Origin of the sequence: Kitasatospora sp. NPDC089913 (assembly GCF_044748625.1) — a bacterium.
GTDB lineage: Bacteria > Actinomycetota > Actinomycetes > Streptomycetales > Streptomycetaceae > Kitasatospora.
Genome location: NZ_JBIVGI010000010.1, coordinates 114,629 through 169,358, shown reverse-complemented (window position 1 = coordinate 169,358; position 54,730 = coordinate 114,629). Strand labels below are relative to the sequence as shown.

The window sequence follows — 54,730 nt, the reverse complement described above, 5'->3', positions numbered from 1 at the left end:
GACCCATCCAGGCGCAACCGGGTAGTACGGGTCCGCCTTTTCCACACCGAAGGACTGGAAGTCCAGCAGGTTTTCGAACCTGTAGAACGTGTCCTCCGCAGCAAGTGCCGGCGCGCGGCTAGCGAGGTACTTCCGCGGGCGCTCGTCGTGATTGCCTTCGAGAATCTTCACGGGCCCGCCGTAGACAGCGCGAAGCGGCTCCAGGAACGCCTTCTTGGCGTATTCCGAGTCGCGGATCACGTTGCCTTCGAACTCGGCCCTGGTGCCCGCACTCCACCGGGAGGGCGCCGGATAGTCCACCAGGTCGCCTATTTGCAGGACCTCGTCGGGCTGGTACTCGCCGACGAACCGGATGACGTTGCGGAGTGCCCGCTTGTCCTCGAACGGGATCTGAGTGTCTGAGATTACTACGATTCGCCGCAAGCAGTCTCCTCCTTTTCTAGCTGTCGGATTTCATCATTGAGATACCACCGGGCCTTCCGAAGGTCCTCAAGGGCGTCTCCCTTTCGCCCTGCTCGCAGCAGGTACTTGAGGGCGTTTCCGCGCACGAAGTCGAAGTGTCTGGTGATCTCGATGACTTCGATGGGTAGCCACGTGTAGTGGTCCGGATGATCGACCGGATCCCCGGTTTGGGCTGTCGACTCCAGTTCGTTTTCGGCAAATCGGAGATGGGATCCCGTGGAGAGTTCCACGATGTACGGATAGGGCGCCTGGTCGACTTCGACCACGGTTCCCTTCTCGCCCGCGTGCAGACGAACGGTTGGCGTTGAACCGCTTGATGAGGTCACTGTCACCTCAGTGCCGACCGGCCATTTCACTCGACCTCCTCCAGCTCCTCGTCCACGTAGAAAGCCGGCTGCTGTTCCGGGTCGTTGTCCAGAACGACGGCCGCGGCTGTCAGCCACTTCGCGTAGTTCGATGAGTGGACTGTGCCGACCCATCCACGGGTGGGGTCGTCCGCGATGACGCGGACGCGAGTCCCGACGGTCCAGATACTGGTCACAGGCCGAGCTTCTTCCGGTAGGCATCCGCGCCGTACGCGTGGATGAATGAATTGATGTCTTCGCCGTCGCCGAGCTGGATCACCACGCCGTTGGGTGTCTGTGTGGCTCGCTTCTCGGCCGCCTTGAGGCCGGCCTCGTCGCCGTCGGCGATGTGGTAAACGCGCTCGTATCCGACCAGCGGGAGAGAGAAGTGCCGCTCCCACGCCCCAGTTCCTTGAGCCGCCACGCAGGGCACGCCGGCCAGTTCCGAGGCCTGCGCGTCGAACTCTCCCTCGGAGACGGCGATATACGGGCTGGAAGAGATCAGGGCTGGGGTGTTGTAGAGGCGCGGGCTGTCGCCCGGGAGGCTCTGGTACTTCCCATGGCCCTCGTGCCTCTCTTTCCGGCTCGGCCCGTAGAAGGAACCCGCCTCGTCCTTCACACAGGAATCCCGGATGCACCGGAACCGGACGGTAGCTACTCCGTGTTCCCCGCCCGCCGGCCTCCGGTAGGGGATGGCGAGCATCCCCCGGTACCGCTCATGGCCGATTTGTGCCGAACGGACGTATCCCACCCCGAACTTGGCCGCCACTTCGTCCAGCCCGCGGGCCGCCATGTACGCCTCGGCCGGACTTCCTTGGTACTGCTGGAAATACGTCTTCGCCGCCTCCACCGAACCGGCCACGTGCGAACTCACACGCTTCCCTGAACCCAATACTCATCTCCCTTCGGATGACGTCGATCCCGTCTTCTGAGACGTCGCAGACGAAGCAGCCCCAGCGGGCCTTTTCCAGGTTCACCGAGGCACTTGGGTGCGACTCCGCGTGCAAGGGGCAGAGGACCTTCTGCCAACCAGTACGGTCTTTTTCGATCTGGATCCCGTAGAAGTGCGCCAGCACGGCGCCGATCGATGGCTTCATTCCTCCCCCTTGCTGTTGTCGTAGGTGTAGCGAGGGCCCAGCACCTTCCAGGCCGGAAAGTCCTCCAAGTAGTCGGCCGCCCGCCGCAGGACCTCTGGTCGGTCCCGTGCGCCCCGGGCGAGCAGCTGCCCGTTGCACCGGTTGCAGAGCAGGCCCCGGATCGCCTCCGTCGTGTGGCAGTGGTCGACGGCGAGGTTCCCGCGTCGGGTCTCCTGGCAGATCGCACACCGGCCGCCTTGGGCAGCCAGGAGGAGGCTGTACTCCTCGGAGGTCAGACCGTAGGTGGCTACCAACCGGGCGTTCCGGGCTGTTGACCGGCGCCGGCCCTTCTTGCACGTTGAGCAGATCCGACCGCGGGTGCCGAGGAAATATCGCTCAGCCCGGTTCTTTCCACAGCCTGTGCACAGCCGGTAGCCCTTGCGCGGCTCAGCCACGCCGTCGCAGCACGGCCTCAAGCCGCAGCTGCTGCTGGAGGTCCGTCAGATCGCGGGCGAGGCCTTGGAGGTAGCTCAGCGGGACCACCGCCCAGTCACGCGTGCCGTCTGTCCCACGGACCGAGATGGCCGCGACCTGGAAGCCACCGCCGAGGCGGAGCAGGTCCCGCGCGAGCTTCCGCAGCCGAAGACGGCGGCGGTCCTCGACGGTGAGGACGACGGCCACCAGGCCCCCGCCGGCTTCCCGGATCGACTCGGCGGTGAGGGCCGGCTCCTGGTCCAGGAGCACGTCCACGATCTCCCGATCGATGGTGTAACCGCAGGTGGTCATTTTTCCCCCTCAGAAAGTGGCATCGGCCGGTATCAGACGCATGCTGACGCGGTCCAACTCGTAACTGCTGTAGGTCCCCCCGGAGGAATCTTCATATCCCTCACGGTTCTTCACCGGGCTGATGTGCAGAAGCCGCCCGTCCATTCCGTCGATTTCCTTGTGGATGGTCAGGATCAGGCTCGGAACCCGGCCGATCTTGCCCTTTACACCGCTCAAGGGGATCGGCTTCATTCCGTCCGAGTGCTCGCCCGTCACGTGATGGAGTGCGAGCACGTGAGCCATCGTTTCCCGGGCCATCTCGGACAAGTACTCACAGAGCCCTTCCAAGCTGAAGGTGAAACTTTCCGCGTCCCCTACGCTGCCCACGTCGATATTCGTGATGTTGTCGACGACAATGAGGTGGGGATAGCAGCCGAAGACCTCGAAGTAGGCCGCAAGGCTGACCTCCAGGTCGGCCAGGGAGGGCCGCGCTTCGTAGACGAGCCGGACCCACCACCGTTTCGCCAGCACCTCGGCGTAATCAGCAAAGTCCCCGTCCAGGAGCCGCCGTTTGACCTCCTTGACGTCCGACCCGGTGATGATGGCCGTCGCCCGGCTGAGCTGAGTCGCCGCACCGGAGTCCGCACTGAAATAGAGCGCTGGCATGTTCCCGTGCAACGCCAGGTTCAGCGCGAACAGGGACTTTCCGGTCCCGGGGCCGGCCGCCGCGAGGCTGAACTCCCCCCGCCTGAACTCGACCTCCAGTCGACTCAGACCCGTGTACGGGTGTGGGATCGGCTCCCCCGCCGCTCCGCGGATGGTTGCGGACTGATTCAGCGAGTACATCCCACCCCCTCACTTCAAGTTCTTGGTGAAAAAAAAGCTGTTTTCTTGCAACACCTGAACCATAGATCGAACCTCCCCCTCATTTCAAGTTTTTATCGAAAAAAAGAGCACTTGTGCTTCAAGTCACAGAACCTACAGAGGAACCCGGGCTTCGCCTCGAACCGGCCAGCCTTCACGCCAGCATCCATCGCCGCATAGCGCTCGCCCACCTGCTCCGCGGAGACCGAGGCGAGGTCAACCGCCTTCGACAGGCCGCCCTTTTTTGCGAGGTACCAGTCCCCCCGATTCACCTTGACGCCGCGAGCCAGCTCGACGGCCACCTTGTACGTCTGAAGCTGGAACTCGGACTTCGTTGATCCGGTCTTCAGATCGCGGACCCTCAACGAGCCCGAGTTCCCGGCCTCGTCGATGAGCTGATCTATGTATCCCCTGACCTGTACACCGCCGATCTCGACCATGAAGTACAGCTCCAGTGCCGGCTTCTCCTCGGGCGTCTGCCAGATGACCGGCTGGTGCTCACGGGCCCACCTCACGTACTGGGCCGTCTGCTCCTGACCCAGGACGTACCGCCGCTCAATGTCGTCAGCGCCAGAGCCAGAGGCCGAGAGCCAGCGGCGGGTGTTGGGCTCCTGGTCCAGGGACTCGTTCACTCGGTCTGCATACTCGTCGGAGAAGAGCTGTACGGCTTCATCTTCGGACATCTGCCGACCAGACCTTTCGAAAGCCTCGGCCGCACTATGGAAGGCTGTCCCGTGGTGCGACCAGGCCGCCGGCAGCGGGGTCTCTCGCTCGACTCGTTGCAGAAAAAAGCGCCAGCCGCACCGCTCGTACTGCTCAGTTTGACTGACGCTTCGGGGCATCGTCTCAATACTTATCATATGGCCACTTTCGGGCAGAAACGGACAAACGTGTGGGCGGCACTTGCAGGAAAGTATGGGTGCGGTGTCGAAAATACCTCTCGTTCAACCACAATATCCCGAACGCGAAGTCCACAAGCGAGAAATATGCGTTCCTCAAGGTCCAAAATCTCGGAGACGTCCGCAGCGCTCAAGACGTCGCCAAAGCAGACATCCCAATACTCCCCCACCGGCTGAGCCACCCAATGGGCGATGACAACACCTTGCGAGGTTATGACATCGCTAGACAGGGTCTTACTGCTACGGATCTCCTGTCGAACCCGCTCCGTTGCAGGTTCCGCCCGCACTGGAGCACCGCGAAGTATCGACAGCATACGACCCCTCCCTGAACATGTGCACAGAATTATTTGCACGGCCTGTGATCGATAGTGAACTTACAGTACGACGGTGACACTCGCCCCTCACTTCAAGTGTGACCCTCGTCACGATCACTGCTTGCAACTCCCTGACGAATCCTCAGACAACAAAACAGGCCCCCCAATTGGGGGGCCGTCGGCCGCCGGTCACCTTCAGTCGGAGCAAGAACCTACTCTTCGGCCCCCAGGCACCACAGCTCTAGCTCTTCACCCTCAGGGAGGGGCCTGTCGGCGGGCCACCTGACAACAAGGCGCCCGTCCCGCTCAGTCCTTGGCACGTACATGAAGCCATCCACCAGGGAGTAGTCCAGGACCGTGCCTTCGCGCCTCAATCGAGCCTCAAAGAGGTTCGCCGTGTGCAGCTGGCGCGCACTAAGCGAATCTCCGAGCCTCATTCGCAGATAGAGGCGAAGTGACTGGTTTTTCGACGTAACGTGATGACTTCCAGCGCCACTGTGTGACTGAACGGTCCAAATTTTTGCCACCATGGAATTGGCTTGCATAACGGCAGACCCATTGGACCAAACCCCCATGTTCAGCTTATTTCTCCGAAGATTCACGGCCTGGACCGAAACATCATATTGAACGGAGAGTTCCTGGTCCGACATTCCGCGCATAAACAGCTTTTGCAGGTCCGAATCCGGGGGAAGCTTTGCCATGGAGGAACCCCTAATATTTGTAGGCGCCAGAGAAATGAATGAGCCTGGGCAGGGAGCGACATCACTACGAGACTACCCACCGACACCCCTCACATCAAGTCAAGGCCGCCGGCCCGTGCCGCAGCCGAAAACCTGAACACGTTCAAAACATGCGTTGAGCGGGGATTCTAGCACGCACGTTCGAATCTTTGTGAGCTACGTCTCACCTCAACGAGCTCGTGTCTTGAGGGTCACCCGCAAGACACATACGTCTTTAGTGAGAGACCAACTAAGAGAAGTAAGACCAAAGACTACTAAGGTCTCTTGAAATCTCTACAGATAGCTACATAACTTACCAGACACCCTGTATGACCCCTTGTTGAGACTTCAATCTCCAAGAGCGGTCCGGGGCGGCCCCGGCTGCCAGACCAGCATCCGGCCGGGGCCACAGACCATCGGGAGGTGACCATGCCCAGAGCCGCGTCCATTTGCCTGGTGAGCGGGTGTACTTTCCGAACGGCGCGTGACGGTCGGTGTACCGGCCACCAGCTCCGTCGCCCGTGGGACCGGACCTCGGCCCGCAACGCGTGCCGACCCAGCGACTGGTCCTCCCGCCGCGTTCGGGTGCTCAGCCGGGACCGCTGGCGGTGCCAGAGCTGCGGATCCCGTGAGGACCTGGAGGTCGATCACCTTGTCCCGGTTGCCCGCGGTGGCTCCTGGGAACTCAGCAACCTCTGGGTGTTGTGTCGCGACTGTCACCGACGCAAGACGTACGGCAGCGACCGCCACGCCTGACGCCTTCCCCCACCGGCCGGTGGCTAATCCGGCCGGCCAACTGGTCGTAGCTCAGCTGGAAGAGCGCTCGGTTTGGGACCGAGAGGCCGCAGGATCATGCCCTGCCGATCAGACCGGAGCGAAAACCTGTGGCCCTGCCGCCGGCTCTGCCACAGGATGAGGACATACCGGGACCGCAGGGGCGGTCCCGAACGGACGTAGCTCAGTTGGTAGAGCACTTCTCTCATATGGAAGTGGTCGCAGGTTCGAGTCCTGTCGTCCGGACGAGGTGCCCGTGCTGTGTATCACGGGATGTTGCAGGTGTAGCTCAGTTGGTAGAGAGCAGCGGTCTCCAAAACCGCGTGCGGGGGTTCGATTCCCCCCACCTGTTCCATGCGGGTCGCGCCCGCAGGTTCCTGCCGTCTCCCTGATCAGGTGCGGAGGGGAACGGTGCTGGTCGTCCAGCGGCCCAGGGCGCCTCCCGTGCAGGGAGGAAACACCCGTTCGAATCGGGTCCAGCACACCACCATCACTCTCAGCCCGCTCCCCTATGTAGGGGGCGGGCTTCACTTATTCGCGGAGGTCTGCCATCTCGCCTACCCACTGCGCAGGGACCTGTGACGGCTGCATGAGCGGTCGGCCGGCTCCGGCCTGGCACTCGCGGGCGGTTCGCCGACGTGACTGGCAGCAGGATGCGCGTGCCGAGCTGGATGACCTGGCCGACCTCTACGAGGTCGACGCGAGCCGGGTGAGGCTCCGATGACCCGCGGGCCCCGCCCCAAGGAGAACGCGGTTCGTCGCAACAAGCACGCGCATGCCCAGGAGCTGGCGGCGGATGCCCAGCCCGGCCGGGAACTCCCCCGAGGCCTCGGCATCACTACCAGCGGCGCCCGCCGCTTCTGGAGGACGTGGGCGACCTCGCCCCAGTCAGCGCGTTGGGCAGAGACCGATTGGGCCGAGCTGGAGATCACTACGAAGCTCGTAGACGCCCTGTACCAGGGCGACTTGAAGCTTGCCGGTGAAATCCGTCAGCGCGTCGCCAAGTGGGGCGCAACGACTGAGGACCGTGCCCGCCTTCGCATCTCCATCGAGCCCGAGCACCAGGACCGGGACGCCGACCAGGCGCCGGCCGAGACCACCACAGACCTCGATGAGGAGTTGTTCCGACTGCTGAACTCGTGAATGAGGTGAGCCCGTGCAGACTGGAAATCTGCCTGCCGGGGTCCCTTCTCCGAGTGAGACGCTGGGCTACCAAGTCATTCGCTGGTGTCAGAAGTACATCGTCCAGCCGGACGGCGAGCACGCAGGCGAGCCCTGGAAATTCACCGCTGAGCAGTTGAGGTTCGTCCTCTGGTTCTACGCCATCAACCCGGATGGGACATGGCGCTACAGCGCCGGCACCCTCCGAAGGGCCAAGGGCTGGGGTAAGACGCCGCTCTTGGCGGCCCTGGCGATTGTTGAATTTATTGGGCCATGCAGATTTTCTCACTGGGATGCCTTCGCGCTCCCGGTAGCTAAGCGGGTCCCCCTGCCGACGGTGCAGATCGGCGCCACTGCGCTCGACCAGACCGATCAGACCATGGAAATGATCCGAGGCATGCTCTCGGAGTCCCCGGCCGAGAAGGAATTCGGCCTGGACATCGGCAAGGCCGTCATCCAGTTCAAGTCTGGCAAACCGGGAACGATCCGGCCGAAGGCGACCGCCGGCCGTACCAGCGAAGGTAACCGGCCCACCTTTTGCTTGATGGACGAATGCCATCACTGGGTGGGCTCCAATGGGGGTCCTGATTTCTATCAGACCCTCAAGCGGAATATCGAGAAGACCACTTCCGCGGGCTCTCGATGGGTTTCCACCACCAACGCCTACAATCCCAATGAAGACAGTGTTGCTCAGCAGATCCACGAATCGGACATGGTCCGTCAGGGGTTCTGGCTGTACGACTGCCTTGAAGGCGATATCGAGGCCGGCGAGCTTCGCGACGAGGAGAAGGTCAAGGCCGCCCTGGTCGAGGCCTACGGAGACGCCACCTGGGCCGATATTCCCGGCCTGACCCGGACGATCCTCTTCGACCGGACAACCCCGGATTCCACCTACCTCCGATTCTTCTTCAACACCATCGCTGAGAGTAGCGACGGCTGGATGAGTAAATCTGAGTGGGAAGCCTGCCAGGACGACGAGGACCCCATTAAGTCCGGCGATCAGATCGCAATCGGTTTTGATGGGAGTATCCGCGGTGACGCGACAGGAATTGTCGGCGTTCGCCTCCGGGACGGGAAGCTCTTCGTCCTCGGGCTCTGGGAGAACCCCCGAGATCCCCGACAGCCGGATTGGGAAGTCGACGTCCTGGCGGTGGAAGCCGCCGTTTCTCGGGCCTTCTCCACCTACAGGGTTGAGTGGATGTACGCCGACCCCCCGTATTGGCAGGAGAACATCGGCAGATGGGCCCTTGAACATAACGACGGGCGGGGCACTGACTACGTCTTCGAGTACTGGACTAATAAGCCTACGAGGATGGCCCAGGCAATCGAGCGGTTTCGTACCGCTGTGATGGTCAAGGATCTCCACCATGACGGCGATGAAAACCTTGCTCGCCACGTGCTCAATGCCGTTACCCGTGAGGTCCCGCAGGGGTTCCTCATCACCAAGGACAGTCCCCGTTCCAAGAAGAAAATCGACCTGGCCGTATGTGCCGTCCTCGCATTTGAAGCACGAGCCGATGCCATAGCCGACGGCCGCCTGAAAACGCGGCGGAGGCGCGTAGTTGGCTTTTAGCGAGGCTGCATGATCGTCCCCCCAGCTGGCTACAGCGCAATAGGCCCTCCGGAAACCCCGGTTCAGTGGCTTGCATACCTCCACTCCAAGCTCCCGGGTCCCGGCTCGCCGATACGGCGATTCGCCGAGTACTACGAGGGAAATCAGCAGAAACTCGCCTTCTCGCAGATGCGATACAAGGATGCGTTTCGTGAGGTCTTCTCAGAGTGGCGAGACAACTTCTGCGGCATGATCATCGATTCGGCCAACGAGCGAATGCATGTCGATGCCTTCTCGCTCCCTGGCGATTCCGGAACCAACCGGGACGCCCGTGAGTTCTGGCAGCGGTCGAGCATGGACGCCCTGAGTACGGCGGTCCACCTGGACGCGATGATTCAGGGGACTTCCTATGCCAAGGTCTGGCCGAACAAGGTCGGAGAGCCCATCATCACGCCGGCCTCCGCTGAACGTATGGCCGTGCAGTACAAGGCTGGCAGTCTGACAGAGATCGAAGCCGCAGCTGAGTTCAACACGGACTCCTGGGGCCGCATCGGAGCAACTCTCTGGACCGAGGAATACGTCTACGAGGTGTCTTTCGGAGAGACCGACTGGGAGAAGGGCAAGAGGGCCCGAAATCCCCTCCAGACGGTTCCCGTCGTAGCCTTCAACAACCGGTCCCGAATCCTTGGCGACCCGTTCTCCGATCTGACGAACTGCATCCCGATTCAGGATGCGATCAACAAGACGATCATGGACGCCCTGACCGCATCCGAGATGGCGGCATTCCCCCAAAGGCATGTCACTGGCCTTGAGATCCAGGAGGACGCCGACGGTCGGCCGATTGAGCCCTTCAAGGTCGCAGTGGACAAGATCCTTCAAGCAGAGGATCCCCAGGCACGTTTCGGATCATTCCCGGCCGCCGACCTCGGGAATTACGTGACCTTGGTCAGCATGCTCGTCCAGCACCTCAGTTCTGTATCTCGCCTCCCGCACCACTACTTCCTGGTAAATGGGGGCTCGACCCCTTCGGGCGAGTCGATTATCTCGGCCGAGGCCGGTCTAGTCGCAAAGGTCCGGGAACGCATGCTGCACTTTGGTGAGGCCTGGGAGCGGGTAATTCGCCTCTGCTTCGCCATCAAGGGCGACAAGCGCCGAGACGCCTTCAGCCTGGAAACGGTCTGGAAGGATCCGGAATACCGGACCGAAGCCCAGCACATTGACGCGCTTTTGAAGCTCAAGCAGCTCAACGTCCCCGAGGAACAACTCTGGTCCGACGCCGGATACTCCTCCGCCCAGATCGAATCCTTCCGCGAAATGCGGAAGGAAGACGCAAAGGCGGCCTCCGAGGTTCAGAAGCTTGGCCCGCAGCCACAGCACGACCCTGCTGATCTAGAAGCGAAGAAAGCTGCCAGCAAGCCACCTCAGGGCAACGCCGGTAACGCAAACCGGAAGATCCACGAAGCCAAGTAACCGTCGCCGAAATGGCGAGTTCCGAGATGGAGATACCCCATGACCGAAACTTCTTCCACGTCCGAGCCGACCACCCCGACTACTCCCCCGGAGACTCCGCCAGCTGACCAGGCCGTAGAGGCCGAGAAGTGGAAGGCGCTGAGTCGCCAGAACGAACAGCGCTGGAAGACCGCTTCGAAGGAACTGGAAGACCTCAAGGCGGCGAACATGACTGACCAGGAGAAGGCGCTAGCTGATGCTCGTGCCGAGGGGCGCCAGTCTGCCCTGTCCGAGGTCGGCATCTCTCTGGTGCAGGCGGAGATTCGTGCCCAGGCGGCCACCGCGGGCGTGATCGTGTCGACGGACTACCTGGATCTAGGCCGGTTTCTGGCTGATGACGGCCAGGCCGACGCGGAGAAGGTGAAGGGGTACATCGATTCCCTTCCGAAGCCGTCGACCGAGCCGACGTTCCCTGAGCTTCAGGGCGCCGGCTACCACCGGGGCACCGGCGGTGGCATCACGAGCATGGACCCTAGTGAGCTTGCCGACCTGATCGCCGGCGGCCGGTTCCTCTAAGCTCTTTCTGCCCCCCTTCCTTGCTCCCGGGGATTTGCCGTATGAGCAAGTAACTTCAAACTCCTAAGCCCTGTTGCCCTCCCCCTTGCGGGTTGGGTGCCGGGGCTATTTCTATGCCCTGGAGCATGCATGGCACCTACCACACATCATTTTAATCTTGACCCCAAGCAGGTCACTATTGCTGCTCTAGGCCTTCTGGACCGGCAGCTTACTCTCGGCTCCCTTCCGGCTCGGTATTCGGAGCTGAACTTCACCGGTGGCGTCGGTGACGTGATCAACGTCAACCGTGAGTCCCGAGGTATTCCGGTTGTGGCGGGCGGGATTACCGCGCCGATCACCAACCCAATTACGGGTGACAAGAATGTTTTCGCGGCTGCGTCTGACCGGCCACTCCCTTCGGCTGACCGTAAGGCGCCGACCGGCTTCATTAACGAGTCGCGTTTTCCGGTTCAGCTCACCACGCTTGCCCAGAACTCGACCGTCCTTTCCATGGAGCAGGTGGCGTTTGATCTGCGCCAGTTCGGCTCTCAGGTCCTCTCGAAGCTCACTCGGGGCTTTGCGGAGTACTTCGATGACACCACCGCGGCCTTCATCAAGGCGAACATCAACCGTTCCTCGCTGACTGCCGGCCAGAAGAACGCGATCGGCGGCGACGTTTCCGTGACCATTCCGGCTGCGGACGGTACTGCGGCAACCCTCTCGAAGCGCGCCCTGAACATCCGGACGGCCCTGGTGGATGCGCGCCTCGCGCTCAATCTTGCCAACGTGCCGGCCTCTGAGCGATACCTGATTGCCGGTCCCGAGGTTGAGGCGATCCTCCTGAAGGATCCGGAATTCGTGGCGGTCGACTATTCCGGCGACACCAACGCGCTTCGCCGGGCGACCATCGGCCGAATCTACGGCTTCGATATCGTGATCCACAACTCCTTCTCCCTGGAGATGTACCTTTTCCACCGCTCGGCGCTGTTCCTGGTTTCGGCCTGCCCAGCCATTCCGATGGGTGCCGTCAACGGTTCCATCCAGAATGTCAACGGAATCGCTACCCGAATGCTGATCGATTATGATTTCGGCAAGAAGGCGGACACGATCGGCCTGGATACCATGTACGGCCTGGCGACCGTCAAGGAAGACCCAGACTATTCGGTCCGCGGTACCACCATCGGCGAAAAGTTTGTGCGCGGTCTCAAGATTTCGATCACCGAGCAGCCGGCGGGCTAATGGCCGCCTATGCCTCCGTTGAGGATGTGGCCGCCCGTCTCGGGCGGCCCGTCCTGGACGACGAGAAGCCTCGGGTTGATGCCCTGCTGGACGACGTGTCGGCGCTCATCGCCGAGCACTGCACCGGGACTTGGGACCGGGTCAACCCTCCGGCCTCTTTCAAGGTCGTGGCCTGTGCCGAGGTGATCCGGTGGCTCGCCGTGACTCCCGGCGTGATCTCGGAGCGGACGGGTGAGCTGGAGATCCAGTTCTCGGCCTCCGCCTCGACGGCCGGTCTTTCGGAAGCCGCCAAGTCGGGGCTTCGCCGCTACCGGCGGGCACTCTCCTCTATACCCCTCGTCCGGGAGGTGACCCCGTGCCCCGGTACGTCGAGCCCGTAGAAATCCACCGCGCTGCCCTGGTGGCGGACGCGTACACCAACCGGCGGGACTGGGAGCACTCCACTCGGGTCTGGTCGGGACTTGCCTCGGTTCAACCGGGCAAGCCCTACACGGTCCGATCTCCCGAGCGCGAGACCACAGTTGACCGCCTGCTCGTCTACCTCCCGTCGAGTGCCGTCGTCGACTCCGCAGACCGGATCACGGTCCGCGGAGTCACCTACCAGGTCGAGGACGAGCCCGCTCACTGGCGGGCCGGCGTCCTCAGTCACATCACGATCAAGGCTGTGAGGGTGCGTCGATGACCAGGTTCACCCTGCGTATGAACCGGAACTGGGAACGGGAGATCCTGTCTCTCGCCCAGGCCAAGGAAATCGTGGAGCTGCACACTGCCGACGTTGCCGCTCTGGCGATCAAGGAGAGCCCCCGGGCCTCCGCAACCCGGAACAACTGGAACAGCTCGAAGAGGAACATCTCGGCACTCGTCACCCTCTATCAGGGCGGCTGGTACGGCCAGGTGGTCATTGAAGCTGACCGCGAGGTCCGACACACCATGCTCCAGGAGCGCGGATACCGCGATCGCGGAGGCCGCCGGCACCCCGGCCGCTTCTTCCTGCGGGAGGCCTTGGTGAAGGCGAGGATCGAGTGATCGACCCGGTTAACTCCCTTTGGGAGTACCTCAGTTCGCTCCCCAGCCTGCCCAAGGGCTGTGTGACCGGGGACCTGGTAGGCCGCGAGGCCGGCGAGACGACCGTCTACCTGAATGAATCGGGTGGCCACCGCCTGGTTCGGAACCGTATGGACAGGGCGGACGTCGAGTACGACGTGTACGCCGAGGACCGCGCAGAGGCTAAACGCCTCGCGCTCCTGGTCCGCCAGCACCTCCTTGAGGAGCTGCCCGGCCAAGAGGCCGGCGGCGCCCTGGTGCTCGACGTCGCGGAGATTGACCGGCCCCGGTACTACCCGGATTCGGTGTCCAGAGAGCACATGTACGGCGGCGAAGTCTCGCTGTTCTACATCGCGGCGTGAGGCAGTCGGCAGAGGATATCTGGCTCAACCTCCCTGGCCTCGTTGCGTACAGGCTCCCATCCGTACCGGGAGTACCAGGCCGTCAGCTCGTTGCGGGTCAGGCCCTCCGGGCCCGGCTCGACGGAGAGCATCAGAACCACACCTGATGCGTCGGCGTCCGCGGTGATCTGCCTCAGGAGTTCGCTCCCCCATCCCCGGCCTTGATAGCCACCAAGGACATGGACCTCCGCGAGGATCGCCACGCTCTGCACGTCCGGCTCGTACCGCAGGTAGGCGTAGGCCTTTCCCTCGTGGTGCACGTAAGCCATCTTCATATCGGCTGAGCATACCCGCCGATCCTCTCCCCCGTTCGGGGAATCCCCAAAAACTCACCTTTCCTGTCTAAGCCCTGCGGCCCCCTCGTGGCCTCGGGGCTTTTTTTATGCCCGGAGGCAGCGCCTATGGCGAACGATGCTCAGAAGATCCGATTCGCGCCCGGCGGGGGCATCTTTGTCGCCCCCGCCCCAAATGGGCTCCCCACCGGCACTCAGCTGCCCGTGGATGTCGGCGACGGTAAGGCCGTCCCGACCGGTTACAAGGCGCTCGGCTATGTCGATGAGGGTGGCGTCACTATTACGCCTTCGATCGAGACGGACCCGGTTAATGCGTGGCAGTCTGCTACCCCGGTTCTGTACAACGTCAAGTCTGCGAGCATGCAGATCAAGGCGACTCTTCTGGAGACCAATCAGCTCACGTCTGAGCTGTTCTGGGGTGCCCCCTGGATCCCAGTCAAGGACACTCAGGGCCAGGAGACCGGGACCTATCGTCTCGACCTTTCCAGCACCCCTGAACTCCAGGAAATTACCCTGGTCGTGGACTGGTCTCAGAAGGGCGTTCGGTATCGCTGTGTGATTCCGCGGGCGATGATCTCGGATCGTGGTGCGATTACCCTTCAGCGAACTGAGGCCCAGAAGTACGAGCTCACCATCAGCGCTCTTGATGCGAATGGCAGCCTGGGCTACGTCCTGACCAACGACTCCATTAAGGGAACCGGTGGCGGCGTCACCCCTCCGGCGCCGTTCGCCTCGACGGTCACGGTTCCTGGCTTTGCCACGAACGATGGCGCCAACACCGCATGGACCGCTCGGGTTGCCGCATCCGGCATTACCAGTCCGGCAACTGTGAAGCTCCTCAACGGCGCCAGCACTGCGTTTCAGCTTCAGACCACTCTGACTTCTGATGGCACCTTCGACGTGACCATTCCGAAGCCTCAGACGACTGCTGAGATCAAGGTGACTCACGCCGGTGTGGATTACTGCTACACCGTGGCTGACAAGACTCAAACGGGTTCCTCGAAGACCTGCACCGTCGTTTCCGGCTAACCAGCCGAAGGCCCTTGCCGGGGAGGGCTCATAGTCCCCGGCCCCCATTCTTCCCTTTTAGATGCTGGAGTTCCCCCATGGCTGCTGCCAAGAAGACCGCTGCCCCGAAGTCCGTCGCTGCCGCAAAGGCAGAGGCCACCGAGTCCCCGACGACCTTCGAGCACGCTGGCATGACCTTCAGCGTGCCGGCGCCCCTCGACATGCCGCTTGACCTGCTGGAGGCCACTGACGAGCTGGAGGCCGTTCGGCTGATCGTGGGTGAGGAGTCCTGGGCGGAGTACCGCGCCACGCGGCCCAGCATCCGTGACTTCCAGGCCCTCGCCGACAAGGTCAACACGGCTCAGGCCGGCTCGGGAAACTGATTGCAACCGTCCGCGTCATCCAGGAGCACAGTGAGGCCCTGGAGGCCGATCTCCTGGAGTTCTACGGGGTCGATCTCCTGGACCTCTGGCGCGGACGGCTCTCCCTCCGTCGTGTACACGTGCTGATCTCCGCCCTGATGCGCCGGCCGGGCCGCTCCTTGCTCCTGGCGGAGCTGGACGAGACCGCGCAGTGGGGCACCGCGGAACACCTGCTTGCGCGGATGTCCGATGCGCTTGAAGCGTCCAACTACCTCTTCATCAAGGCCAATTCGTCCGACACGGACGACCTCCCCATCCCGGAGCCAGTGCCTCGGCCGGGCGTCGATCACACCGAACTCGGCACCGCTGAGTCGGACTTCGCCGATGGGCCAGGGGTGGCCGACTTCTTCGCACGAATGAATTCACTCTGACCTGGAGGCCGCATGGCGCCATCAACTCGCGGCCCGATCAAGGTTGGCAGCGGCTACATCGAGATCAGCACGGATCTCAGCCGGGAGTCCCTGACCCGCTTCAAGGCCGACCTGACTCGGCAGATGGAGAAAGCCGGCACCGAGGCCAGCAAGGCGCTGTCGGCGGCGGCCACCAAGGGGTTCGCCGACCTGCCGAAGGCTGCCGCGACCGCAGCCGCCAAGGCCAAGAAGGCCGTCGAGACTGAGGGTAAGGATTCCGCGGAGACCCTGGCGCGGATCGAGCGCCAGTTGACGACCCAGTTCGGGGCCGAGGCCGCTCGGCGTTTCACTGAGGCCCGTCGACTCGAAGAGCAGAAGCAGGCCCTTGCCGAGGAGACGTCGACCGCCACTCAGCGGGCCCTTCGTACTGCGGTGGCCCAGGAGACCGAGGCTGCGACGGCTCGCAGCCGGCTTACCCAGCAGCAGGAGCGGGAGCGCATCACCAGCCTCCGCCGCCAGGCCGAGGAGGCAGCTCGGGCAGCACGCGAGGAACAGGCCCTCCGACAGCGGGCCCTTGAGGATGAGGTCCGAATCGATCGGGAGATCGAGGCGACTCGTCTTCGTCTTGAGCGCGAAACCCAGGCCGCCATCCGGGAAACGGCCCTTGTTCGCCAGGCCGCCCATCGCGATGCCCTCCGGGACCAGATAGCCCAGACCACCGCCGTTCGGGACGGGCTTCGTCAGCAGCTCGCCCAGACCCGCACGATCATGTCTCAGGTCAGCTCCTCGCACACCAGCGCCCTCACCCGAATGCAGGGCGGCTGGAAGAAGTTGACGGAGGGTACCGAGAAGTTCGGTACGTCGATCACCGAGACGGGAAATCTCCTCGTCAACAAGATCGTGGCCCCTCTCGGCCTTGCGGCTTCCGCCGCAACCGCGATCGGAGTGAAGTCCGCGGACGCCATGATCTCCTCTCAGACCGGCCTTTCCGGGATGGGTATCCAGCTTAAGGATGTCAACTCGCTTCTTGAGCAGATGACTTCCTTTGGTGTCGAGACGCCTTACTCGATCACCGACATGCTGAAATACGGCACGCGTTATGCGCGAGCCAATGCAGCTCATAATCACGACTTCAACTCGACCGACCCGGAGAAGAAGTCCAAGGGATCCTCCGAGGTCGCTCAGCGATCCGTGGACATGGTCCGTATGATCGGCGACTCGGCCGCATACGGCGGCGTTCTCGACCCGGTCATGGTGTCTCAGGGCATGTATGCCCTTGAGGTGATCCAGGACATGGGCCGAACGCCGCTCCGAAACCTGAAGCAGCTTGAGCGAGCAATTGGTCTCCCGGCTCAGCAGATCGCGAAGATGGTTGGTTTCAAGGACCGCGCTTTCACTCCGGCCGAACTTAAGGCCAAGGCGGAGATGACCAAGCAATCTGGTGCCATCCTTGAACAGCCCGCGACTTACGAAGCGTCGGCCCAGTTGATGGATTTCATGGCACGAGCCAAGGACACTGGGGGCTTGTCCGGCGAGCAGTTGATCCAGAAGCTTCTTGAGCACTGGAAGAGTGAGCCAAACTTGATGGGTGCCGCCAAGCGTATGGGTGGCGCAACCATTTCCGGGCGCCTTGAAAACATGAAGGAGAACGCCCAGTTCCGCCTTGGCAAGCTGTTTTATAGCGAGGGTGAGGACGGCTCCTACAACTACACCGGGCTCGGCCAGAAGATCATGGGCCACAAGGTCACCCAGGACGGCGTAACCACCTATGAGGGTGGCCTTCTGAATGACGTCCAGGACATCGGCAAGTCTGCTTTCCCAACGCTCAAGATCATGCTTGAGAAATTTATCGGTGCCTTGTCGAAGCTGACCGAATGGATCAAGAAGGCATCGGAATATCTCGAAGAGCATCCAGCGCTTCGGGATCTCCTGGTCAAGGCCGCTCAGCTCGCGGCCGTTTTGGGCCCCGCCGCCATCGTCGTAGGAACCCTGGCCAAGTTGCTGGGCAAGGCCGGGAAGTTGGCCGGCACTGCGTTCGGCCTGGTCTCGGCCCCCGTCACGGCTGCTGGTCGAGGTGTCCGCGGAGCAACCCGTGTGGCCCGTCAGGCCCGTGCCGGCGTCGCCTCCCGAGGCGAGGGTGACGGCTTCCTGAGCGGCTACCGACAGCGCCGGATTGAGCTCACCGGCGGTACTGCTGGTGACGAGCGCCGCACCATTGCTCAGATCCGTGACCTTGAGCAGCAGATCCGGGAGGCGGACCGCCAGACCGCCGAGCTCCGTCGGGAGCTTCAGGCCGTCAACAGCACCGAACTCCGTTCCATCATTCAGGAGTTGTCTGGTGGTGGTCGCAGTGTCGAAAATGCGGCCCAGTCCGCGAGGGCCGAGGTCCACCAGGTCCAGATGCAGGGGATCGAGCCTCTGAACAGGGCCTCGCTCAGCGCGATTCAGGCCGAGCTGGGTGACACCGAGCAGAAGGCCGAACGCCTGACGGCTGCTCTTCGTGACGCTCAGCGCGAGGTCACCCAGCTCGATGGCAAGAGGCTCGTAGGCCTGAAACTCCAGCTCGACGGCGCGCACGGTGCAGCTGGGGATCTGAAGGACAAGATCGAGAACACGGCCCTGGCCGTGGGGCAGCTCGACGGTAAGAACCTCAACCGGCTTCGAGCCGAGTTCAACCAGGTCCACTCTGCGGCCAACGAGGTCTATGACAAGGTCGGCATGGGTACCGGCGCCACTTCGGTGGCCGGCCGGGTTGGCCTCCTCGATCAGCGCTCGCTGTCTGGTCTGCGGTCGGAGTTCTCGCTTCTGCACAGCTCTGCCGATCAGGTCCACGAGAAGGTAGGCCAGGGCACCGGAGCGGGCTCGGTAGCTGGCCGGATAGGTCTTCTGAATCAGAGGTCTCTGTCCGGGCTCAAGAATGAATTCGATTCGGTCTACAACGCCGCTGACAACGCCTACGGCAAGGTCGGTCAGGGGACCGGAGCGGAGAGTCTTGCCGGTCGAATAGGCCTTCTGAACGGCCGGTCTCTCAAGGACATCAAGGAGCAAGTCGAGAAGCTGAGCGGTGCCCTGAACACCGCTCACGGGCATGCCGAAAACCTTGACAAGTCGATCGACAACATCTCGAAGAAGGCGCCCGGCGGCTCCAACTCGCCTGGCCCTTCAAAGCCGGACAACAAGAAGAAGTATGCGACTGGTGGCATCCTCCCGGGCTATGCGCCCGGGGTCGACTCCATCCCGGCCATCCTTTCTCCGGGTGAGGCGATTCTTCGACCTGAGGTCACCGCGGCTCTTGGTCCAGCACTGATTCATGGTTGGAATGCGGCGGCTCGAAAGGGTCAGCTGAGCCGGTACGCCGGCGGTGGTATCGCTGGCCGTCTCGGGTTCAATGAGATCACAGAGGCTATCCGCCTTCAGAATCTCTGGCCGTACGCAACCGGGGCGACAAACGTGATGACGTTTGCCAGGTCCTCGGACGACATCGGCGGTGACGCGCGGGCTGGAATGATCGGCGTTGGAACCAATACGTCTCGGTGGATTGGTTCCGGGGTCGCCGACCGCTTCAAGGGCATGTTCGACTTCGTGACGGACGATTCTTGGAAGCTCCTCCGACGGGTCCCGACCGTTCTCGGTCAGGTTGCCGGTATTGCCGGTGGAACCCTGGCGCCGATTCTCGGAGACTACTTCTGGGATGACGTGTGGAAGGGCAACGGGAACATCGTCCAGCGAGGCGGGAAGTTCCTCGGGGACACTTTCTCGGTCAACACTCTGAAGGAGGCCGGGAAAAACCTCCTTGGCGGCACCTGGGAGTCCATCAAGGCCCTAGTCGGGGGTGCCAAGGACCTCATCACCGACCCCATCGGAAGTGTTACCGAGGCATTCAATTCGATCTGGGACATGGCCTCGTCCGAGACGGATCAGCTTGTGGACATGGTCAAGGCCATCAAGGATATTTACGACGCGCCCGGCGACTACGCCAGGTCGGTCTTCATGGATGTCCTGAGCACGGCCAAGGAAGCCATGCCCAATACCGAAGGGCTTTTCGACTTTGGCAAGGACGAGAAGGTCAATGCGAGTGGCATTCCGAAGGAAGCGCTCAACTTCACGGATGTCCTAGGTGGAAAGCTCGACCCAACCGGGGACCAGGTCACTCGGTGGCGCCCGACAGTTCAGCGTGTCCTTGGGGAACTCGGGATCGGCATGGATTACACCGACCTGATTCTTCACCGAATCAAGGTGGAGTCCGGCGGCGACCCGAACGCGGTGAACAACTGGGACAGCAACGCACTCAATCCGAATATCGGCGCGAGTGCGGGTCTCATGCAGACCATCCCGGCGACCTTTGCCGCTTATGCCGGCCCCTACCAGTCTCTCGGTCGCCTAAATGGTCTTGCATCCATTTATGCGGGCCTGAACTACGCCATCCACCGTTATGGTGCCGGATGGCCTCAGGCCCTCTCTGGTAATCAGGGCTACTGGTCGGGGACGCTTTCGGCGTCGCCTGGTCTTCGCCTTGTTGGAGAGCATGGTCCGGAGCTGGTGAATTTCCGGGGTGGTGAGCGGGTGCACGATTCCGCAGATACTCGCCGGATGCTCCAGGGCAAGACGTACGAGATTCACGTGCACGAGGCAAAGTCGGAGGACACCACACAGGCCGTTCTGCGGGCCATGCAGTACGCGGAGGTTATGTCAGCCATGTAGCAGTCATTTGGAGGCCCCATGCCAATTCCGGCAATTACGCCATCGGTCAAGGACCAGCAGCCGGCACCCCTACCGCTGCCCCCTCAGCCGGTGGCGTGGGGTCACACCCACGTGACGATTACGGGCTCTAATGGTGAGGGGGAGGAAATCCCCCTCACCTCCTTCGCAAACCGGGAATGGCCAGCCATTCTGATTCAGGCCGGGGCCACCGGCTTGGACATGCCTCCCGTGGAACTCCATGCGGACGACAGTCCGAACTTGGACGGCTCCATTTACCGAGGCTCCCGAGTTGCCGCCCGTCAGATCATGATTCCGGTCTACCTCCACGCGGTAGACCGTCGCACTCTCAAGGACCTCAAGCGGCGCTTGATCTCAGCACTCAACCCGAAGAACGGGTTTTGTGTTCTGAAGTTCACGGAAGGCGACTCTCTCACCCGAACTCTCTACGCCTATTACAAGGACGGGATGCAGGGTGACGAGGGCACGGACAATGCGGGCTTTCGGTTCATGAAGTACGGGCTCCAGCTAACCGCCTTTGACCCCTGGTTCTACGGCCCCGATATGCAGGTTGCCGAGTGGCAGTTCGGTGGAGGGAAGCCCTTTCTCAAGACGGGAACGGCCCTCTTTCCGTTGAAGCTCACCAAGGGCGTTCTGTCTAGCAACAACATCCCTGTTGTGAATCCGGGCGACGTCGAGGCATGGCCAATCTGGGAACTCACGGGGCCCGTCCGCGGATTCAAGATGACGGGTCCGAACGGTGCCTCAGTCGGCATTGCGGCAGGCCCTTTGGGCAGCCCTGACGCCGTGCCGGCGGGGCGCACTCTCACTATCGACACCCGCCCCGGGGTGAAGACCCTCAAGGACGACCAGGGCTCCAATTACTGGACGCGGGTGGACGCCTCCCCGGCTCTCTGGCCGGTTCCGGCCGGAAAGTCGGCGGTCTCCGTCGACCTGGTGGCCGGCGGCTCAGCCGCCACACTCAAGCTCACTTTTCGCCCACGCTACGAAAGTTACTGACGCCTATGAATTACCGAATAGAGGTCCGAGACCGAGACCTGAATCGGGTCGGCGTCATCGACACGTGGATCAAGCTGGATTTCATCGTCCGATTCTGTCAGCAGGGTTCGTTTCAGATGCTCGTGAAGGCTGGCACTGATCAGGCGAACCTGTTGCAGAAGGGAGGCGGTATTGCGATCTACCAGGAAGGTGTTCCCGATCCCCTCCTGACGGGGCAGATTGAATTTTTCCAACAGTACTGGACCGTTGAACAGCACACTGGTCCCGGTAGTCTCTATGTCGGCGGGAAGTGTGACAACAAGGTGGCTTACAGCCGCCTCGCCTTCCCCGAGCCCGCGGTGCCCATCTCGGAGCAATACAGGGCCCGTGCGACCCGCCAGGCCGCCGGGTCCGCGAGTAGGGCCCTGTGGTGGGAGCTGGAGCACTCTGTAGGCGCCTCGGCCCTCCCCGACCGCAGGATTTCCGGCCTGTTCCTGACCGAGCCGCCCGACCTTGGCACGCAGGTCCACGACTCCTTCCGCTTCGATGGTCTCGGGTCCACCTTCGAAAAGTGGACGGAGGGCAAGGATTTCGGATACCGATTCCTTTACAACCCCGATGTGAAGAAGATCGAGCTTTCCGTCTTCAAGCCCCGCGACCGGTCCCGGGACGTCCGATTCAGTCCCGAGCTGGGAAACCTGCGGGAATTCATCTGGACGCTGACAGCACCCCGGGTCACCCGCGTCATTGTGGCCTGCCAGGGCGAAGGTGAAGACAGGTATCTCTTCCAGAGGATCGACTCTGATGCCGAGACGGAATGGGGCGTGCAGATTGAACAGTTTCTCGACCGCCGCGACCTCCCGCTGAAGACTGATCCCGCCACCGGCCAGCCCGTGAAGGCCAAGCCGGACACCACCGACGCAGAGTTTGAGAATGCGAAGAAGGCCGTTGAGGCCGCCGCGGACAGCATCCTTCAGCAGGGCGAGAAGAACGGCAACTTCCAGATTTACCCGGTCGACACTGAACAGATTCGCTTTGGCCGTGACTACATGGTGGGCGACCTGGTAACCGTAGCCATCGACGGGGTTGAGTACGTGGACATCGTCCGCGAGGTGAACATCTCCGTTGAGGATGCCGGAAAGTTCCTGACTATCCGCCCGAAGATCGGCGAGCAGGGCACCGGCGATCCCCTGAACTTGTACAAGACCGTCTCCGAGCTTCGAGAGAAGCTGAGGAAACTCGAAGCGAGGATGTAATGGCAGAAGTCAGTTACCCGTTTTCCCAGGCCAATGCCTCTGGCGGATCCGAAATGGTCTCTCAGCTCCAGTGGCAACAGATGGCCCACCTGTGGGGCGGAGACCGCGTTGATTTCCAGCTCACCAGCGGCACCTATGACGCCGCCGCCCTCCCCTTTGCGTGGAAGGTGATCAACGGCCGTACCATCACGCTCGACCCCGGTAATGCGTGGGTCGGCGGTTTCTACTACCAGCTCACGGCGATGCTCAGCGTTGATATTGACCCCAATCCGACCGACAAGCCGCGAAAGGACACGGTCGTCATCCGGGCGGACGTCGTCAAGGGCTCCGTGAACATCGCGGCCGTCAAGGGCCAGCCGAGCATTTCGCCAATCGCTCCACAGCCTCAGCGGGCGCCAGGCCAGCGCTGGGAAATGGTTCTCCTGGAGGTCGACGTGCCAGCCGCCAATGGGGCACTCTCGGTCTACTTGCGCGCGAGCTTTGACCTCCCGCGAGCCGTCGCAACTCCCTGGAACACCCGATCCACCGCAGACTTCGTCCCCAAGGGCACTTTCGTATATGACCTCGATGTCGACGGCGGCGATTCCCAGTACGAGGCATTCACTGGACGGGACGGGTACATGGTAACCCGCCACCTGGGAAAGGCTCGGCCTTTCATCCCGAGCCTTTGGGGCGTGGACTCCCAGCCCGCCGATGTCGACCGTGTGTGCCGGTGGCGCTGGATCGCACCCAACACCGTGCATTTCAACATGAAGATCCGAAACCCCACGCCAGCCGACATTGTGACTACGGGTTGGTACATGCAGGCATCCCTCCCCCAGTCCGCCAGCGGGAAGACAGCCCAGACCTTCGAGGGCTACATAGACAATCCGAGCGGGAACGGCGGACGCCCCTGGCTGAGCCAGGTTCGCGGCATTACGTGGGAAGGAAATTCGACCAGCACGGTGAACCTCTTCACTCCCGACTCCTCCGGGCTCACAGTCCTCCCCGGAATCCCTGCTCATTCGACCCTGTACCTGTCCGGCACCTACGAATCCGACATCTTCGCCGAGTAAGGAGGAACCCCATTGGCTCGAAATCTCTTCGGAGGCACGGCTTCTGACGTAGCGGAAAGCGTGAGTGGCGCCCGGATCCCCGGCGCGGTCGGAACGGTCTGGGACGGCCCGTCAGCCGGTGCGGCCCAGATCACCGACCTAACCGACACCACCGGGGCCCCGATCCTCCAGCTCGTGGCCGACCTTAGAGGGATGGTCCCCAGCTTCTACGGGCCGCCTTCCGGGGTTGAGCGTATTTGGGTGGACTTCGGGGCCGGACGGGTCGGACTCGTTTCGACGACGGTCGGCGAGCGCCTGGTTCAGCACCAGGCCGCCGCGGATCCGCACCAGGACCGCGCCTTCACCAACGAGCGATTGCTGAGCTTCTTGCCCTTGGCGGGCGCGGACCTCCAGGTCCCCGCCGGAACGGACTGGGCCCGGTGGGTGGTGCCCTCGACAGCTGACACCACAGGTTCCGCCTGGAAGGTCAAGACGGTCGACGGCACGCCGTACACCCGAGTCCTGAACTCCGGCTCGGTCCTGGTCGACACCATCGGCGTCCGCGCCGCACTGTGCATCGGGGCGCCGGCCTACGGCAGCGGCCAGGCCGTCATCAACATCACCAACTCGAAGGCGACCACTGCAACTACCGCTTCGGTATTCCGAGTTCAGGGAGACGGTTCGGTGGTGTCAGCAGGCTCCGTGACGGCCACGAACGTCGGCTCGGCCCGCCTCTTTAGCGGCCCCAACGCGCCTTCGAGCCCTAAGGCCGGGGATGTGTGGGTGCAGTATGCCTAACCAGCTGAAGGTGTGGTCCGGCTCCACGTGGGTGGATCAGACCCCGAAGGTCTGGAACGGGTCGAGCTGGGTCTCTTCCCCTCCCCTGTACTGGGACGGGGTCGCGTGGATGAGCGGGGCCCCGGCGCCCAAGGAGTTCCCGGCCTATCAGGCCAGCACGCGGGCCCTGGTCGTAGACCAGCCGCTCCCCGAACTCGCTCTTCCCCCGGTTCGCACGAACGACTTCATCGTCTCCATCTGTGTCAGCTCCGGTGCGGCACCGGCACCGCGTTTAGTCACTCCTGCTGGTGCGATTCCGACCCAATACACGCTCGCCAGTGGCCTGTTGGTGGCGGTGGCCGTCTGGCCCTGGGAGCCTTCCCGGGGCACCTCGGTGGTTTGGGACGTGGGCACCGCCCGGAACGCTGCCGTAATGAATCTGGTGTACCGAAACGGCGATGTCTCCAACATCGGACTTACCCCTGTGGTTGGCATCCGGGAGTACACCAACACGAACACGCTGCCCCTGATGGCCTCGACCGGCTACCGGAATCTCTATGCCGCAGTCACGGTGTCCAGCTCGCTTACGGGCCTGGCCTGGCCGTCCGGTGTTGCCGCCCGGGATCAGCAGCTCGGGCAGTTTGGCATGAATCAAATCAGCCTGATGGCTGCCGATACGCCGGGCGCCGGCGGTTCTCCCGGCGCCGTACAGCTCGACACCACCGTTTCTTCGGCTGCCGTGGTCCTCATCTCGGTTCCGGGAAAGTCGGACGGCAAGCCGACCTGGATCCTCGGCGACCCCGTGGGGTCCAGCCTCGGCACCACTACAATCCTGGAGCTTTGAATTGATTCCACTCCCCACCCTGAAGAGCTGGGTATCCCGACAGGTGATCGGCCCTGCCGACATGAATTCCCAAGTGTATGACGTACACAACGCGCTGTATACGGTAGCCAACGACCACGAGACGTCGATCAACAGGCTCAAGGCCAACCCCGTTCTCAGCGTTACTCTTCAGAATTCCATCGTCCTCGGAGCGAACGCCTCCACCGTCGTCTACTGGAACACCTCAAACCCCCTTGCCCGGGTCGGAACCTGGGCTACAACCGACGGTGGGACCATCAAGGTCCCCGAATCCGGCACTTATCGTTTCACCATGAACTACGGCGGGTGGAGTACCGACGCGGCCACCTGCAAGGCTCACGCTTGGATCGCGACCGACCCCGGTCCGTCCTCCGGCGCGTTCCTCTACCCGCCCGGCGGAGGGGACGCATCCACCACCTCTTTCACTTTCGCCGCCACCCTCGTTGCTGGTCATTCATTCACGGCCTACGTGGTGGCTTGGTGGAATGGCTTCCAGTCGGACGCCGGCCCCGGCGAGGATCGTAAGTCCTGGACCCTGACCGTGGAGAAGATTTCTGGCTGAAGGAGGCCCATGACCCCTACTGACATTTTCGGCTATGCGGGCACCGCGGCCTCTATTACTGCCGCACTGGTCATGGTTCGAGCGTCCTGGCAGATGAATTCAGCTCAGATCTGGAGAGGCGAGGCAGAGGCTCAGAAGAGCAGGGCCGACCGCCTTCAGGACGACCTTGACGAGATCAAGGACCGACTGACCCGAATCGAGTCGGAAAACCGCCGACTGGTCGAGCTGATCACGACGCTCGACCCTTCCCGGATTCGCTCCGGGCTCTAATTCTTTCATTCATCCCCGAGGGACCAGCCGTGTGGCCGGCCCCTTTCTCCGTGCCCTGGAGGCAGCTTGAATCAGGTATCAGAAGTTCTTCGGATCGCGTCCGGTGAGGTCGGCTATCAGGCCGAGCGGGCGCCCGGTGAGCGTCCGTCCGGCCACCAGAAGTATTCCACTCAGGTCCCCGGCCTCGAATGGTCCAACTACCAACCATGGTGCGCAACTTGGGTCTCCTGGGTGGCCATGAAGGCGGGCGTCCCCAGCCTCTACCCGCGTACCGCATCCTGCGCTGTCGGTGTCGACTGGTTCCGGTCCCAAGGTCGCTGGAGTGCCTATCCTGCGATCGGTGCCCAGGTCTTCTACGGGCCGAACGGTGGCACTCACACCGGCCTTGTCATCGCGTACGACGAGACTTCCATCTACACCATCGAGGGCAATACCTCACTGAGCAATAACGCCAACGGCAACAAGGTGATGAAGCGGGAGCGCCGCCGTCGGGATTCCTACGTCTACGGCTACGGCCTCCCAGCTTTCGAGGAGGGCGTCACCACCGCGGACCTCTCCCTCAAGGGGCGGCCGGGCTTTACCTACCAGGCCGCCGCGTCCAGCCCGGCCGGGAACTCGGGCGGCTCCACCTCCGGTCCCTCGACCCGCACCGTCACCGTGAGGGCGGGCCAGACCCTCACCGCCATCGCGGCGGCAGCCGGTATCGGCCTGGCGTCGCTCCTGGCGCTCAACCCAACCGTGAAGGACCACCCCGACCAGGTCCACCCGGGTGACACGATCACGCTGCCCGCCGCCCCCGACGGCGGCCAGGATCCGCAGCCCAACCCGGAGCCTCCGGCCCCGACTCCGCCACCGGTTTCCCCGCCGGCCTCGAACCCCGTCAGCGCCTTCCCCGGTGCTGGCCAGTTCGGTCCAGGCGCGAACAACGCCAACGTGACCCGGCTCGGCGAGCTGCTGGTGCAGCGCGGCGCGGGCCGCTTCTACTCGCAGGGCCCCGGCCCTCGGTGGGGTGAGGCCGATCGTCAGGCCGTCCGGGCCTTCCAGGAGGCACAGGGATGGACCGGTAGTTCCGCGGACGGTATCCCCGGCCTTCAGACGTGGGCTCTCCTGCTTGAGCACCAGGGCCGCGACATCCCGGCTGCCGCCACGGCGAAGCCGACCACTCCCCCGTTCCCGGGCGACTCCAAGTTCCACGCGGGGGCGGTCAATCCCAGCGTCACCCTGCTCGGTAAGCAGCTGGTTCGCCACGGTTACGGGCGTTTCTACGCCGTTGGTCCTGGCCCTCGATGGACCGAGGCCGATAGGCGCGCGGTGCAGGCCTTCCAGCGTGCTCAGGGCTGGCATGGAACTGCCGCCGATGGCTACCCGGGACCGCTCACCTGGTCCCTTCTCATGAAGTAATCAATCCCCAAGGGAGACACATGAATTCGTTCATTTCCACTCACGCCGTCCGCGTTGTGGCCGCCGTCGCGGCCCTGGTCCCACTCCTGGCCGTCTGGTACCCCTCGATCCCGTGGGAGGCCCTGGTGGCCGCTGCTGCGGCCCTGCTCGGTGCCGGTGAGCTGGCCCAGCGACACGAGGACAACAAGACTGTCTCGGCTCTTCACGAGACCTCGCCCCTGGACTCCGCGGCCTGGTACCAGGCCCAGCTGACCAAGCAGGAGGCCGAGCAGAACACCCACTGCGACTGATTCACAACCCAAAGAAGCCCCTCCCCTTTCGGGGAGGGGCCTTTCCGTGTTTCCGATCTACCAGCCGACCACGGAATACCGCTCGCCCTTGAGGTACCGATCGATTCCGGCCTTGTTATAGGGCTGGGCATTCTCGGGGAGGTCGTTGATCGGGTACCAGTCGACTCCGGCGCACTTGGCCGGCTCGGCGTTGTACGGCTCACCGTCCCACTCGGAGGCGGCGAGGAACCAACCAACGCGCGCTTCACCCTCGGGGTTGCGGTAGTGCATCACGTGAACGATCTGGACAGCTTCTCGGTCGACCCTGATGCCCACCTCTTCTTGGGCCTCACGGATCGCTGCCGAGATCACGTCCTCGTCCTCCTCGATCTTCCCGCTGGGGAGGTTGAGAAGGCCGTCGCTGTAGCCGGTGTTGGCGCGTTCGGCCAGCAGGACAAGACCGTCACGTTCAAGGATGAGCATGGCGTCGTTGATTGGGCGTTGGGGCTGCACCTGGTCCTCCGGAGATGTGTCTCAGAAGGACGATAGGCCACATCAGTGGACGTTGATGCCATTGCCGTGAAGCGCCTTGGCGATCCACTCGACACGGGCCTGTGTGGTAAGTCCCTGCGGGAGGTCGAGGACCGGCACGCCAGTGGCCCGGATCGCCTCGTAGACGGCCGTCTCGGTCTCGTCCTGAAGGTCGAGCACCTTCGCTCGGAAGCGGTCCCCGCCGGCCTCCTGGTCGTAGTGGTCACGACAGTGGATCACCGCCTCGTATGCAAGAGGCATCCAGGAGTTGCACAGGGACTCGACCGACCGTAGGACGGCGCGAACGTGCGGGTCGTCCTGGTCCAGGACGAGCCTGGCATACGCCAAGACGTTGGCCGGCGTCTTGTCGGTGATCAGCAAACTATGGTTGCGTGCGGCCCGCATGGTGGTGGTGAGCTGCACCGCGAAGGTGTCGAGCTCGGCGACGAGATCGAAATCGCCCTTGTTATGGAGGACGATTTCCTCCATGAAGGGACTCACCCTTGCGGGTTCCCCGGTGGCCGTGACGTTGACGCCTTGTTCGCGGTAGTGGGCAGCGAGGGCATGGACCAGGGTGGTTTTGCCAGCCGCCGCCGTACCTTCGACGGCTACGACCGCGCAGTCCCGGATGGGCATTGATCCTCCGACAGGTTCTTGAACGTCTCGGATTGGAGCCAGCCCCAACGGCCGGCTGCCTGGTGGGCGATCATGCTGTTCACGTTCGGCCTGGTTCCGCTCCAAGAGGTGAGTCCTGCGACCGCGGCGGCGACAAGGGCGGTTGACAGGGAGTGGCGCAGGTTCAACGTGCTCACCCGTTCACGAGCCTCTGTGTCACCCCTCTCCAGCCATTGACGGTGGAGCGCGGTCATCGACGTGCCCCGAAGCTCCGGCTGGGTCACGTCGAGACCAAGTTCGGTACAGACGTCGACCAGTCGGCGGGACGTGCCGGTGAGAAGGTCGCCGGAGTCGTACCGGGTGTCGACAATGCGAGGCCCGGCTTCGGGTACGGTCCGCCGTCCGTGCCAAGCCTCCCGGGCCTCAGTCACTGGGGCCGGTGCGCTGTGTGCGGCGAGGACGCCGAGGTCGGCACACAACTGGTGTCCGGTCAGCAGATCGGCACTGTCCAGTGCGGTGCGAAGGACGCCTCCGGCGGTACTGACGAGGTCAGGGACCTCTTCCGCGCTCTCCACATAGAAACTGCTGAAGTCGTACGGCAGGCGTGCCACATCGACCACTTGGTCCCCTGCTGGGATGTCGATCCACACGATCGACAGGCAGAACGGCCTGTTGCCGTTCTTGATCCGATAGTTCTTGGTCCACTCGACATCGACGGATGCCACACGAGTTGCCGCCCGCGTCGCACGCGGTGGGTCGAGGGGCTTGGTAAGGGTGCTGATCGTGAACAACTGCGTGCCTTCGTTCTTTGCGGCCGACATGGTGGGGCCCGGTCTGGCCGGGCCCCACATGGACGCTATCGACCCTAGGGGGCACCGGCGTTGAAGACCGTGGGGAAGGCATCCCAGGCGACCGCGGTTGCAAGCTGGCCGAGGTCGAACCCGTCCGGCCAGTCAAGCAGACCCTTCTGCTTTCCGGCCAGCAGAGCCACTGCCAGGGCCTGGAGGAGCGCTGAACTGCCGAACTTCTCGACAGCGCCCGCCGGGTCGGTCTCAGCAAGATCCTGGATATGGTTGGGGGGGATCAGCCCGCCGTCCCCGACCGGGCAGTGGAGCCTTACGGCGCGACATGCGGCCAGGACCGACCATCCGTCGAGATCGACGTCTTCGGCCGTGTCAACGAGCGGCGCCGTTCCAGGCTCGCGGACCCTGCGATCGGCCCATGCCTCGACCATGGCGCTGATGCCGCGCGTCCGCCCGCCGGCATAGTTGATCAGGGCATGGGCGTCGTCGAGGAAGGCGTGCCACCCGATACCGGCGGCATCGCGTCGGGCCTGGACGAGTAGCTCGTCGACCACGTCCACAAGTGCGGCCTGGTCCTCGGCGCCGGCGACAACCACCCGGTAGCCGAAGTGAGCGGTGGTCGGGTCAAGGATGGTGGTGGCGGTCCGGTGGACCGGGACGAACACGGCAGCGATGGCAAGGGGGACTGCCCGTTCGCCGTCGTCCGTCCACTGCACTGCGAAACCCGCGGTCAGCCGTACATGCCTGGCGACGGGCCGTTGGTCCGCGCTGAAGGGGATTTCAGGCCAGCCCAGGTTCGTGAACTCACGCACCGGAGGCCGTCCCCGCATGCGCGGTGGAGCGGATCGAGGCACCGAGGTACTTGGCGAAGTGGTTCCGCTTGAAGCGGTACCTCCTCCAGATCTCGTCGATCGGCTCTTCCAGCAGGTTTCCGAGCGGTTCGAACAGGTCCTTCTGGTCGTAGACGGGCCAGGCGTTGGTCGTGCCGTTGGGCTCGACAACGATCATGTGACCCTCGTTCTCGGGGGTCCAGGTGGTGAGGCGGATCGCGGGGCTCCACTGCATCGTGGTCCGCAGCTCAAGGAGCCGGCCGAAGGTCTCTTCGGCCTCTGCATCGGTGATGAACTCGTTCGGGTCGAGCTTGAGGGCGTTGCCCTTCCTGAGCGGCATGATCAGCTTGACCTTCCCGGCGTCGAGAACATCGGCAATCTGCGCCGTGAACTGGAGCGCTGAGAGGGTGGAGCGGTATACGACCGAGGACAGGGAGATCGGGATCCCTTCGGCCTGAAGCGCCCGAATGCCCGGCATCACCTTGTCGTAGTCGCCCCGGACACGGTTCGTGATTCCGCGGGGCCCCTCCAGGCCGATGTTTGCGAACGCGACCTTCCCGGCTATCCGCTTCGCGTGCTGAAGGCCATGGGTGGCGTTGGTCGGCACCGCCAGGACGAAATCCTCGTCGGCGAACATGTCGACGATCTCTCCGAAGTCCTTCCGCATGAGCGGTTCCCCACCGGACAGGAAGAGTCGCTTCGTTCCGGCTAGGTTGTCCCGCATGGTCTCCAGGTGGGCGAGCGTGGGATCCGGGAGCTGCAACGTCTCGGAGCAGAACGTGCAGTCGAAGTCACAACGCTTGGTGACCTGGAGGATCACGGAGAGGGGTGCGGTCGCTCGTTCGACAAGTGCCTGGATGTCGAGACCGGGAGCCGCAGTGAAGTGGTGCCCCCTACCGAAGCTGATGCCGTTGCCCAGCTCGGTGGATGTCCGGGGCGGGACGCTCGGAAGTCCGAGGTCGGTCATGGAATTTCCTCCCTGCCGATGGTTGGTGTCCAGGTGGAGACAACCGGCGCTAACCGTCCTCCTCGGTCAGCGCCGGCCCCCGCAGGATCAGTAGTCACGTGACACAAGCGGGAGTTGTACCCGGCAGACCAACCCTGTGGGGGGGAGGGAGTTGGTCTGCCGGAGTTCGGGAAGTCAGATCGCCGGCATGCCGCCCAGGAGCAAGGGCAGAACCGTACGACGGTCGACCGCGGTGAGGGCCTGCTCGACCAGGCGGGCATAGTGCGGGTCCATCAAAATCGGAATGTCGTGACCCTTGACCCAGAACAGGGACTTGACGTCGTCCGGGAGGAGGTGCCGCATCACCGCCGCTTCGTGGTCCTCCGTCGCCGTCCCGCCGTCGAAGACCAGCGTCAGCCGTTCGGGGAAGACGTTGCCTTCCGTGTGGTCGACGGCCACGACGTCCTTGAGGGGAAGCACGAGCCCGGTCACGATCTCCACGTGACGTCGGGCCGCCAGGTGTGGAAGTTCGTTGGACTCGGCACTGCCTCCCGGAAGCACCAGACCACGTTGGTAGGTGGTGGCCACCATCAGAACAGCACCCTCAACGTTGCGAACGAGTGCGTAGTGGTCGGACCGCCTCCGGGGCGGACTGGCGAGGATCGTGTCCATCATGGCTGCTCGATTCGCGCAGGAGGGATGGAGAAAGGGGGACCCCCGCCCGTCCTGCTGGGGGCGTAAACGGGCGGGGGCGCTCACGGGAGGAATCGCCCGGAGCTTCCCGAAGGGGGATGTGCGGTGTCCCCTTTCGGGCATGTGGCCCCGCCCGTCCCGCTGTGGGTGGCAGGACGGGCGGGGCTACCCCGTCGTTCCAGAGACGGGGTTCCCCCCTGTGCACCGCATGCCAGGGGGCGGGGTCCGCCGTGTCGGTCGACACGGCGGGGCTGGTACCCGCCGCGCTGCTAGGGCAGCTAGGAACGCGGCGGGGGCTTGGGTCAGGCCAGTTCGTCGGGCAGTACGACAAAGAGCGTGAGGGGCACGTCCTTGGCGATGCCGAGCACGGCACGCACCTCGTAGTCGACGGACCCGGCCAAGTGCTTTTCGGCATCATCCGCAGTGACCAAGGGCGTCTCGGTACTCCCTTCGATCTCCAGGACGTAGCCCTCCGCGGGGATCACCTGGACCCGAACAACTCGCAATGCCTCAGACATAGTTACTCCTTGGGGATCAAGCGGGCCGCTTCCGGGCCAGTGGGGGGCGGACCTGAACGAGCCGGCCGTCGCGCTCGACCTCGGCGGTTCCGTCGCGGAGCATGAGTAGCCCCGGCGCGTTCGGATCGAACGGTCCGTCGAGAAGGCTGCGAAGCTGGATCCGACGTCCGCGGGCCTCGACCTCGACCCGGAAGCCGGCCCGCTCGTACAGCTCAGCAAGCTGCTGGTCGAGGTCGGCCGGGCGGTTCACTCCCAGTCCCCCGTCCTCGGCGGGAGTTGAGCAACCAGCTCAGTCCGGTGAATGAATCTGTCGAGCGTCGCCGAGCAGTTGCCGCAGACAGGGACGCTGACCAAGTCGCCTTGCCGATTCAGCGCGTAGTAGCCCGGCGCCACCTGCCGCCGCTTGCCCCCGCAAGGAACGCATCTCCCCAGACGGCCGGTGCGGGCCGTCACGGCTCTCCCTCCTGTCTACGGCGCAACCACTTGTCGGAGATCGGGAGGGCCCCGATCGAGCAGGCCGAGAACACGAGTCCGACCACCAAGCACCAGGGCCCCCGCGGGCCGTGTCGGATCGGCCAGCCGACGCCGAGGGCGACGACAGCGCTGACCGCAACGACGATGGAGTACATCACGGGTCCCACGATGCCGAGTTGGGGCAACTTGCTGTGGTGCTTCACGCGTCTCCAATCTCACCTGCGGTTCGCGGCCGGCTGGGGTGCTGAACCTCGACTCGTCGCGGTTCGGGGAGCGGTCGAATGTGCTCCGGCAGGGTCGTCCACTCGCAACCGCCGGCCTCGGGGCGCAGGTAGGACTCCCCCTTGAGGCTGTCCATGTAGACCCCCTCCAGCGGCCTGCCGGACGCTCCTTTGTGGGCCAAGTCCCGGACAATTTCGCCGACTTGGGGTTGATGCGTGCACCTTCTCGCACGTGGGGGCATGGGGGCTCCAGGGTTGCGCTTCGCTTTCGCGCCATCGCTTCGTGTAGCCATGGTGGACCGTCAGGATCTACGCTCGGAAGGCTTCAACCCTTGACAGTTCTGACGAGTTACAAGGTGAGGGCCAACCGTGGAGATCGTGGAACCAGAGCATGTGTCATCTCCTGCCATCCGCTTTGGCAATGAACTTCGCAGGTCAAGACGCGCAAAGGGGCTCTCTCAGGCCAAGCTTGGCAACCTCATGGGCTTCAGTCACGGGCTCATCTCGTACATTGAAGGAGCGAAGAAGCCTGTAACTCTTAACTTCGCAGTGGCGGCCGACCGAGCGCTCGGGACCGGACGGATGTTCTGGGAGCTGTGGCGTCAGATCGAAAACGCCAGCTTGCTGGAGGGCTTCGAGGAGTTCGTCAAGGAGGAGGCCCGTTGCAAGCTCATACGGACGTTTGAACTGAACGTAGTCCCGGGCTTGTTCCAAACCGAGGCATACGCCTCTGCCTTGGCCAACGCTGCCGTGTTAAGGCGAAGCATCACCGCCAGCCAGGCCACCGAACGAGTGCGGTTCCTCATGAACCGGCAGCGGGTTCTCCGAGGTGAAGGAGCTCCGTCCGTGCACGCGGTCATGGACGAGAGCTGCATCCGCCGGCCGGTCGGAAGTGCGGCCATCTGGCGCGACCAACTTCAGCACCTGGAGAGGCTGGCGGAGCGGCCTGGCTTCACAATTCAAGTTGCTCCTGCGGCCCTGGGGGAGCACATCCCGTTCACGATGCCAGTTGTGCTACTGACCTTGCGCGACCGGTCAGTCATCGGCTATGCCGAGTCACAAGCTCGTGGCATCCTGGAACGAGACCGTAGGACCGTTGACGCGTGGGGTAGTGACTACGATCAGCTCCAGGTGGAGTCGCTCTCCAAGGCGGCCTCACTCGCCATGATCCGCGCTGCTCGGAAGGACCCCCAATGATCGGCCCAAACCTCGACCTGACCGACGCCAGGTGGCGGAAGTCCTCTCGCAGTAACAACGGGGGCAACTGTGTGGAGGTCGCCGACGGGTACATCGGCGTCATGCCCGTCCGTGACTCGAAGGACCCGAAGGGTCCCGCTCTCGTCTTCCCAGCCGGCGCGTGGAAGTCGTTCATCGCAGGCATCCAAGCCGGGGAGTTCGGCGAAATCTGAACCGGGCCACCAGAACCAGGACCAGGAAGGCCCCCGCCCTGTTGGGCGGGGGCCTTCTGTCATCAGCCGATCCCCTCACCAGAAGGGTTACCGGCCCCAGGAGGCCACCTTGCGAGCCCACCAGGCCCGCGCCGTCGCAGTGTCGGCGTGCTCCGCCATGTAGATGAAGTTCTCGGGGACCGGGCCGACCACCAACTTTCCGGCCGGCTCGGGGGTGACCTCCACCGCGGTCTCCTGGTCGTCGGCCAGCTCGGCGGCCGGTTCCTCGACCTCCCGAATCTCCCCCGGCTCCTGGTCCTCGATGACCTCGACCTTGGTCGGCGCCAGGTCGAACTTGGCGACCAGGCGGCCGGTCTCCTCCCATGTGGGCAGGTAGGTGGCGATGAACTTCTTCCCGGCCCTCTGCTCGGGCCCGCTCAGGTGGATGCTGCACGCCTCGGCCTGCTTCAGCATCCACGTCAGGGTTTCGTATCGAACTCGCCCCTGAGTGCTGGTCTTGGCCCAGGTGCAGCGCTCAAGATCCTCCAGGATGCCGGGGGCCTCACCCATCGCCTTCTCCTTGCTCAGGTAGTGGGCGAGCGAGGCTGGGAACTTGACCTCGTGCCGGCGTTCGCGGGGGTCAACGGGAACGTAGTCCAGCTCATGGCGGATCAACACGCTCTTTGCGGCCGTCACCTTGCCAAAATTCCGGTCGGCCAGCCAGTCCCGGCAGATTTCCAGGAGAGCCCCAAGGGCGTCATTCGTCAACGGGACCTTAGTGGAGTTGTTCGACTTCCCCATGTCCAGGTTCTTGCAGGCGTTCATCAGGTCGAACTGTCCGGGCGTCTCGCACTCCATCTTGTCGGTAGCGTGCTTCCGCAGCGCGGCGGGCATGTGGGTAAGAATCTCGTGGCTCATGGCGTCTCTCTTTCCGGTCCGGCCTTCTTGGCTGTCGTCAAGGGTGTTCAGCACGGTTACTCGGAGCTGGTCCGTGCACACGTCGCAGTCACAGGTGTGGCGCATGCAAATGCACCCGGTGTCGTCACACAGGCGGTCCGGCCCGTGACCATTGCCCCGGTCGTACCAGGTCGGGTAAACGATGTGCTCTCGCGAATAGGGGTGGCCGTGAGGCAACGGCTGCTCATAGCAGGGCTGTTGCGATCGCCGGGCCGAATCCTGGTCGAGGAATCCGGCCCGGCATTCGGTGCACTGCAAATGCCCCTGCGGACGCCCTCGGAGGCGGTGGGTCACAGGAGGGCAAGGATGGGGTTAGCTGGCCGTTCGACAGCAGCCGGGGGCTTCCGCGGAACCTTGCAAACGAGAGCGGGGTCCAAGACCGGCCGCTCCGGCTTCGAGTTAGCCACGACCACGGTCAGCTTCGGCTTCCCCTTGGACTTCCCGGCCTTCCTCCCCTTGACCTTCACCGCCGGCTGAACCGCAGCCTCGACCGTCTTCACGGCCAACGGGATGGGTGCGGCCGCAACCTCCTCGACCTCACCGATCTTCGGGTCCACCAGGCGGTAGATCGTCGCCGGGGCGCCACGTGCGTGCAGCCGCCTCTTCACGGCCTCCACGTCGGGCATGCCTTCGGCCGCTTCCTTCAAGGAGGCGGCCGTCACCTTCGTTCCGAGCGCCCGCAGGACCATCGTGCTGGTGGCCTCCCCGTCGTAGCGAACCAGGACCTCCCGAACCAGGTCCTCCTTCGACTTCATCGGCTTGCCGCCCTGGTCGGCGGCCTCCTTCACCAACTTCTCCACGCTGTTCATCGAGTACGAGACAAAGGCCCAGGCCGCGTCTACCGCCTTCCTGGTGATCTTCGTCCGCTTCGTGGTTGCGGTGAGAACAGCCGCGATCCTGTGCACCTGCTCGGCCGCCCGTTCCATGTAGCTGGCCAGCAACTCCGGAAGTTCGGCCATCCGGTCCTCGACCAACGCACGGATTTCGTCGTACCGCTCGCCAGCCGGGCGTTCGAACTCCATGACGCGGTTCTGTCGAACCGCCCACTCGAACGCCTCCCGGATGGCCCGCACGTCAACCGAACCCGGCTTTTGATCGTGCGTCAGCATTTTCGACCGCTCCACCAAGATGGGCAGCAGCCGGTTGAACGAGCCTCCCAGGGCCTCCTTCGCCGACACGTAGGCCGCCCACTCGCCGGGGGTGATGTGGGCGTGGAAACCGACCAGCGGGCGGGCAACTGCCTGAAGCCCTTCCTTCTTCGTCCGGTTGGAGATCGTCTTGCCGTCCCACGCCTTGCGGAAGAGCGTTGAGAACCGAGGGCAGCGCCGTTGAAGCTTCAGCACCTCCGCCCACTCCTCTTCCAGCAGCAGAACGCGCCCGTCGATCCCGTCCAACTGGCCGGCCGTCTCCAGCTCGAACTTGTTCAACATATCGACCAGGGAGGGGCCAGAAGCCACGCCCTCCCGGGTCCGTGCGGAGAGAAAACCACCGATCACCGGTTGGAGGATCCGCATCGAGGTAGTAAGCGCAGTCCCCTTTCCGCCCGCCCCGGATCGACCCGCCAGGACCGTCCACACCACCACCGGGCGTCCACTCTCCAGGCGCACGGCACGACTGATCGCTGATGAGAACAGCGACAGGCAACCAGCCCACACCCCGATAGGGTCCGCTTCGCTGGTGGGCATAGCGGCTTCGACCGCATCCCCGAGGGGGCCAAACTTCATACTCTCGAACGCACTCATGATTATCTCCCTTTCTCTGTTAGGCGCTGACGCCGAGGGGCTCTACCACGTCCAGGGCTCCGCCCAACCATTCCCCGAACCGTTCCCCATGTTCTTCGCACAGGTCCCATTCCCTGACCCCGAGCGTGAGCCGAGAGACAGCGTCGATCTCCACTCCATTCTTGTTCCAGCACGCATTGCAGAACGTCTTAACGATCCGCTTCATTGCCATTTCAGATTCTCCCTTGCGTACGGGTGCCCATGGCAAAGGCTGGACCCCCAGGGCCCAGCCTTCACCAAAAGCGACCGCAGTTACTTCCAGCCGCCCCACCAGCTCTTGACTTCATCCACCGTTTTCGCCCCCTCGTATTCATCCTTCACGACAGCCCCGAAGTCGACCTCAGGGTCCCTCAGCGCCTTCTTGAAGGTGGCGGCGAAAAGGTCCATCAAGTCCATGTAATTCTCGCTGTCGGTCAACTCCTCCGCTATCAGGTCCCGGGCGTCCTCAAGGGCGAGCTTGATTTCGAAACTGGCGTAATATCCGGTCATCTCTAGTTCTCCTTCTCCATGATTTCGGGGCAACCCTCATGAGCTTCAGTGCAGGCATGAATCCCTAGGGCCGTGACTCCACCTTCGGAAAAGGCGAGGACCGCAAGGCCCTGGGCAATGCCCACCCGTGCTTCCGCTCGCCCCTTTCCTCCGAACTGAGCGACGTCACCATGAGAAGCAATCTGCTCAAGGGCCCGCTGCCTCACAACCTCTCGGTGCTCGGCTGATTTGGCCTTGAGGTCCGCAATGCAAAGTGGCAGGAATCCCAGAAGGAATTCCTGCCACATCTCCGGAACAGAGGTCTTCGAGCGAGAGGCCAGGACGACCCTGCCGAATATCGGGTGGGGTACGGGACTCACGCGGCAACCAACTCCGCCATGCGTCGAAGCTTCCACCGTTCCGCCTGCCAGGTATCCATGACGTCCTCGACCAGCATTCCAACCACTCGTTCCGGCTTGGGGTACTCGGCGGCGAGCCTGCCGCATTCCTGGAACAGCACCGCCAGCGCCGCCAGGCTTTCCCGGGCGCTCTCTATCCGAGCGATTTCAACGGCCTTATCCTCAACCGCTTCCGCATCCTGGCAATACCGCTTGACCATGCTCACAGCTCTACTCCTGTCGCTTCCTTGTATGCCTGACGTACTTCCTTGGGGATGGCCCCGCGTGTGCCTACCTTGAAACCGTTTGCATTGCCCCATACGCGGCAAGCCTTCATGTGGTGAGCATGCTCCCGCGCCCGCTGGCTTGATTCCTCAATGACGACCCATCGAGCGTCCCTTTGCTCTTGCTCGGCCCTCTCCTTTGCCGTCCGAGCGTCATGGGCCGGCTTGTAATTCTGGAAGTAGCGGATCTCTGGCGGGGTGACCTCAGAGGTGTTGTCGCGGTCGCGCATTCCGATTTCCACCATGTACGCCCGGACCTCTTCATCCGTCGGTTCCACGGTCATCCCTTACGAATCGGGCGGGTCCGAGTCTTAAGGTCCGGGTCGCTGGTCCACTTCTCCGCGCACGGTTCGCAATGCGGGTAGCGGGAGTGCCACGGATCCTCGTACCGCTCGATTCCAACCCACGTAACGGCCTCTCGACCGCAATTGTTGCTGCACGTTCCCGAGTAGTTGTTGGCGTACGGCATCTGACCGCCCTCTCTGTCTAGTGGCCAGCGCCACCACCAGAACCCGTGGCCGGCCGCGGGGCAGACTTCTCCCCGGGGGAGAGGCCGGCCGCGATGGCGGGGGTCCTGGTGGTCACGCAGGCGACTAGCTGAGGCCCTGCTGACGGCGGCGGATCGCGTGCTCGCTCGCCTCAGTGATTCGCTGGGCGATCACAGCGTGGTGTTCGTCCTCACCGGTCCCCGGGCACCAAACACCCCGGCCCCATTTCGAACGACGCTTCACCGCAGTTGCAATCGTGTGCAGCTCCGTCCGGGTCAGTGTCCACGGGCCTTCGTCCGGCAGGTTGTGTGAGAGGTGCACCGCCGCATTCACGTGGTCGGTGCCCGCCCACACCGACTCAGAGGCTGCAAGGGCCCGACGGAGCGTGGCCCGGATGAACGGCGCCTGGCAAGTGTTGTCCACCAGCACCACCCATGTAGGTTCGCCGTCGCGGAGAGGGCCCCGTCGACCGCCGATGATGCCTGTGTCCTCCACGTCGATCCCCCATTCATCGCGGTACTCCGGAATAGGCGTACGCGTCCACGTGGGGTCGTGAAGGAAAGAATGACGGGCACACTGGAGAATATGGACCTGCTTCCCCGAGTCTCGCTTGGAGTGCGTCCATTCGACGAAAACCGCGCTCTCCGGGCAGTGCCCAACCGCCTCACTCACATAGATGTCACACAGAAAGCCCGACTGCTTGATCCCCGCGTACAACTCCAGGAGTTCCCGCGCTGCGTTCTCCGTGGCAGCCCTGGCCAGGTATGAGGTCACTCCATTTCGGTCATCCCATGCGTAGATGTACCAGTCCTCACCCTCATCGCGAACGTTGATCACGTATCCCCGGTAGTCGGGGGTGTACTCGTCTCCGAGTCGGGCGAAGCCCTCTCGGGTATCGGTCCAGTCGCTCATCTACTTGCCTTTCGGCTGGACGGTGGTCCTGTCGGCTGACAGGCCATGCAAAGGGCCGCCGTGGTGACCACGGCGGCCCGGAGCAAAGCGGGTCAGACGGATTCAGTTGTCCCCAACGGCGTAGGCGTGACCGCGAAGACATAGCACGTGCTCCAGGTGTACGGCCTTATCGCCCAATTTCTTCCAGGCCAATGCCTCTGCAAAATCTCCCGCCGAATCGACATCCGGGGCCCACACCTGGATAGCCTCACCCTTAGGGTCAGGCCAATACGGGTCAGAGATTTCTAGCCGGTATTCCTCACACCAGTGGTAGACGACCGTGTAAGGAGTCCACGGCTTGTCGCGAGTAACTACCTCACCCCATGAGCTTTCCCATGTCCCGTCAGGCCATACCGAGACGCAGGCGCGGGCACGCAGGTAGGTATATGCATCGACCGGTTCGTCATACACAGCCCACGGATAGCCATCACTAGGACTCCGGGGCAAGTACCTCACGGGCGTCATAGTGGCCCATTCGCAGATTACGGCCCCTTCGCTCTGCGCCTTCAAAAGTCGGACGGTCAGGCGACGACTACTCTCACGCATGGAATCTCCGTTCACAGACAAGGTTGAGCATGATGGCGCCTTTCATTGGGAAGTACGGGCGGGAGAAATCAGCGGGCGCGGTTGCGATACCGGTTCTTGTACAGGTTCAGTTCCACGAACACGGACGGGAGACCGTAAGAGGCCGCGTACGCGACAGCTTCCGCGTAGTCGTTCATAACGCGGTGCCAAGCGGGTCCAATGTGGGCAACGTACATTGCGTCTCCATAGGCGATAGGGGGACGGAAAAGGTTGTCGACTGACAAGCCATAGAACGGCCGAGTCGTGCCCGGCCGGACCAAAGCGCGTCACTCAGTGAATGGATATCCAGTCACAGGCAGGCTGGAATCCCTGGTCACAGTCATCCAGCTTGGAATCCGAAAATCCGTCGTTGAACGTGCTCACGGACGTATCAGGCGTAGGCACGTGACCCATCGCGTACCCCACGAAGGCCGATGCCGTAATGGCTCCCAGCAGGGCGACACGGGCCAGGAAGTTTCGCATTATGCTCTCCATTCCGGGGCTCACAGGCCCATAAGGGTGATCAGGTCGTCCGTGGTCGGTGCAGGCTCATCCGAGAACAGGTCGAGCTGTCCCATGGCCTCCCATGCATGGATTTCACGGCGGTAGCGAGCCTGGGAATTTGCGTGCTTGTGGGCATCCTCGGGCGAGAATTCCGCCCTGCTGAACTCCCACCACTCGCGGACCCGGGTATCAGTGCTCATTTCAGAACCCCCACCGAGTGATCGGCTTGCCAAACTGGTGCATCGGCTCCAGGATGGGGGATCCGCCGTCGTCGATGCCGACGACGCGACTCACCTGCACCCCGACCCTCTTCCGCCGGTCGTACCATTCGAAATGCACCACGAATCGGTATCGGGCACCGTTGATAAAGCGGTCGTAGGTTTCGAAGGGCTGTGATGCCTGAATCCCAGACATGAAGGGCTCACGCTCACCAATGGACATCTTCCTCGGGTAGGGGCGGATCTTCAGGCCGTCCGTATTTCCTCGCAGAACGCATTCAGCACATTCATCCGAACTCATCCCAGAGGCGTTGATGAGCTGTATCGTCGCCTTCTCCGGGCAATTCCAGCCCATACACAGGCCCTTGACCCAACGCACCAGAATCTCAGACATTGTTCATTCCCCTATCTGATTAGTAAATGTGCCCGGTGACGGTGTATCCGTCCTCGACCACCTGAATGGAAACTCCGTGAGGGCTCAGCACTCCACACCGGAGGTCACCCATTCCCGAGGTGACCTCCTTCCCGTTCGTACGGCACTGCTTCTGACATGCCTTTCGAGCGCTTCCCGCCGTCCTTTCGGCGGCACCTGGCGTGCGGTGCACACCAAGCAGATCCCCGTTTTCGTTCCAAACACGGTATTCGCGCACCTGCACCCCTCACTTCAAGTTACTGATGAAAAAAAGGACCCTTGAATCTAACGGCTTACAGCCGGTTGACTGGCCCGGACCTGGCAGGGCAGACACGGGTTACGGGAGGGGCAACAGTAGGCTCGAGCCACGGTGGAATGGACGGCCTCAAATGCCCACCCCAGACGGTCGACCTCATAACCCTTCGCCCTCATGTAGTCGCGAGCGCCAGCCTCCGCATCAATCGCATCATTTGCGCGCATAGGTACCGCACGGATCAAAACCGCATGACGGTCCAGCACTTCAACCCAGTGCTCTCGGTATTCCCATGTGTGGAATCCGCCCCGAACGACGCAACCGCAAGGGGTTTTGACAAGTGTGTCGGACATACTTCTCCTTAGGTCAGCCGGCATAGAATCTGGGCCCACTTCGGGCAGGTCCATGGGAAGCCGCACAGGTGTGACCCATATACGGCTCTGCCGGGTAGTTTTATCGCTCCCGGCCGCGCTTTGACTGTGCTCCCTGCTCGCTCTCCAGTCCTCTCATTCTGGAATCAGTGCATTGGTCATCGCATGGTCGTTGCACAGTCGTTGAGTTTTACGTCAGTCGCGTGTCTGCCCCGTTTGCTCACCCTTTCGGGGTCATCGCAGCACATAGGATCGTTTCGGCTGACGGTGCCAGGCTCCGTGAGCGCGCGCTAAGCGCCCCCTCGGCCCGGTCCTAGGGCTCTCTGGCCTGCCTCACAGTTCCGCATGTCCTCCGCTCCCTCACGGCCTTTCGGTTTAGTGACCTGCCAGCGCACGCACTGACGGTTTCACCGGCCTCTGTTTGGTCCCGGTCAACACGCGGCCCGTTATAGCCGCTGATAGCCCCTTTGATGTTGTCAAGGTACTTCGATCCCCTTACGACCCTTGGCGCTGTTTTCCCGTCCTCCCTGTTGTAGCCCGATGGGTGGCTCATAACCACCACACCGAACCCGGAAAGCCGTTGCGTGCTAGGTATCGCTCCGGTCCGCCGTGCGCTTGGGAGAGGAAACCTCACTCTCCGCCGGTCCGACTCCCCTACTTGCCTGTCAGCCGGTTTCCCTCGCCCCTTCTGGAGCGGTACTTCCCGGCCGGGCCTTTCGGTGTTCCTCGTTCCGACAACCAGAACGCTATGAGCTATGACCCCTCACTTCAAGTTTCATTCTTTGCCGCATCTGCCCATCACGTACAGAGAGTGCCCACTCAAGGGCCCTTAAAGGGATTAGGGGAGAGATCGAGAGAACATATGCGGACACAGTGGACATGTGACAGGTCGTCACATGGGCCCATCGTCACTCAAAGTTATGCTCAGATCGTTATCTCTACGTTATCAAATTCACCAGAACCTTGGCCAATGTTCACCGGGTCATCACAAATGATGACCCGTCAGGTTGCCCCGCCACTCTCCCGTGGCTCGGTTCTGATGCACCGTCAGATCAGGTGCCGCACCTGCGTGTTCCCGCTCGCCCGCTGAATGAATTCATCCCCGCCCCCGTCATTCATTCATTGCCATACCACACGTCTACCGGGGGTAATACATGCATACATGCACACAGGACCCGCCGGGGGCACCGTCCTCACCCTCTGTACGGGTATGAATCTTTCGAGGGCTGGAGGGCGTCAGGGCCGCCCTGGTGGCCGGCAGGGGCTCAGGGCTGCTCAGAAGCAGTTTCAGGGCCTCCTGGAGGTTCTGGGCCCTCTCGGGGGCAGAGATGCCGCTCCGCGGGCTCTCCGGCGGCCATGAATGAATGAATCGACGGCTCTCCGCGTGATACAGGCCACTCTTTGACGGGAAGTGTCCTCGACCAGGCCCCGCGGACACATACATCTATTTTGTGGGGGGTGGTATATACCCCCCACAGAAGAGTCTTCTCTAGCTCTCTTCTCTGACTGGAGACACAAGTAGGCCCCGCCCCCAAGAGGGGCCTGGATGCATCTTCTAAGTGAGCCCGGTAACCCCGTTGGGGCAGTCAGAGTGCCAAGGTGTCGATTCCATGCTGTTCTGACGACAGCACGGAGACCGCACAGGGCCGTCTCCTTCCTCCCTTGAGGAGTCGTCATGAACCAAGATCTGGTGCCTCGCCGGATCGGGGCCGCAGTGGTCTCCCTGGCCGCTGTAGCGGCCGTGATTGCCACCCCCACTCAGGCCCAAGCCGCTACCATCACCTGCACAGTTAATGGCGTCGAAGTCACTGGCTCGGAAATCAATGGCGGACCGGGCAACAACGTAATCAACTGTCCGGCGATTCCCAGCGGAGTCACGGTACGCGGAGGAACGGACGGCGACAACACCATTAACGTCAACGTAGCAGTCGCACCTAACGGCGTCTTGAGCCCACGGGCCCACGGGGTAACGGGAAACGCTGGAACGATCAACGGACGAGGCCACAATGACACGATCACCGTCCTTGGTGGCGAAGGCCTAGGAGATGGCAGTTCAGGCTCGGCAGGAAATACCGGAGTGATTTACGGCGGGGGTGGCAATGACACCATCACCGTTCGTGGCGGCGGCGGAAGTTCTGGCGCTCCCGGCGGCTCCTGTTCGAATGGCACCAGAGGAGGGGATGGCAACAAGGGCTTGATTAGCGCGCATGGCCGCATTGATGTGATTGGAGGTCACGGAGGCCCGGCAACTGAATATAACGGTACGAGCCGCAGCTGTGACGGAGGGCGTGGAGGTCACGGCAATAGCGATCGGATCATCGGAACCGGCGCCGGAAGCGTTGTAGTAGCTCGCGGCGGCGATGGTGGATCTGGGACATCAAACGGCAGAGGGGGCGCCGGAGGCCATGGAAATGATGACCATATCACCGTCGAGACCGGTGTTGCCGACCAGTACAACGTTGAAGCCTATGGCGGCACGGGCGGAGATGGTGGAGCCTCCACGGGCTCTTACGGGCCTGGCGGGTCCGGAGGAAATGGAAACAATAGCCGAATTGAGGTTCTCCGCACTGGAAAAGCTTTCGTGAAAGGGGGCAACGGGGGTAGCGGGCGTCCCGGCGGCAGCGGCGGCAAGGGAAACAACGGGACCGTTGAGACCGTCCCTCCCCGCAACTATGAGGCTCCCGGGGGCAAGGACGGACAGACGCTCTGAACCACAAGAGCATGAACCTGTGAGCCCCGGCACGACTTGCACAGTTGGCCGAGGCCGAGATGCCCGAAGGCGAGTAGTGCCCCAGGCTCTTCACTCATGGGGATCATCGTGCTGTTCGAGGTCGACCGGGCCATAGCTCCAATGCCTCGGACAGCATGCGCAGGGCGCGGAAGGCTGGTCTTCTGATGGAAGCAACAGGAGCCGGCACAAGGCCTCTCCTAGGTAGCCAAGGAGTCATCATGTCTCTTCGTCGGAGCGCATTCCGGGTCGGAATCCTGACAGCCTCTGTAGCCGTAGTTGGGGCCTTCGTGGCGGTCCCCGCCCCCGCTGCCACCGTGGGCCACACACCGATCTCAGCGCGGCCGCAGGCGGTACACAGCACCATGGAGGTAGTCGCTCAGCAGTACTGCTGCAGATCCGTGCAGAATCCCAACGATCCCGTTGTTACGGCCACTGCAGCCTCGCTTGGCATTACCATTCAAGACCTGCAACAGGTGGGGGTCGCTTGCTCCCCGACGATTAATCCCCTCGGCTGCTCATTTGTCGGAGCAGTTTGTACTGGTCCGAACTTCGAAGGGGTGATTGTTCTGGGCTGTAGCCCCATCAACGTCAGAGCTGGGGTGAGACGGAGCTGACAGTACAGCAGTTGAGTTCCCTAACTTCGACAGCACCCGTTCGAGCGGTTCCTTTCCACGGGAAGCACAGTTGGCCGAGGCCGAGGCACCCGGAGCTGAGTAGCGGCCCAGACTTGTAGAACGTGACGGCCACGGGTACGAGGAGGCCCCTCCCGAAAGAGGGGCCTCCCTTCCTGCCTCAGCTCTTCTCGAACCCCTTGTTCAGGCAGCTCTCCAGCAGAGCATCCAGGACTGCATCAGCGATTTCGACTGCCACGCTGGCCGGTACCTGGCCGCTGTAGATCGATTCCAGCCTGGCCGCGGCAGCCTCGCGTGCAACCGCGCGAGCCTCGGTCTGGTCCACGATTTCTTCTCCTCGCCCTTCGGTAGCTGGGTTCCGCCCTCCTCCGGAGTTCGCCGTCAAGGTGCCGGAGCCCAGGTGATGGCTCAGTCTGCTCTCATGGCAGGGATCATCGTGCTCTTCGAACTCGACCAAGCCCAGGCAGGGGGCCCGGAGGGCGGGTCGGACGTGCTCCTGGTGCACGCGGCCGGCCAGGACCCCGACGCCTTCGAGGACCCGCTTCCGCGGACGCTCTGCGGGTTGGACACCGAGGCCCTGCAGCAGTCCCATTACCGGCCTGAGAGGCCCGGGGAGCCCTGGTATCCGGTCTACCTGCGGAACAGGCGCTGTCGGGCCTGCGAGGACGTCCTGAGGCGGTTCTGAGCCCTCCGCCGGCCTCCTGGTGTGGACTGGCCAGGACGATTGCTCGTAGCCCGAAGTCGTGGCAGGCTCTCAGGTCGAAGCCGGGCCAGCCCGGTTCTCTCCCGCTGGGAGAGATGACGCGGATGCTCGCCCTGAAGTTCGGCCTGAAGCCGTGTGCGTCCTCGTATGAGGGATAGAAGCTGACTCCCTACCTTGCGCCCCGGTAGGGTGCTCGGGTGCACCTAAGCCCGCCACTGATGTTGCGGGTGCAGGTTCGGCCCTCCCCGTTCTTCGGGGAGGGCCGTTCACGACTGTCGCAAGGGTAAGTTGCCCCTCCTGTCGGCTGAGCCGAGTAGGCTGTACGCCGTGACGGTTGGAGGCGTGGACATATCCCTCTTGTTGGATGATTTGCTTGCAGGCTACCGGGGTCCATGGCACCCGCGGTTGAGCGTCGTGCTTTGGCAGACCGCAGACATGATCAGGTCAGGCTCTCAGCCGACGCGGGACCAGCTCCTTGTTGATCTGACCGCGACTAGTCTTGAGCTCCAGGAGATTGAGGCCGATTGGCCTCACGCTGCCGCGATTGAGGATTTCCTTCGCAGCCAGGAGAGCTTCTACTCGATCGTGGCCACTGCAGCGACGAAGTTCGATCCGCAGCAGGCGCAGCCCGAAGTGCAGTTGGCTGGCATCTTGTCGTCAGCCGCTGGCTTCTACTCGCGCAGTCGAGGACTGAAAGTGCTCAGGCGAGGCGTCGGCAGGCCGCTCGAACGGGCGGTAGCCGAAGCAGGGGCCACCACGAACCGACCGGAACAGCCCTGGGATTTCTACGGCCCCTTCACTGGCCTTGGGTTCATCCTGTTCCTTCATGAGGGATGGCTCCAGGCCCAGGCCGAACGTCTGGGCCTGGAGCTGTTGTTGCTCGTGTTGTGGGACGCCCTCCCCGTCCCCTGTTACGAGCCGCTGCTTGAGGAGCCAAGGGCCTGGTCCTGCGTCTGTGGTTCCGAACGACTAGCCGCCCCCCTCGTCCCCCGAGGACCGACTTCCAGGCCCCTGCCGGCCTTCTGTCAGCAGGGGCACCGATCGGCTTGGAGCCTGGCCGCCTAGTCCGCGGTGCCCCCGGTTCTCGGGGAACCTCATGCCTCAAATTGATCTTCCCGCCGACACCCCGTGGTGGGTTGTTGGCGTACTCGCGTTCGTGATGGTGCTTGCACTGGCCGTTCGAATCGTGGCTGGCGCACTGCTTCCGCGGCAGTCTGCTCACCGGCTCTCCTGGTGGCGGGAGCTGTGGAAGCACCGCAGCCGCACCACAAGGCCGGAAGTGCCGGCCTCACAGGAGCAGGAGAAGGAGGAGGTCAGCCCTCCCCATTCCGTTCGGTAAGCTCACGACCGGTACAGACTCGACCTCTTGCCGTTCGTGACCACCGGAGTGTCGCGACGAAGGAAGGCCCCCCGGGATCACCCGGGGGGCCTTCCTTCGTCGCGGCTACTCTCCTCCTGGCATCACGTCACCCTCGCTGGGTTGTTACAAATCAGGGACCGCTATTGGTGTGCAGCTTCTCAGGAGGCGTCGAACGTTCGGCGAGGAGCCGCCTCACCCGATTGACTGGCACTCCTGTGGCCCGAGAGATGTCCCCGAGTGTCGCCCTGCGCAATTCCAAGGCGCCTACCGCTTCGCTCAATGCCCTCTCATAGGTCTCGGCGGCGCCGCGCAGCGCCTCCAGCTCCGGGGTTACCGGTGTGAGTTCGACCTCGGACGTGATGCCGATCAACGCAAGTGCGGCCGTCGTGTCCTCGTGGGCCGCTTTCAGGGTCCGCCCAGATCCGTACACCCCGTGTTCGGGTACGTGGACCACCCAAATGCGGCCGCGTCGGTGGGCCTGGGAGCTGAGGGAATTCATTTGGCACTCCCCATGTCATCGATGACCTGTTGCACGATCATGTCCGGGATCCGGATTGGCAGGACCACCGTCTTCTGGCCGATCCGGTAGACCGTGTGACTTTTGCTGCGGTCGAGCGCGGTGACGGTGAGCCCCAACTGACGCGCGGCGGTGCGGATGCGGGACAGAGCGCCGTCCTCGGCTCCTACGCGCAGCCCCGCCGTAATCTCCTGCGCCAACCTCCACTCCTCGACGCTGATCACCGGCTCGTGCACGACCTCCGCCGACCATACCCACTGGTCGACCGGGTTCAACCGGGAGAACCCCGCCTTGCCAGTACGGGTGGCCCGTCGGTTGTAGACCTGGTAGCCAGCGAGTTTGGGGTTCGCAATCAGCCCCTCGACAAGGTTGTGCGTCCAACGCCGGTCGATCGGGTACCGCTCGGGTTCCGCTGTGAGGATCGCGATGATGTCCGCCGCCTTCAATCCCTCCTCGCGTCGCAGCCTGCACAGTTCTCGGGCTGCGTCGAACCGTCGCGGATCGGGGTGCGGCGCCAACTTCTTCTTCGGCCGGCTGGCACCGAACCGCCCCTGTTCGCGCTGGGGGGCATTCGGGTCGATCGTTGTGATGTACGGGTAAGGCGCGTGCCCGTGGTTCCATCCGCCGGCGGTGTGTTGGACCTGTCCGCCCATCGATTGTTCCATCAGCACCGCACGGTAGATCTCCGCATCAACTTGGCTTGAGCGGCGGGCACGGAGTTGGCCGGACCTGGTTCCGCCGGTCGGTTCGTTGGCATAGATGACCTCCACGCCAACCTTCTCTAGGCCGTGTTCCACCGTGAGGCTGGTCAGCATGGCGCGTGCTACCCGGTCGGAGCGTTCCGCAAGAACATGGGTGATCCCCAGTTGTTCGGCCCGGTCCACGAGGTCCTGGAGACCTCCGTCTCGGGGGGTCGGAACCATGAGTGCGTCGTACATGTCCTGGGGCTTGAGGCCCCGTAGTTCCGGCGGCAGCATCCCGGATTCGACATCCCAGAAGTGGGCGGTGAACGTCTCCCCCGGTTCGAGGCGTGCGGAGGCAAGGGCCACCTGGCGCGGTATGGACGTGGCCGGGAGCTGGTTGTCCTTGGTGGAGACACGGCCGACGAACGCCAAGGACCGTCGCCGAAGGTCCGAGTACTTGAAGTTTGGCAGGTCCGAGAGATCGATAGGTGGTCCGAACAGCGACATAGCCCTTCCCGGGTCTAGGCGGTGCGTACAAGAGAGCAGCGGCCCCGTACAGGGCGGGGGCCGTGAATTCGGGGGGGCGGGCCCTGATCAAGCCACCACGCCGGCCAAGCTGCGCGGGAGGTCGATGACGATGTCATCCTGCCAACGCGAGGGGCTGGGCAGACCGAGCTTTGCGGCGAAGTCCTCGGCCCGTTGCCTACGCCGGCTGTCCTCGCGGGCCCGTTCGGTTGCCAGGGTTAGAGCCCAGCGCTTGTTTGCCTCAACGGCGAGTCGCTGTCGAACGACCTGTTGTTCGTCCTTGGTCATGGCCTCGAAGGCGACCATGTAGCGCGGGACCAGGTTCCTAGGCTGGGTCCAGGCCGTCTCACGAAGTTCAAGCACCGGAATGGGCCGCGTGGGGGCGCAGATGACGTCTCCTGGCCGAGCGAGCTGGACGGGTTCGGCCAGCTCGTTGATTGCGGCCGGGGCGCGGAGCCGGTGCAGCCTGTCCCGGGCTGTTGCGGCTGAACACAAGACGGTTCGGGTGACGCGGGCGATAAGCTGTCGCATGTTCGTGCAGCTCCCAAATAGCTGTCGGACACCACCCCCGGTGCCGGTCCTACGCGGCGCTGGGGGTTCTTTCGTTGACGACGATAGACCTTAACGTCAACTGACGTAAAGGGACGTAAAGGGGCGTGACCCCCGAGTATGCGCCCCCAGGGTTGCCCCCGGTACCGTCTGACCATGGAATATGGCCCGGATGACCAGATCGACCGCGAGGCGCCCGAGCCGCCTTTCGAGCAGCTTGCGGCCATCCTGCGTGCTCGGATCGGGCGCGGAGACTGGGCACCCCGACGGGCCATCCCATCGGAATCAGCGCTGTGCGAGTTGTACGGGTTGTCCCGGCCGACCGTCCGCCGATCGATCGCTGCCCTGGTGGCTGAGGGCCGGTTGTTCGTTGTGCACCCCCGGGGCACGTTCGTTGCCGAGAGTGCCGGCCATGCCGGGCGGGAGCAGCCGTCATCGCCCTGAGGTCGCGTGACCAACGCATGACCAACAGCGGTCACGAACAGCCAGAAACAGTCAGGACGCGCAGGTGCGGGGAGCCGTCAAACAGCCGCCCTGTCAGGCACGTTTCCGCAGGTCAGAGTACTCATGGGCTGGTGCCCGAGAGGAGAGTTCAAGTCCCCCCTCGGACACCATCGATTCCCCGTGGGAACTCGCAAGAGTTCCTGCGGGGAATTTCTTTTTGCCCCCGCACCCTCCCGACGCCCCGCACCCTCCGGCACGCCGCGCGCCCGCACCCTTCTGCCCGCTCGGGGCCACCCTTCGGAGGCGCTCCCCGCACGCCCCGCCGGTCGTCTCCGCGCCCCCGCCGAAAGTCAGAGGTTCGGACACGAGATGGCAACGATCGAGTGTTTTGCGGTGAATCTGAGGTCCAGCTGAGGTTTCGCCCGATTTCGCCCCTTAGGCTCTTCCCGTTTGTCCGGAAAGCCAAGTGACACGATGAGACAGAGGACCGATACGGTGAGTGAGCCCGAGTCGAAGACGGCATCCCATCAGCACTACCGCCGCTCGCTCGGCACCATCAGCCTCACCGCGGTCGGACTCGGATCGATCATCGGCTCCGGCTGGCTCTTCGGGGCCGAGCGGGCCGCCCGGCTGGCCGGACCGGCCTCGATCGTCGCCTGGGTGATCGGCGCGGCCGTCGCCCTGACCATCGCGCTCACCTACAGCGAGCTCGGCTCGATGTTCCCCAAGGCCGGCGGCATGGTCCGGTACGGCCAGTACTCGCACGGTTCGCTGGCCGGGTACCTGGCCGCCTGGGCCAACTGGATCGCGATCGTCTCGGTCATCCCCGGTGAGGCCACCGCCTCGGTGCAGTACATGAGCTCCTGGGACTTCGGCTGGGCCAAGGGCCTCTTCGACGGACAGGAGCTGTCCGTCAGCGGCGTGGCCCTGGCCAGTGTGCTGCTGCTCGTCTACTTCGCGCTGAACTGGTTCGCGATCACGCTGTTCGCCAAGACCAACACGGCGATCACGGTGTTCAAGGTCGTCGTCCCCACCCTCACCGCGGGCGCCCTGCTGCTGGCGCACTTCGACACCGCGCACTTCACCGACCACGGCGGCTTCGCGCCGAACGGCTGGAGCGCGGTGTTCACCGCGGTGGCCGTCTCCGGCATCGTCTGGGCCTTCAACGGCTTCCAGTCCCCGCTCAACCTGGCCGGCGAGGCCCGTGACCCCGGCAAGTCGCTGCCCAAGGCCGTGATCGGCTCGATCCTGATCGCCCTGGTGATCTACGTCGCGCTGCAGATCGCCTTCCTCGGCGCCGTTCCGACCGCCGACCTGGCCAACGGCTGGGGCGGCCTCGGCTACACCTCGCCGCTCGCCGACCTGGCCATCGCCTGGGGCCTGAACTGGCTCGCCCTGCTGCTGTACGCGGACGCCTTCGTCTCCCCCAGCGGCACCGGCATGATCTACGCCGCCACCACCTCCCGGATGATCCACGGCGTCCAGGAGAACGGCCACCTGCCGAAGCTCTTCGGCCGGGTCGACCCGAAGACCGGCATCCCGCGCCCGGCGCTGGTGCTCAACCTGGTCGTCGCCTTCTGCTTCCTCGCGGTCTTCCGCGGCTGGGGCTCGCTCGCCGAGATCGTCTCGGTGGCCACCGTGATCTCCTACATCACCGGACCGGTCGCGGTGATGGCGCTGCGCCGCCTGGCCCCCGAGCTGCCCCGACCGGTCCGGCTGCGCGCGATGCCGGTGATCGCCCCGATCGCCATGATCTTCGGCTCGCTCGTCCTCTACTGGGCCCGCTGGCCGCTCACCGGCAAGGTCATCCTGCTGATGGCCGCCGGTCTGCCGATCTGGGCCTGGTACGAGCTGCGCAAGCCGTTCGCCGAGCTGAAGCCGCACCTCAAGGCCGGCGCCTGGATGGTCGCCTACCTGTTCGTGATGGCCGGCGTCTCCTGGGCCGGCTCCACCGAGTTCGGCGGCGAGGGCTACCTCCCCGAGGGCTGGGACCTGCTGGTCGTCGCGCTGATCGCGCTCGCCTTCTACGCCTGGGGCGTCCGCAGCGCCTGGGCCAACCCCAGCCTCGCCGCCGTCAAGCTCGAGCTCGCCGAGGACGCCGCGGCGGAGCGCGCCGAGGACGGGTCCGGACGGGCCGCCGACGCGGAACCCGCCGGAGCACCGCGCGGCTGAGCCCGGCACCGGGCAGCAGGAGGGGCGCCGCCCCGGGATCCCCCGGGCGGCGCCCCTCCGTCGTTGTCGGCGGGGCGCGGAATACTGGGTCGCATGTCGTCACCCGCCGCTTCCTCCCCGTCCGTCGCGGCCCGTATGAGCCGCCAGGCGTCCCGCGACACCGCGCAGGAGCTGGCCGTCCGGCGGCTGCTGTTCCGCTGGGGCCTGCGCTACCGCGTGAACGCCAAGGTCCCCGGACTGCCGCGGCGCACCGTCGACATCCTGTTCCCCGGCCCGAAGGTCGCGGTCTTCCTCGACGGCTGCTTCTGGCACGGCTGCCCCGAGCACGCGACCAGCCCGAAGTCCAACGCCGACTGGTGGCGCACCAAACTCGACCGCAACGTCACCCGTGACCTGGACACCACCCGCCACCTGGCCGAGGACGGCTGGACGGTGCTGCGGTTCTGGGAGCACGAACCCCCGGCCGCCATCGCCCGGACGGTCTGGACCCGGCTGCGGCCGGACGCTCCCCCGCCGGAGGCGGTGGCGCACACGGCGGCCCCCGGCGACGCTCCCTGACGCCCCCGGCGGTCAGCCGCGGCGGGCGCGGCGGATGGCGGAGGTGACGACCGGGGGGAGGAGGTCGCCGACGGCGCGCTTGGCGACGTTGGCGGGGCGGCGGCGTTCGGCGGCGCGGGCACGGCGGTCGGCGAGGTCGCGGTCGGCCGTCTCGCGGTCGCGCTCGGCGGCGCGGAAGGCATCGTCGGCGACCTGCTCGGCGGCGCGGCGCTCCGCCTCGGCGGCCAGCCGGGCATGGTGGCGGGAGACCCGGAACGGTTCGGCCCCCGCGTCGCTGCCGCTGATCCGGACCAGCCGGCGCCCGTCGACGGTCTCGCTGCTGATGTCGCAGTGCGGCAGGGTGCCCCGGCGGGCCAGCAGGTCGAGCTGGGCGGGCTCCGGGTCGCCCCAGGTGCCGTAGAACTTGCTGTCGGTCAGCACGATCGGCCGCAGTCCGTGGTTGAACACGGCCTCCCAGGTGGCGGCGGCGACGCCCGGGGTATGGGCGGAGCGGTAGTCGTCCAGGACCACGACGCCGTCGGAGGCGAGCGCCGTCCGGGCGACCTGGATGTCCTCGGCGACGTGCTCGTAGAGGTGCGAGGCGTCGATGTGGATGAAGCGGAAGGCGCCGGGCGCGACCCGGCCGCCGCCCAGCGTCGAGGTCGGGGCCTGGACGATCTCCGGCAGCCGCTCGTTGAAGGCGAGGTAGTTGGTCTCGAAGGCGGCGCGGGTCAGCGTCCGGCGGTAGGACATGTCCATCTCGGCGGCGTTCTCGTCGTCCGGGGCGTCGGAGTCGAAGAGGTCGCAGACCGTGAACGACTCCCCCGGCTGGAGGTGCGAGCCGATGACGATCGCGCTGCGACCCAGGTAGGCGCCCATCTCCATGAGGTCACCGGAGCGGCCGGCCTTCTCCTGCCGGCCCAGGAACCAGTCGAAGAGGTGCCGGTCCTGGTCCCAGAACCACCCGGGTACGTCGTCGAGCACCCCCGGTTCAGCAGGTCGCTGCTGGTCGGCACTGAGTGCGGCGGCGTCGGTCACGAGGCGGCTCCTAACACGGTACGAACGACCATTGGGCACGATCTCCGGACTCGGGTCGGCCGCTGCGGCCCTGTGACGGTCCCGGCGCTCCGGCTCCGGAGGGCGGTCCGGGCAGACGGAAGCGGCCCGGCCGCCTGGCACCGACCGTAGTCCCGGGTGCCCGAGTTCGCTGCAATCTACTCGCCACGGAGCGGAGTTGCGCGGGCCGGGAGCAAAGAATTTCGGCTCCGGCCGTTTGTGCGCGGAGTTGACCGAGACCTGTGCACCGCGGAGGAACGGTTCGTCCATAGTGCCGTCCGGGCACCGGATTGTCATCAGGACGGCGCCGGAGGCGGGCGCATCACCGAACCGG

Annotated in this window: 60 protein-coding genes and 4 tRNA genes (1 of these 64 only partly in view); 34 read left to right on the top strand and 30 right to left on the bottom strand. The window is 63.8% G+C overall.

Going from position 1 to position 54,730, the window contains the following annotated elements; translation table 11 throughout:
* The 9 genes from ACIPYS_RS17955 to ACIPYS_RS17915 all read right to left on the bottom strand — a co-directional run.
* Window positions 1-423, bottom strand: the 5' portion of a protein-coding gene (locus tag ACIPYS_RS17955; protein ID WP_400747181.1) for a metallophosphoesterase family protein. 390 nt of this gene lie to the left of the window's left edge; the window shows 423 of its 813 coding nt (coding positions 1-423); the start codon lies at window positions 421-423; its stop codon lies off the left edge, out of view.
* Window positions 408-818 carry a DUF3310 domain-containing protein gene (locus tag ACIPYS_RS17950; RefSeq protein ID WP_400747180.1) on the bottom strand — a complete coding sequence of 137 codons (411 nt, stop codon included), beginning with the start codon at window positions 816-818 and terminating at the stop codon, window positions 408-410. Before ACIPYS_RS17950 ends, ACIPYS_RS17955 begins: the two co-directional genes overlap by 16 nt.
* Window positions 815-1,003 (bottom strand): hypothetical protein, encoded by a 189-nt coding sequence (locus ACIPYS_RS17945; RefSeq protein WP_400747178.1) that lies wholly within the window; start codon window positions 1,001-1,003, stop codon window positions 815-817. The genes ACIPYS_RS17950 and ACIPYS_RS17945 overlap by 4 nt, the downstream gene beginning before the upstream one ends.
* On the bottom strand, window positions 1,000-1,599 hold the full coding sequence (locus ACIPYS_RS17940; RefSeq protein WP_400747176.1) for a toprim domain-containing protein: 600 nt from the start codon (window positions 1,597-1,599) through the stop codon (window positions 1,000-1,002). Before ACIPYS_RS17940 ends, ACIPYS_RS17945 begins: the two co-directional genes overlap by 4 nt.
* Window positions 1,523-1,903: a CHC2 zinc finger domain-containing protein gene (locus ACIPYS_RS17935; RefSeq protein WP_400747175.1), complete on the bottom strand. Its 381-nt coding sequence runs from the start codon at window positions 1,901-1,903 to the stop codon at window positions 1,523-1,525. The genes ACIPYS_RS17940 and ACIPYS_RS17935 overlap by 77 nt, the downstream gene beginning before the upstream one ends.
* Complete coding sequence (locus tag ACIPYS_RS17930) at window positions 1,900-2,196, bottom strand: endonuclease VII domain-containing protein (RefSeq protein ID WP_400747174.1); 297 nt, start codon at window positions 2,194-2,196, stop codon at window positions 1,900-1,902. The genes ACIPYS_RS17935 and ACIPYS_RS17930 overlap by 4 nt, the downstream gene beginning before the upstream one ends.
* A 133-nt stretch (window positions 2,197-2,329) precedes the next feature.
* Window positions 2,330-2,668, bottom strand: coding sequence for a hypothetical protein (locus ACIPYS_RS17925; RefSeq protein WP_400747172.1), 339 nt, complete (start codon window positions 2,666-2,668; stop codon window positions 2,330-2,332).
* 9 nt (window positions 2,669-2,677) lie between these two features.
* Window positions 2,678-3,493, bottom strand: a complete 816-nt coding sequence (locus ACIPYS_RS17920) for an AAA family ATPase (RefSeq protein WP_400747170.1) — start codon at window positions 3,491-3,493, stop codon at window positions 2,678-2,680.
* 92 nt (window positions 3,494-3,585) lie between these two features.
* Window positions 3,586-4,353 carry a RecB family exonuclease gene (locus ACIPYS_RS17915; protein ID WP_400747254.1) on the bottom strand — a complete coding sequence of 256 codons (768 nt, stop codon included), beginning with the start codon at window positions 4,351-4,353 and terminating at the stop codon, window positions 3,586-3,588.
* A gap of 1,519 nt (window positions 4,354-5,872) precedes the next feature.
* On the opposite strand from ACIPYS_RS17915, the gene ACIPYS_RS17910 reads away from it, so the two are divergent.
* The 14 genes from ACIPYS_RS17910 (at window position 5,873) to ACIPYS_RS17845 (ending at window position 13,579) form a co-directional block, all read left to right on the top strand.
* On the top strand, window positions 5,873-6,199 hold the full coding sequence (locus tag ACIPYS_RS17910) for an HNH endonuclease (protein ID WP_400747252.1): 327 nt from the start codon (window positions 5,873-5,875) through the stop codon (window positions 6,197-6,199).
* A gap of 40 nt (window positions 6,200-6,239) precedes the next feature.
* Window positions 6,240-6,312: transfer RNA gene (locus ACIPYS_RS17905), tRNA-Pro, on the top strand.
* A 78-nt stretch (window positions 6,313-6,390) separates the two neighbouring features.
* Window positions 6,391-6,463: transfer RNA gene (locus ACIPYS_RS17900), tRNA-Met, on the top strand.
* 32 nt (window positions 6,464-6,495) lie between these two features.
* A tRNA-Trp gene (locus ACIPYS_RS17895) sits at window positions 6,496-6,572 on the top strand.
* Between the two features lie 56 nt (window positions 6,573-6,628).
* Window positions 6,629-6,704 (top strand) — tRNA-Ala (locus tag ACIPYS_RS17890).
* A 233-nt stretch (window positions 6,705-6,937) separates the two neighbouring features.
* Window positions 6,938-7,360 carry a hypothetical protein gene (locus ACIPYS_RS17885; protein WP_400747168.1) on the top strand — a complete coding sequence of 141 codons (423 nt, stop codon included), beginning with the start codon at window positions 6,938-6,940 and terminating at the stop codon, window positions 7,358-7,360.
* Between the two features lie 13 nt (window positions 7,361-7,373).
* Window positions 7,374-8,951 carry a hypothetical protein gene (locus ACIPYS_RS17880; protein WP_400747166.1) on the top strand — a complete coding sequence of 526 codons (1,578 nt, stop codon included), beginning with the start codon at window positions 7,374-7,376 and terminating at the stop codon, window positions 8,949-8,951.
* 9 nt (window positions 8,952-8,960) lie between these two features.
* Window positions 8,961-10,400 (top strand): phage portal protein, encoded by a 1,440-nt coding sequence (locus ACIPYS_RS17875; RefSeq protein WP_400747164.1) that lies wholly within the window; start codon window positions 8,961-8,963, stop codon window positions 10,398-10,400.
* A gap of 39 nt (window positions 10,401-10,439) precedes the next feature.
* The gene (locus tag ACIPYS_RS17870) at window positions 10,440-10,955 is read left to right on the top strand and encodes a hypothetical protein (protein WP_400747162.1); all 516 of its coding nucleotides are present in this window, start codon (window positions 10,440-10,442) and stop codon (window positions 10,953-10,955) included.
* 129 nt (window positions 10,956-11,084) lie between these two features.
* Complete coding sequence (locus ACIPYS_RS17865; protein WP_400747160.1) at window positions 11,085-12,173, top strand: hypothetical protein; 1,089 nt, start codon at window positions 11,085-11,087, stop codon at window positions 12,171-12,173.
* Window positions 12,173-12,553 carry a hypothetical protein gene (locus tag ACIPYS_RS17860; protein WP_400747158.1) on the top strand — a complete coding sequence of 127 codons (381 nt, stop codon included), beginning with the start codon at window positions 12,173-12,175 and terminating at the stop codon, window positions 12,551-12,553. The genes ACIPYS_RS17865 and ACIPYS_RS17860 overlap by 1 nt, the downstream gene beginning before the upstream one ends.
* Complete coding sequence (locus ACIPYS_RS17855) at window positions 12,529-12,855, top strand: hypothetical protein (protein WP_400747156.1); 327 nt, start codon at window positions 12,529-12,531, stop codon at window positions 12,853-12,855. The genes ACIPYS_RS17860 and ACIPYS_RS17855 overlap by 25 nt, the downstream gene beginning before the upstream one ends.
* The gene (locus ACIPYS_RS17850; RefSeq protein ID WP_400747154.1) at window positions 12,852-13,199 is read left to right on the top strand and encodes a hypothetical protein; all 348 of its coding nucleotides are present in this window, start codon (window positions 12,852-12,854) and stop codon (window positions 13,197-13,199) included. The genes ACIPYS_RS17855 and ACIPYS_RS17850 overlap by 4 nt, the downstream gene beginning before the upstream one ends.
* Window positions 13,196-13,579, top strand: a complete 384-nt coding sequence (locus ACIPYS_RS17845) for a hypothetical protein (RefSeq protein WP_400747152.1) — start codon at window positions 13,196-13,198, stop codon at window positions 13,577-13,579. The genes ACIPYS_RS17850 and ACIPYS_RS17845 overlap by 4 nt, the downstream gene beginning before the upstream one ends.
* Here ACIPYS_RS17845 and ACIPYS_RS17840 read toward each other — a convergent pair.
* The gene (locus ACIPYS_RS17840) at window positions 13,564-13,893 is read right to left on the bottom strand and encodes a GNAT family N-acetyltransferase (RefSeq protein WP_400747150.1); all 330 of its coding nucleotides are present in this window, start codon (window positions 13,891-13,893) and stop codon (window positions 13,564-13,566) included. The genes ACIPYS_RS17845 and ACIPYS_RS17840 overlap by 16 nt on opposite strands.
* A 126-nt stretch (window positions 13,894-14,019) precedes the next feature.
* Between ACIPYS_RS17840 and ACIPYS_RS17835 the strand changes: the two genes are divergently transcribed.
* From ACIPYS_RS17835 to ACIPYS_RS17775, 13 genes are all read left to right on the top strand, one after another.
* Entirely contained in the window at window positions 14,020-14,940 is a 921-nt protein-coding gene (locus ACIPYS_RS17835; protein WP_400747148.1) for a hypothetical protein, read from the top strand.
* A 77-nt stretch (window positions 14,941-15,017) separates the two neighbouring features.
* Window positions 15,018-15,302 (top strand): hypothetical protein, encoded by a 285-nt coding sequence (locus ACIPYS_RS17830; RefSeq protein WP_400747146.1) that lies wholly within the window; start codon window positions 15,018-15,020, stop codon window positions 15,300-15,302.
* A gap of 119 nt (window positions 15,303-15,421) precedes the next feature.
* Window positions 15,422-15,712 (top strand): hypothetical protein, encoded by a 291-nt coding sequence (locus ACIPYS_RS17825; RefSeq protein WP_400747144.1) that lies wholly within the window; start codon window positions 15,422-15,424, stop codon window positions 15,710-15,712.
* A gap of 12 nt (window positions 15,713-15,724) precedes the next feature.
* The gene (locus ACIPYS_RS17820; protein WP_400747142.1) at window positions 15,725-20,392 is read left to right on the top strand and encodes a hypothetical protein; all 4,668 of its coding nucleotides are present in this window, start codon (window positions 15,725-15,727) and stop codon (window positions 20,390-20,392) included.
* 18 nt (window positions 20,393-20,410) lie between these two features.
* Entirely contained in the window at window positions 20,411-21,409 is a 999-nt protein-coding gene (locus tag ACIPYS_RS17815; protein ID WP_400747140.1) for a phage tail domain-containing protein, read from the top strand.
* A 5-nt stretch (window positions 21,410-21,414) separates the two neighbouring features.
* Complete coding sequence (locus tag ACIPYS_RS17810) at window positions 21,415-22,644, top strand: siphovirus ReqiPepy6 Gp37-like family protein (protein WP_400747138.1); 1,230 nt, start codon at window positions 21,415-21,417, stop codon at window positions 22,642-22,644.
* The gene (locus tag ACIPYS_RS17805; RefSeq protein WP_400747136.1) at window positions 22,644-23,699 is read left to right on the top strand and encodes a hypothetical protein; all 1,056 of its coding nucleotides are present in this window, start codon (window positions 22,644-22,646) and stop codon (window positions 23,697-23,699) included. The genes ACIPYS_RS17810 and ACIPYS_RS17805 overlap by 1 nt, the downstream gene beginning before the upstream one ends.
* 174 nt (window positions 23,700-23,873) lie before the next feature.
* On the top strand, window positions 23,874-24,476 hold the full coding sequence (locus ACIPYS_RS17800) for a hypothetical protein (protein ID WP_400747135.1): 603 nt from the start codon (window positions 23,874-23,876) through the stop codon (window positions 24,474-24,476).
* On the top strand, window positions 24,469-25,299 hold the full coding sequence (locus ACIPYS_RS17795; RefSeq protein ID WP_400747133.1) for a hypothetical protein: 831 nt from the start codon (window positions 24,469-24,471) through the stop codon (window positions 25,297-25,299). The genes ACIPYS_RS17800 and ACIPYS_RS17795 overlap by 8 nt, the downstream gene beginning before the upstream one ends.
* Before the next feature lies 1 nt (window position 25,300).
* Window positions 25,301-25,879, top strand: coding sequence for a hypothetical protein (locus ACIPYS_RS17790; RefSeq protein WP_400747132.1), 579 nt, complete (start codon window positions 25,301-25,303; stop codon window positions 25,877-25,879).
* Between the two features lie 9 nt (window positions 25,880-25,888).
* On the top strand, window positions 25,889-26,149 hold the full coding sequence (locus tag ACIPYS_RS17785; protein WP_400747130.1) for a hypothetical protein: 261 nt from the start codon (window positions 25,889-25,891) through the stop codon (window positions 26,147-26,149).
* A gap of 66 nt (window positions 26,150-26,215) precedes the next feature.
* The gene (locus ACIPYS_RS17780) at window positions 26,216-27,550 is read left to right on the top strand and encodes a peptidoglycan-binding protein (RefSeq protein ID WP_400747128.1); all 1,335 of its coding nucleotides are present in this window, start codon (window positions 26,216-26,218) and stop codon (window positions 27,548-27,550) included.
* A gap of 20 nt (window positions 27,551-27,570) precedes the next feature.
* Window positions 27,571-27,840, top strand: coding sequence for a hypothetical protein (locus tag ACIPYS_RS17775; protein ID WP_400747126.1), 270 nt, complete (start codon window positions 27,571-27,573; stop codon window positions 27,838-27,840).
* 57 nt (window positions 27,841-27,897) lie between these two features.
* On the opposite strand, the gene ACIPYS_RS17770 is transcribed toward ACIPYS_RS17775, so the two are convergent.
* The 8 genes from ACIPYS_RS17770 to ACIPYS_RS17735 form a co-directional block, all read right to left on the bottom strand.
* The gene (locus ACIPYS_RS17770) at window positions 27,898-28,302 is read right to left on the bottom strand and encodes an NUDIX domain-containing protein (RefSeq protein WP_400747124.1); all 405 of its coding nucleotides are present in this window, start codon (window positions 28,300-28,302) and stop codon (window positions 27,898-27,900) included.
* 72 nt (window positions 28,303-28,374) lie between these two features.
* Window positions 28,375-28,986, bottom strand: coding sequence for an AAA family ATPase (locus ACIPYS_RS17765; protein WP_400747122.1), 612 nt, complete (start codon window positions 28,984-28,986; stop codon window positions 28,375-28,377).
* A complete protein-coding gene (locus ACIPYS_RS17760; protein ID WP_400747120.1) occupies window positions 28,959-29,786 on the bottom strand; it encodes a hypothetical protein in 828 nt (275 codons plus the stop codon). The genes ACIPYS_RS17765 and ACIPYS_RS17760 overlap by 28 nt, the downstream gene beginning before the upstream one ends.
* Before the next feature lie 44 nt (window positions 29,787-29,830).
* The gene (locus ACIPYS_RS17755; protein ID WP_400747118.1) at window positions 29,831-30,580 is read right to left on the bottom strand and encodes a hypothetical protein; all 750 of its coding nucleotides are present in this window, start codon (window positions 30,578-30,580) and stop codon (window positions 29,831-29,833) included.
* Window positions 30,573-31,565 (bottom strand): radical SAM/SPASM domain-containing protein, encoded by a 993-nt coding sequence (locus ACIPYS_RS17750; protein WP_400747116.1) that lies wholly within the window; start codon window positions 31,563-31,565, stop codon window positions 30,573-30,575. Before ACIPYS_RS17750 ends, ACIPYS_RS17755 begins: the two co-directional genes overlap by 8 nt.
* Before the next feature lie 174 nt (window positions 31,566-31,739).
* Window positions 31,740-32,216 carry an NUDIX domain-containing protein gene (locus tag ACIPYS_RS17745; RefSeq protein WP_400747250.1) on the bottom strand — a complete coding sequence of 159 codons (477 nt, stop codon included), beginning with the start codon at window positions 32,214-32,216 and terminating at the stop codon, window positions 31,740-31,742.
* Window positions 32,217-32,539: 323 nt separating this feature from the next.
* Entirely contained in the window at window positions 32,540-32,755 is a 216-nt protein-coding gene (locus ACIPYS_RS17740) for a hypothetical protein (RefSeq protein WP_400747114.1), read from the bottom strand.
* Between the two features lie 16 nt (window positions 32,756-32,771).
* On the bottom strand, window positions 32,772-33,005 hold the full coding sequence (locus ACIPYS_RS17735) for a hypothetical protein (RefSeq protein ID WP_400747112.1): 234 nt from the start codon (window positions 33,003-33,005) through the stop codon (window positions 32,772-32,774).
* Between the two features lie 814 nt (window positions 33,006-33,819).
* Between ACIPYS_RS17735 and ACIPYS_RS17730 the strand changes: the two genes are divergently transcribed.
* Together ACIPYS_RS17730 and ACIPYS_RS17725 are read left to right on the top strand one after the other, a co-directional pair.
* The gene (locus ACIPYS_RS17730) at window positions 33,820-34,647 is read left to right on the top strand and encodes a helix-turn-helix domain-containing protein (protein ID WP_400747110.1); all 828 of its coding nucleotides are present in this window, start codon (window positions 33,820-33,822) and stop codon (window positions 34,645-34,647) included.
* Complete coding sequence (locus tag ACIPYS_RS17725; protein WP_400747109.1) at window positions 34,644-34,859, top strand: DUF397 domain-containing protein; 216 nt, start codon at window positions 34,644-34,646, stop codon at window positions 34,857-34,859. The genes ACIPYS_RS17730 and ACIPYS_RS17725 overlap by 4 nt, the downstream gene beginning before the upstream one ends.
* An 87-nt stretch (window positions 34,860-34,946) precedes the next feature.
* Here the strand turns inward: ACIPYS_RS17725 and ACIPYS_RS17720 are convergent, their stop codons facing one another.
* The 9 genes from ACIPYS_RS17720 to ACIPYS_RS17680 form a co-directional block, all read right to left on the bottom strand.
* The gene (locus ACIPYS_RS17720; protein ID WP_400747107.1) at window positions 34,947-35,756 is read right to left on the bottom strand and encodes a hypothetical protein; all 810 of its coding nucleotides are present in this window, start codon (window positions 35,754-35,756) and stop codon (window positions 34,947-34,949) included.
* Between the two features lie 329 nt (window positions 35,757-36,085).
* A complete protein-coding gene (locus ACIPYS_RS17715) occupies window positions 36,086-37,537 on the bottom strand; it encodes a DUF3987 domain-containing protein (RefSeq protein WP_400747105.1) in 1,452 nt (483 codons plus the stop codon).
* 291 nt (window positions 37,538-37,828) lie between these two features.
* Window positions 37,829-38,065, bottom strand: coding sequence for a hypothetical protein (locus ACIPYS_RS17710; RefSeq protein WP_400747103.1), 237 nt, complete (start codon window positions 38,063-38,065; stop codon window positions 37,829-37,831).
* Between the two features lie 355 nt (window positions 38,066-38,420).
* Window positions 38,421-38,669, bottom strand: coding sequence for a hypothetical protein (locus ACIPYS_RS17705; RefSeq protein ID WP_400747101.1), 249 nt, complete (start codon window positions 38,667-38,669; stop codon window positions 38,421-38,423).
* Entirely contained in the window at window positions 38,666-39,010 is a 345-nt protein-coding gene (locus ACIPYS_RS17700; protein WP_400747099.1) for a hypothetical protein, read from the bottom strand. Before ACIPYS_RS17700 ends, ACIPYS_RS17705 begins: the two co-directional genes overlap by 4 nt.
* Before the next feature lie 309 nt (window positions 39,011-39,319).
* Window positions 39,320-40,126: a hypothetical protein gene (locus tag ACIPYS_RS17695; RefSeq protein ID WP_400747097.1), complete on the bottom strand. Its 807-nt coding sequence runs from the start codon at window positions 40,124-40,126 to the stop codon at window positions 39,320-39,322.
* A 1,106-nt stretch (window positions 40,127-41,232) separates the two neighbouring features.
* Window positions 41,233-41,433, bottom strand: a complete 201-nt coding sequence (locus ACIPYS_RS17690; RefSeq protein WP_400747095.1) for a hypothetical protein — start codon at window positions 41,431-41,433, stop codon at window positions 41,233-41,235.
* A gap of 1 nt (window position 41,434) precedes the next feature.
* Window positions 41,435-41,845, bottom strand: coding sequence for a hypothetical protein (locus ACIPYS_RS17685; protein WP_400747093.1), 411 nt, complete (start codon window positions 41,843-41,845; stop codon window positions 41,435-41,437).
* A 4,165-nt stretch (window positions 41,846-46,010) separates the two neighbouring features.
* Window positions 46,011-46,175 carry a hypothetical protein gene (locus tag ACIPYS_RS17680; protein ID WP_400747091.1) on the bottom strand — a complete coding sequence of 55 codons (165 nt, stop codon included), beginning with the start codon at window positions 46,173-46,175 and terminating at the stop codon, window positions 46,011-46,013.
* 96 nt (window positions 46,176-46,271) lie between these two features.
* Here ACIPYS_RS17680 and ACIPYS_RS17675 point away from each other — a divergent pair, with 96 nt between their 5' ends.
* Both ACIPYS_RS17675 and ACIPYS_RS17670 read left to right on the top strand, forming a co-directional pair.
* Window positions 46,272-46,535 carry a hypothetical protein gene (locus tag ACIPYS_RS17675; RefSeq protein ID WP_400747089.1) on the top strand — a complete coding sequence of 88 codons (264 nt, stop codon included), beginning with the start codon at window positions 46,272-46,274 and terminating at the stop codon, window positions 46,533-46,535.
* Window positions 46,536-46,895: 360 nt separating this feature from the next.
* Window positions 46,896-47,618: a hypothetical protein gene (locus ACIPYS_RS17670; RefSeq protein WP_400747087.1), complete on the top strand. Its 723-nt coding sequence runs from the start codon at window positions 46,896-46,898 to the stop codon at window positions 47,616-47,618.
* A 790-nt stretch (window positions 47,619-48,408) separates the two neighbouring features.
* Here the strand turns inward: ACIPYS_RS17670 and ACIPYS_RS17665 are convergent.
* Both ACIPYS_RS17665 and ACIPYS_RS17660 read right to left on the bottom strand, forming a co-directional pair.
* The gene (locus ACIPYS_RS17665; protein ID WP_400747085.1) at window positions 48,409-49,620 is read right to left on the bottom strand and encodes a recombinase family protein; all 1,212 of its coding nucleotides are present in this window, start codon (window positions 49,618-49,620) and stop codon (window positions 48,409-48,411) included.
* An 87-nt stretch (window positions 49,621-49,707) separates the two neighbouring features.
* The gene (locus tag ACIPYS_RS17660) at window positions 49,708-50,169 is read right to left on the bottom strand and encodes a hypothetical protein (RefSeq protein ID WP_400747083.1); all 462 of its coding nucleotides are present in this window, start codon (window positions 50,167-50,169) and stop codon (window positions 49,708-49,710) included.
* Window positions 50,170-50,307: 138 nt separating this feature from the next.
* Between ACIPYS_RS17660 and ACIPYS_RS17655 the strand changes: the two genes are divergently transcribed.
* The 3 genes from ACIPYS_RS17655 to ACIPYS_RS17645 all read left to right on the top strand — a co-directional run bounded on the left by ACIPYS_RS17655 (window position 50,308) and on the right by ACIPYS_RS17645 (window position 53,361).
* Window positions 50,308-50,631, top strand: coding sequence for a GntR family transcriptional regulator (locus ACIPYS_RS17655; RefSeq protein ID WP_400747081.1), 324 nt, complete (start codon window positions 50,308-50,310; stop codon window positions 50,629-50,631).
* 474 nt (window positions 50,632-51,105) lie between these two features.
* Window positions 51,106-52,803, top strand: a complete 1,698-nt coding sequence (locus tag ACIPYS_RS17650; protein ID WP_400747079.1) for an APC family permease — start codon at window positions 51,106-51,108, stop codon at window positions 52,801-52,803.
* A gap of 93 nt (window positions 52,804-52,896) precedes the next feature.
* The gene (locus ACIPYS_RS17645; protein ID WP_400747077.1) at window positions 52,897-53,361 is read left to right on the top strand and encodes a very short patch repair endonuclease; all 465 of its coding nucleotides are present in this window, start codon (window positions 52,897-52,899) and stop codon (window positions 53,359-53,361) included.
* A 12-nt stretch (window positions 53,362-53,373) separates the two neighbouring features.
* Here ACIPYS_RS17645 and ACIPYS_RS17640 read toward each other — a convergent pair whose 3' ends face one another.
* Window positions 53,374-54,378: a class I SAM-dependent methyltransferase gene (locus ACIPYS_RS17640; protein WP_093859475.1), complete on the bottom strand. Its 1,005-nt coding sequence runs from the start codon at window positions 54,376-54,378 to the stop codon at window positions 53,374-53,376.
* Between the last annotated feature and the right edge of the window lie 352 nt (window positions 54,379-54,730).

What these genes read in the sequence shown, in the direction of transcription:
- ACIPYS_RS17940 (WP_400747176.1), bottom strand. Translation starts at nt 1,599, where the DNA reads ATGGCGGCCCGCGGGCTGGACGAAGTGGCGGCCAAGTTCGGGGTGGGA.
- ACIPYS_RS17935 (WP_400747175.1), bottom strand. Translation starts at nt 1,903, where the DNA reads ATGAAGCCATCGATCGGCGCCGTGCTGGCGCACTTCTACGGGATCCAG.
- ACIPYS_RS17925 (WP_400747172.1), bottom strand. Translation starts at nt 2,668, where the DNA reads ATGACCACCTGCGGTTACACCATCGATCGGGAGATCGTGGACGTGCTC.
- ACIPYS_RS17920 (WP_400747170.1), bottom strand. Translation starts at nt 3,493, where the DNA reads ATGTACTCGCTGAATCAGTCCGCAACCATCCGCGGAGCGGCGGGGGAG.
- ACIPYS_RS17915 (WP_400747254.1), bottom strand. Translation starts at nt 4,353, where the DNA reads ATGCCCCGAAGCGTCAGTCAAACTGAGCAGTACGAGCGGTGCGGCTGG.
- ACIPYS_RS17910 (WP_400747252.1), top strand. Translation starts at nt 5,873, where the DNA reads ATGCCCAGAGCCGCGTCCATTTGCCTGGTGAGCGGGTGTACTTTCCGA.
- ACIPYS_RS17885 (WP_400747168.1), top strand. Translation starts at nt 6,938, where the DNA reads ATGACCCGCGGGCCCCGCCCCAAGGAGAACGCGGTTCGTCGCAACAAG.
- ACIPYS_RS17875 (WP_400747164.1), top strand. Translation starts at nt 8,961, where the DNA reads ATGATCGTCCCCCCAGCTGGCTACAGCGCAATAGGCCCTCCGGAAACC.
- ACIPYS_RS17870 (WP_400747162.1), top strand. Translation starts at nt 10,440, where the DNA reads ATGACCGAAACTTCTTCCACGTCCGAGCCGACCACCCCGACTACTCCC.
- ACIPYS_RS17865 (WP_400747160.1), top strand. Translation starts at nt 11,085, where the DNA reads ATGGCACCTACCACACATCATTTTAATCTTGACCCCAAGCAGGTCACT.
- ACIPYS_RS17860 (WP_400747158.1), top strand. Translation starts at nt 12,173, where the DNA reads ATGGCCGCCTATGCCTCCGTTGAGGATGTGGCCGCCCGTCTCGGGCGG.
- ACIPYS_RS17850 (WP_400747154.1), top strand. Translation starts at nt 12,852, where the DNA reads ATGACCAGGTTCACCCTGCGTATGAACCGGAACTGGGAACGGGAGATC.
- ACIPYS_RS17840 (WP_400747150.1), bottom strand. Translation starts at nt 13,893, where the DNA reads ATGAAGATGGCTTACGTGCACCACGAGGGAAAGGCCTACGCCTACCTG.
- ACIPYS_RS17835 (WP_400747148.1), top strand. Translation starts at nt 14,020, where the DNA reads ATGGCGAACGATGCTCAGAAGATCCGATTCGCGCCCGGCGGGGGCATC.
- ACIPYS_RS17830 (WP_400747146.1), top strand. Translation starts at nt 15,018, where the DNA reads ATGGCTGCTGCCAAGAAGACCGCTGCCCCGAAGTCCGTCGCTGCCGCA.
- ACIPYS_RS17820 (WP_400747142.1), top strand. Translation starts at nt 15,725, where the DNA reads ATGGCGCCATCAACTCGCGGCCCGATCAAGGTTGGCAGCGGCTACATC.
- ACIPYS_RS17815 (WP_400747140.1), top strand. Translation starts at nt 20,411, where the DNA reads ATGCCAATTCCGGCAATTACGCCATCGGTCAAGGACCAGCAGCCGGCA.
- ACIPYS_RS17810 (WP_400747138.1), top strand. Translation starts at nt 21,415, where the DNA reads ATGAATTACCGAATAGAGGTCCGAGACCGAGACCTGAATCGGGTCGGC.
- ACIPYS_RS17805 (WP_400747136.1), top strand. Translation starts at nt 22,644, where the DNA reads ATGGCAGAAGTCAGTTACCCGTTTTCCCAGGCCAATGCCTCTGGCGGA.
- ACIPYS_RS17795 (WP_400747133.1), top strand. Translation starts at nt 24,469, where the DNA reads ATGCCTAACCAGCTGAAGGTGTGGTCCGGCTCCACGTGGGTGGATCAG.
- ACIPYS_RS17785 (WP_400747130.1), top strand. Translation starts at nt 25,889, where the DNA reads ATGACCCCTACTGACATTTTCGGCTATGCGGGCACCGCGGCCTCTATT.
- ACIPYS_RS17775 (WP_400747126.1), top strand. Translation starts at nt 27,571, where the DNA reads ATGAATTCGTTCATTTCCACTCACGCCGTCCGCGTTGTGGCCGCCGTC.
- ACIPYS_RS17770 (WP_400747124.1), bottom strand. Translation starts at nt 28,302, where the DNA reads ATGCTCATCCTTGAACGTGACGGTCTTGTCCTGCTGGCCGAACGCGCC.
- ACIPYS_RS17765 (WP_400747122.1), bottom strand. Translation starts at nt 28,986, where the DNA reads ATGCCCATCCGGGACTGCGCGGTCGTAGCCGTCGAAGGTACGGCGGCG.
- ACIPYS_RS17760 (WP_400747120.1), bottom strand. Translation starts at nt 29,786, where the DNA reads ATGTCGGCCGCAAAGAACGAAGGCACGCAGTTGTTCACGATCAGCACC.
- ACIPYS_RS17750 (WP_400747116.1), bottom strand. Translation starts at nt 31,565, where the DNA reads ATGACCGACCTCGGACTTCCGAGCGTCCCGCCCCGGACATCCACCGAG.
- ACIPYS_RS17745 (WP_400747250.1), bottom strand. Translation starts at nt 32,216, where the DNA reads ATGGACACGATCCTCGCCAGTCCGCCCCGGAGGCGGTCCGACCACTAC.
- ACIPYS_RS17740 (WP_400747114.1), bottom strand. Translation starts at nt 32,755, where the DNA reads ATGTCTGAGGCATTGCGAGTTGTTCGGGTCCAGGTGATCCCCGCGGAG.
- ACIPYS_RS17725 (WP_400747109.1), top strand. Translation starts at nt 34,644, where the DNA reads ATGATCGGCCCAAACCTCGACCTGACCGACGCCAGGTGGCGGAAGTCC.
- ACIPYS_RS17720 (WP_400747107.1), bottom strand. Translation starts at nt 35,756, where the DNA reads ATGAGCCACGAGATTCTTACCCACATGCCCGCCGCGCTGCGGAAGCAC.
- ACIPYS_RS17715 (WP_400747105.1), bottom strand. Translation starts at nt 37,537, where the DNA reads ATGAGTGCGTTCGAGAGTATGAAGTTTGGCCCCCTCGGGGATGCGGTC.
- ACIPYS_RS17710 (WP_400747103.1), bottom strand. Translation starts at nt 38,065, where the DNA reads ATGACCGGATATTACGCCAGTTTCGAAATCAAGCTCGCCCTTGAGGAC.
- ACIPYS_RS17700 (WP_400747099.1), bottom strand. Translation starts at nt 39,010, where the DNA reads ATGACCGTGGAACCGACGGATGAAGAGGTCCGGGCGTACATGGTGGAA.
- ACIPYS_RS17695 (WP_400747097.1), bottom strand. Translation starts at nt 40,126, where the DNA reads ATGAGCGACTGGACCGATACCCGAGAGGGCTTCGCCCGACTCGGAGAC.
- ACIPYS_RS17690 (WP_400747095.1), bottom strand. Translation starts at nt 41,433, where the DNA reads ATGAGCACTGATACCCGGGTCCGCGAGTGGTGGGAGTTCAGCAGGGCG.
- ACIPYS_RS17685 (WP_400747093.1), bottom strand. Translation starts at nt 41,845, where the DNA reads ATGTCTGAGATTCTGGTGCGTTGGGTCAAGGGCCTGTGTATGGGCTGG.
- ACIPYS_RS17675 (WP_400747089.1), top strand. Translation starts at nt 46,272, where the DNA reads ATGGCAGGGATCATCGTGCTCTTCGAACTCGACCAAGCCCAGGCAGGG.
- ACIPYS_RS17665 (WP_400747085.1), bottom strand. Translation starts at nt 49,620, where the DNA reads ATGTCGCTGTTCGGACCACCTATCGATCTCTCGGACCTGCCAAACTTC.
- ACIPYS_RS17660 (WP_400747083.1), bottom strand. Translation starts at nt 50,169, where the DNA reads ATGCGACAGCTTATCGCCCGCGTCACCCGAACCGTCTTGTGTTCAGCC.
- ACIPYS_RS17655 (WP_400747081.1), top strand. Translation starts at nt 50,308, where the DNA reads ATGCGCCCCCAGGGTTGCCCCCGGTACCGTCTGACCATGGAATATGGC.
- ACIPYS_RS17650 (WP_400747079.1), top strand. Translation starts at nt 51,106, where the DNA reads ATGAGACAGAGGACCGATACGGTGAGTGAGCCCGAGTCGAAGACGGCA.
- ACIPYS_RS17645 (WP_400747077.1), top strand. Translation starts at nt 52,897, where the DNA reads ATGTCGTCACCCGCCGCTTCCTCCCCGTCCGTCGCGGCCCGTATGAGC.